This is a genomic window from Nocardia flavorosea NBRC 108225 (assembly GCF_001613385.1).
GTDB lineage: Bacteria > Actinomycetota > Actinomycetes > Mycobacteriales > Mycobacteriaceae > Nocardia > Nocardia flavorosea.
The window spans coordinates 572,825-630,495 of sequence record NZ_BDCG01000002.1; the positions used below are offsets into that span (position 1 = coordinate 572,825).

47 protein-coding genes (1 of these 47 cut by a window edge) are annotated in these 57,671 nt (G+C 68.1%); 26 read left to right on the plus strand and 21 right to left on the minus strand.

Annotation, left to right across the window (positions count from 1 at the left end; genetic code table 11):
* Positions 1-25, minus strand: partial view of a histidine phosphatase family protein gene (locus tag NFL01S_RS02820; RefSeq protein WP_062971050.1) — the start only. 677 nt of this gene lie to the left of the window's left edge; 25 of the gene's 702 nt are visible here — the first part of the coding sequence; it begins with the start codon at positions 23-25; its stop codon lies beyond the left edge, outside the window.
* A 76-nt stretch (positions 26-101) separates the two neighbouring features.
* On the minus strand, positions 102-1,043 hold the full coding sequence (locus NFL01S_RS02825) for an undecaprenyl-diphosphate phosphatase (RefSeq protein WP_245670502.1): 942 nt from the start codon (positions 1,041-1,043) through the stop codon (positions 102-104).
* 447 nt (positions 1,044-1,490) lie between these two features.
* Here NFL01S_RS02825 and NFL01S_RS02830 point away from each other — a divergent pair, with 447 nt between their 5' ends.
* The 4 genes from NFL01S_RS02830 (at position 1,491) to NFL01S_RS02845 (ending at position 6,013) form a co-directional block, all read left to right on the plus strand.
* On the plus strand, positions 1,491-2,465 hold the full coding sequence (locus NFL01S_RS02830) for an aldo/keto reductase (protein ID WP_062971052.1): 975 nt from the start codon (positions 1,491-1,493) through the stop codon (positions 2,463-2,465).
* Positions 2,466-2,515: 50 nt separating this feature from the next.
* A complete protein-coding gene (locus tag NFL01S_RS02835; protein ID WP_084492341.1) occupies positions 2,516-3,628 on the plus strand; it encodes a heme/hemin ABC transporter substrate-binding protein in 1,113 nt (370 codons plus the stop codon).
* 196 nt (positions 3,629-3,824) lie between these two features.
* The gene (locus tag NFL01S_RS02840) at positions 3,825-4,916 is read left to right on the plus strand and encodes a FecCD family ABC transporter permease (RefSeq protein WP_084492342.1); all 1,092 of its coding nucleotides are present in this window, start codon (positions 3,825-3,827) and stop codon (positions 4,914-4,916) included.
* A 122-nt stretch (positions 4,917-5,038) separates the two neighbouring features.
* Complete coding sequence (locus NFL01S_RS02845; protein WP_084492343.1) at positions 5,039-6,013, plus strand: heme ABC transporter ATP-binding protein; 975 nt, start codon at positions 5,039-5,041, stop codon at positions 6,011-6,013.
* 190 nt (positions 6,014-6,203) lie between these two features.
* On the opposite strand, the gene NFL01S_RS02850 is transcribed toward NFL01S_RS02845, so the two are convergent.
* From NFL01S_RS02850 to NFL01S_RS02860, 3 genes are read right to left on the minus strand one after another with little or no spacing between them, the layout of a single operon-like run.
* A complete protein-coding gene (locus NFL01S_RS02850; protein ID WP_084492344.1) occupies positions 6,204-8,450 on the minus strand; it encodes an MMPL family transporter in 2,247 nt (748 codons plus the stop codon).
* Between the two features lie 16 nt (positions 8,451-8,466).
* Positions 8,467-9,021 carry a WKL family lipoprotein gene (locus tag NFL01S_RS02855; RefSeq protein ID WP_062971382.1) on the minus strand — a complete coding sequence of 185 codons (555 nt, stop codon included), beginning with the start codon at positions 9,019-9,021 and terminating at the stop codon, positions 8,467-8,469.
* A 19-nt stretch (positions 9,022-9,040) separates the two neighbouring features.
* Positions 9,041-9,388: a hypothetical protein gene (locus NFL01S_RS02860; RefSeq protein ID WP_062971058.1), complete on the minus strand. Its 348-nt coding sequence runs from the start codon at positions 9,386-9,388 to the stop codon at positions 9,041-9,043.
* 193 nt (positions 9,389-9,581) lie between these two features.
* On the opposite strand from NFL01S_RS02860, the gene NFL01S_RS02865 reads away from it, so the two are divergent.
* From NFL01S_RS02865 to NFL01S_RS02875, 3 genes are read left to right on the plus strand one after another with little or no spacing between them, the layout of a single operon-like run.
* Positions 9,582-10,574, plus strand: a complete 993-nt coding sequence (locus NFL01S_RS02865) for an NHL repeat-containing protein (protein ID WP_062971059.1) — start codon at positions 9,582-9,584, stop codon at positions 10,572-10,574.
* A complete protein-coding gene (locus NFL01S_RS02870) occupies positions 10,574-10,840 on the plus strand; it encodes a DUF5703 family protein (protein ID WP_033246167.1) in 267 nt (88 codons plus the stop codon). The genes NFL01S_RS02865 and NFL01S_RS02870 overlap by 1 nt, the downstream gene beginning before the upstream one ends.
* A 5-nt stretch (positions 10,841-10,845) precedes the next feature.
* A complete protein-coding gene (locus NFL01S_RS02875) occupies positions 10,846-11,922 on the plus strand; it encodes a quinone-dependent dihydroorotate dehydrogenase (protein ID WP_062971384.1) in 1,077 nt (358 codons plus the stop codon).
* A gap of 9 nt (positions 11,923-11,931) precedes the next feature.
* Here the strand turns inward: NFL01S_RS02875 and NFL01S_RS34100 are convergent, their stop codons facing one another.
* Positions 11,932-12,312, minus strand: coding sequence for a hypothetical protein (locus tag NFL01S_RS34100; protein ID WP_174555628.1), 381 nt, complete (start codon positions 12,310-12,312; stop codon positions 11,932-11,934).
* 372 nt (positions 12,313-12,684) lie between these two features.
* Between NFL01S_RS34100 and NFL01S_RS02885 the strand changes: the two genes are divergently transcribed.
* From NFL01S_RS02885 to NFL01S_RS02895, 3 genes are all read left to right on the plus strand, one after another.
* Positions 12,685-14,196 carry a carbohydrate kinase family protein gene (locus NFL01S_RS02885; protein ID WP_062971063.1) on the plus strand — a complete coding sequence of 504 codons (1,512 nt, stop codon included), beginning with the start codon at positions 12,685-12,687 and terminating at the stop codon, positions 14,194-14,196.
* Positions 14,197-14,397: 201 nt separating this feature from the next.
* Positions 14,398-15,075 (plus strand): GTP cyclohydrolase II, encoded by a 678-nt coding sequence (locus NFL01S_RS02890; protein ID WP_062971065.1) that lies wholly within the window; start codon positions 14,398-14,400, stop codon positions 15,073-15,075.
* Between the two features lie 142 nt (positions 15,076-15,217).
* Positions 15,218-17,047, plus strand: a complete 1,830-nt coding sequence (locus NFL01S_RS02895) for an AMP-dependent synthetase/ligase (protein ID WP_062971067.1) — start codon at positions 15,218-15,220, stop codon at positions 17,045-17,047.
* 64 nt (positions 17,048-17,111) lie between these two features.
* Here NFL01S_RS02895 and NFL01S_RS02900 read toward each other — a convergent pair whose 3' ends face one another.
* From NFL01S_RS02900 to NFL01S_RS02910, 3 genes are all read right to left on the minus strand, one after another.
* A complete protein-coding gene (locus NFL01S_RS02900; protein ID WP_062971069.1) occupies positions 17,112-17,639 on the minus strand; it encodes a YbhB/YbcL family Raf kinase inhibitor-like protein in 528 nt (175 codons plus the stop codon).
* 21 nt (positions 17,640-17,660) lie between these two features.
* Positions 17,661-19,019, minus strand: a complete 1,359-nt coding sequence (locus NFL01S_RS02905; protein ID WP_084492345.1) for a M20/M25/M40 family metallo-hydrolase — start codon at positions 19,017-19,019, stop codon at positions 17,661-17,663.
* Positions 19,020-19,320: 301 nt separating this feature from the next.
* A complete protein-coding gene (locus tag NFL01S_RS02910; RefSeq protein ID WP_062971388.1) occupies positions 19,321-20,214 on the minus strand; it encodes a Sco1979 family transcriptional regulator in 894 nt (297 codons plus the stop codon).
* A gap of 692 nt (positions 20,215-20,906) precedes the next feature.
* Between NFL01S_RS02910 and NFL01S_RS02915 the strand changes: the two genes are divergently transcribed.
* The 3 genes from NFL01S_RS02915 to NFL01S_RS02925 all read left to right on the plus strand — a co-directional run bounded on the left by NFL01S_RS02915 (position 20,907) and on the right by NFL01S_RS02925 (position 23,401).
* Positions 20,907-21,362, plus strand: a complete 456-nt coding sequence (locus tag NFL01S_RS02915) for a hypothetical protein (RefSeq protein WP_051157555.1) — start codon at positions 20,907-20,909, stop codon at positions 21,360-21,362.
* Between the two features lie 49 nt (positions 21,363-21,411).
* Positions 21,412-22,314: an SAM-dependent methyltransferase gene (locus NFL01S_RS02920; RefSeq protein ID WP_245670483.1), complete on the plus strand. Its 903-nt coding sequence runs from the start codon at positions 21,412-21,414 to the stop codon at positions 22,312-22,314.
* Positions 22,315-22,558: 244 nt separating this feature from the next.
* On the plus strand, positions 22,559-23,401 hold the full coding sequence (locus NFL01S_RS02925) for an SAM-dependent methyltransferase (protein WP_062971073.1): 843 nt from the start codon (positions 22,559-22,561) through the stop codon (positions 23,399-23,401).
* Positions 23,402-23,642: 241 nt separating this feature from the next.
* On the opposite strand, the gene NFL01S_RS02935 is transcribed toward NFL01S_RS02925, so the two are convergent.
* Positions 23,643-23,969 (minus strand): histone-like nucleoid-structuring protein Lsr2, encoded by a 327-nt coding sequence (locus NFL01S_RS02935; protein ID WP_033246173.1) that lies wholly within the window; start codon positions 23,967-23,969, stop codon positions 23,643-23,645.
* Positions 23,970-24,176: 207 nt separating this feature from the next.
* On the opposite strand from NFL01S_RS02935, the gene NFL01S_RS02940 reads away from it, so the two are divergent.
* The 3 genes from NFL01S_RS02940 to NFL01S_RS02950 all read left to right on the plus strand — a co-directional run bounded on the left by NFL01S_RS02940 (position 24,177) and on the right by NFL01S_RS02950 (position 27,314).
* Complete coding sequence (locus tag NFL01S_RS02940) at positions 24,177-25,106, plus strand: alpha/beta fold hydrolase (RefSeq protein ID WP_062971077.1); 930 nt, start codon at positions 24,177-24,179, stop codon at positions 25,104-25,106.
* Between the two features lie 154 nt (positions 25,107-25,260).
* Positions 25,261-25,743 (plus strand): MarR family winged helix-turn-helix transcriptional regulator, encoded by a 483-nt coding sequence (locus NFL01S_RS02945; RefSeq protein ID WP_062971079.1) that lies wholly within the window; start codon positions 25,261-25,263, stop codon positions 25,741-25,743.
* Positions 25,740-27,314 carry a DHA2 family efflux MFS transporter permease subunit gene (locus NFL01S_RS02950; RefSeq protein WP_062971081.1) on the plus strand — a complete coding sequence of 525 codons (1,575 nt, stop codon included), beginning with the start codon at positions 25,740-25,742 and terminating at the stop codon, positions 27,312-27,314. Before NFL01S_RS02945 ends, NFL01S_RS02950 begins: the two co-directional genes overlap by 4 nt.
* A gap of 43 nt (positions 27,315-27,357) precedes the next feature.
* Here NFL01S_RS02950 and NFL01S_RS02955 read toward each other — a convergent pair whose 3' ends face one another.
* The gene (locus NFL01S_RS02955) at positions 27,358-28,563 is read right to left on the minus strand and encodes an alpha/beta hydrolase (protein WP_062971082.1); all 1,206 of its coding nucleotides are present in this window, start codon (positions 28,561-28,563) and stop codon (positions 27,358-27,360) included.
* Positions 28,564-28,715: 152 nt separating this feature from the next.
* On the opposite strand from NFL01S_RS02955, the gene NFL01S_RS02960 reads away from it, so the two are divergent.
* The 3 genes from NFL01S_RS02960 (at position 28,716) to NFL01S_RS02970 (ending at position 30,625) form a co-directional block, all read left to right on the plus strand.
* On the plus strand, positions 28,716-28,931 hold the full coding sequence (locus NFL01S_RS02960; RefSeq protein ID WP_062971084.1) for a hypothetical protein: 216 nt from the start codon (positions 28,716-28,718) through the stop codon (positions 28,929-28,931).
* 64 nt (positions 28,932-28,995) lie between these two features.
* Positions 28,996-30,000, plus strand: a complete 1,005-nt coding sequence (locus NFL01S_RS02965; protein WP_157116180.1) for a hypothetical protein — start codon at positions 28,996-28,998, stop codon at positions 29,998-30,000.
* 247 nt (positions 30,001-30,247) lie between these two features.
* Positions 30,248-30,625 carry a hypothetical protein gene (locus NFL01S_RS02970; protein ID WP_157116183.1) on the plus strand — a complete coding sequence of 126 codons (378 nt, stop codon included), beginning with the start codon at positions 30,248-30,250 and terminating at the stop codon, positions 30,623-30,625.
* A 36-nt stretch (positions 30,626-30,661) separates the two neighbouring features.
* On the opposite strand, the gene NFL01S_RS02975 is transcribed toward NFL01S_RS02970, so the two are convergent.
* Positions 30,662-31,162 carry an SRPBCC family protein gene (locus NFL01S_RS02975; protein WP_062971390.1) on the minus strand — a complete coding sequence of 167 codons (501 nt, stop codon included), beginning with the start codon at positions 31,160-31,162 and terminating at the stop codon, positions 30,662-30,664.
* Between the two features lie 273 nt (positions 31,163-31,435).
* Here NFL01S_RS02975 and NFL01S_RS02980 point away from each other — a divergent pair, with 273 nt between their 5' ends.
* The 4 genes from NFL01S_RS02980 to NFL01S_RS02995 all read left to right on the plus strand — a co-directional run bounded on the left by NFL01S_RS02980 (position 31,436) and on the right by NFL01S_RS02995 (position 42,630).
* On the plus strand, positions 31,436-32,479 hold the full coding sequence (locus tag NFL01S_RS02980; RefSeq protein ID WP_245670484.1) for an alpha/beta hydrolase: 1,044 nt from the start codon (positions 31,436-31,438) through the stop codon (positions 32,477-32,479).
* A gap of 239 nt (positions 32,480-32,718) precedes the next feature.
* Complete coding sequence (locus NFL01S_RS02985; RefSeq protein ID WP_084492347.1) at positions 32,719-39,783, plus strand: type I polyketide synthase; 7,065 nt, start codon at positions 32,719-32,721, stop codon at positions 39,781-39,783.
* Complete coding sequence (locus NFL01S_RS02990) at positions 39,780-41,225, plus strand: MFS transporter (protein ID WP_062971090.1); 1,446 nt, start codon at positions 39,780-39,782, stop codon at positions 41,223-41,225. The genes NFL01S_RS02985 and NFL01S_RS02990 overlap by 4 nt, the downstream gene beginning before the upstream one ends.
* 10 nt (positions 41,226-41,235) lie before the next feature.
* Positions 41,236-42,630, plus strand: a complete 1,395-nt coding sequence (locus NFL01S_RS02995) for a condensation domain-containing protein (protein WP_062971093.1) — start codon at positions 41,236-41,238, stop codon at positions 42,628-42,630.
* Between the two features lie 8 nt (positions 42,631-42,638).
* On the opposite strand, the gene NFL01S_RS03000 is transcribed toward NFL01S_RS02995, so the two are convergent.
* From NFL01S_RS03000 to NFL01S_RS03010, 3 genes are all read right to left on the minus strand, one after another.
* Positions 42,639-45,134, minus strand: a complete 2,496-nt coding sequence (locus NFL01S_RS03000) for an ABC transporter permease (protein WP_062971095.1) — start codon at positions 45,132-45,134, stop codon at positions 42,639-42,641.
* Positions 45,135-45,330: 196 nt separating this feature from the next.
* The gene (locus NFL01S_RS03005) at positions 45,331-45,558 is read right to left on the minus strand and encodes a hypothetical protein (RefSeq protein ID WP_062971097.1); all 228 of its coding nucleotides are present in this window, start codon (positions 45,556-45,558) and stop codon (positions 45,331-45,333) included.
* A 90-nt stretch (positions 45,559-45,648) separates the two neighbouring features.
* Positions 45,649-46,590 carry an alpha/beta hydrolase gene (locus tag NFL01S_RS03010; RefSeq protein ID WP_062971394.1) on the minus strand — a complete coding sequence of 314 codons (942 nt, stop codon included), beginning with the start codon at positions 46,588-46,590 and terminating at the stop codon, positions 45,649-45,651.
* Between the two features lie 315 nt (positions 46,591-46,905).
* On the opposite strand from NFL01S_RS03010, the gene gnd reads away from it, so the two are divergent.
* Positions 46,906-48,351, plus strand: coding sequence for an NADP-dependent phosphogluconate dehydrogenase (gnd, locus tag NFL01S_RS03015; protein WP_062971099.1), 1,446 nt, complete (start codon positions 46,906-46,908; stop codon positions 48,349-48,351).
* Positions 48,352-48,431: 80 nt separating this feature from the next.
* Positions 48,432-50,177 (plus strand): N-acyl-D-amino-acid deacylase family protein, encoded by a 1,746-nt coding sequence (locus tag NFL01S_RS03020; RefSeq protein ID WP_062971101.1) that lies wholly within the window; start codon positions 48,432-48,434, stop codon positions 50,175-50,177.
* A gap of 33 nt (positions 50,178-50,210) precedes the next feature.
* Here the strand turns inward: NFL01S_RS03020 and NFL01S_RS03025 are convergent, their stop codons facing one another.
* Positions 50,211-51,167 (minus strand): oxygenase MpaB family protein, encoded by a 957-nt coding sequence (locus NFL01S_RS03025; protein ID WP_062971103.1) that lies wholly within the window; start codon positions 51,165-51,167, stop codon positions 50,211-50,213.
* A 132-nt stretch (positions 51,168-51,299) separates the two neighbouring features.
* Between NFL01S_RS03025 and NFL01S_RS03030 the strand changes: the two genes are divergently transcribed.
* Positions 51,300-51,920: a TetR/AcrR family transcriptional regulator gene (locus tag NFL01S_RS03030; protein WP_062971105.1), complete on the plus strand. Its 621-nt coding sequence runs from the start codon at positions 51,300-51,302 to the stop codon at positions 51,918-51,920.
* 11 nt (positions 51,921-51,931) lie between these two features.
* Here NFL01S_RS03030 and NFL01S_RS03035 read toward each other — a convergent pair whose 3' ends face one another.
* The 5 genes from NFL01S_RS03035 to NFL01S_RS03055 form a co-directional block, all read right to left on the minus strand.
* Positions 51,932-54,139, minus strand: a complete 2,208-nt coding sequence (locus tag NFL01S_RS03035) for a molybdopterin-dependent oxidoreductase (RefSeq protein ID WP_062971107.1) — start codon at positions 54,137-54,139, stop codon at positions 51,932-51,934.
* 319 nt (positions 54,140-54,458) lie between these two features.
* A complete protein-coding gene (locus NFL01S_RS03040; protein WP_062971109.1) occupies positions 54,459-55,511 on the minus strand; it encodes a Gfo/Idh/MocA family oxidoreductase in 1,053 nt (350 codons plus the stop codon).
* 27 nt (positions 55,512-55,538) lie between these two features.
* Positions 55,539-55,952 carry a YjbQ family protein gene (locus NFL01S_RS03045; RefSeq protein ID WP_062971111.1) on the minus strand — a complete coding sequence of 138 codons (414 nt, stop codon included), beginning with the start codon at positions 55,950-55,952 and terminating at the stop codon, positions 55,539-55,541.
* A gap of 392 nt (positions 55,953-56,344) precedes the next feature.
* Positions 56,345-57,235 carry a Sir2 family NAD-dependent protein deacetylase gene (locus NFL01S_RS03050; RefSeq protein ID WP_062971114.1) on the minus strand — a complete coding sequence of 297 codons (891 nt, stop codon included), beginning with the start codon at positions 57,233-57,235 and terminating at the stop codon, positions 56,345-56,347.
* Between the two features lie 102 nt (positions 57,236-57,337).
* The gene (locus tag NFL01S_RS03055) at positions 57,338-57,568 is read right to left on the minus strand and encodes a hypothetical protein (protein ID WP_033246186.1); all 231 of its coding nucleotides are present in this window, start codon (positions 57,566-57,568) and stop codon (positions 57,338-57,340) included.
* Positions 57,569-57,671: the final 103 nt, after the last annotated feature.

Consider the following 57,671-nt stretch of genomic DNA (forward strand, 5'->3'; position numbering starts at 1 on the left):
CGTGTCGCAACAGGATCACCGTCATGTTGCCAGCCTAACGGCGGCCGCGGCGCGGCGATGCCCGATGAACCCGCCCCGCGCCATCTCCCGTCCCGGCTCGCTCACGTCGCCGACACGACACCGGCGGCGAGCAAACCGATGATCACGAAACCCAGCACGATCCGGTACCCGACGAACCAGTAGAACGAATGCCGCTCCACGAAGCGCAGCAGCCACGCGATCGAGGCGTACCCGACCATGAACGAAACCAGTGTGGCCACCAGCAGTTGCGGGCCGGAGGCGTTCAGCCCCTCACCGGCCGGCTCGAAAGCGTCCGGTAGACTGAACAGACCCGACGCGGTGACCGCGGGAATCGCCAGCAGGAACGAGAACCGCACCGCAGCCTCGCGTTTCAGACCGAGGAACAGGCCCGCGCTGGAGGTGGCGCCGGAACGCGAAACACCGGGAATCAACGCCAGGCACTGCGCCAAACCCATCACCACGCCGTCACGGGTGGTGAGCTGTTCCATCGGGCGCTCTTTGCGGCCGTAGTGCTCGGCCGCCGCGATCACCAGCGCGAAAACGATCAGCATGATCGCCACCAGCCACAGATTGCGTGCGCCCGTGCGGATCTGGTCCTTGAACAGGAAGCCGAGTACCCCGATCGGGATCGTGGCGATGATCACATACCAGCCCATGCGGTAGTCGAGTTCGCGCTGCGCCTCGGCCTCGGGGTCGTACCCCACGGGCCCGGAACCGGTGACGACCGGCAGCTTCGTGGTGACCTGTTCGGCGAGCGGCACTCGTTCCCGGGCGCTCAGTTTCTCGAACACGGTCGCGAACCACACCTTCACGATCCGCCAGATGTCCTTGGCGAAGAACAACAGCACCGCCGCTTCGGTACCGAGCTGGGTGACCGCGGTGAACGACGCGCCCGCGTCCTCACCGAAGAACACCGAGGACACGATCCGTAAGTGTCCCGACGACGAAACCGGCAGGAATTCCGTCAATCCCTGCACCACACCGAGTACCAACGCCTGCACCCAGGTCATCGACTCGCCGATCACACATCCTCCTGAACCACGCCGAAAACCCCGCTCTTCCTTCACTCGACGGCACCGCAGCCGCTGCACGATCCCCGGCGATCGACCGCAGCGACCCTACAGTGCCCTATCCCGGGCGCGCACGGCGACCGGGGCCCGGCGGTGTCGATTTCGCCGGCAGCGAAGTCGATATCGCCGGCGGCGGACACGCCGCGCCCACCGTTCGCCGCGGGCGGTCACCGCCCGGTCACGCTCTAGGCTGGGCGCCGTGAGGAAACGTCGAACCGTGCTGTGCCGTCTGCGCATGAGCGCCAGCCCTACTCGGTTACGCTCCGCTACCGCCTCCGGGCGCGACCCGCTCGTCCTGCGTCCTCCCGGCACGAGCGCGGGTCCTGCGTGGATACGCTCCGCCACCATCTCCCGGCCCCGCCCGATCGTGCCGGCTCCGCTGGGCCCGGGGCCCCGGTGATGGAACAGCGCACCGTCGGCCGCAGCGGGCTGCGGGTCTCCCGGATCGGGCTGGCCACCCATACCTGGGGCAGCCGCACCGATGCCGAGACCGCCGCCGCGCAATTGATCGCGTTCACCGAAGCGGGCGGCACCCTCGTCGACACCTCCCCCGCCTACGGCGGCGGCGCCGCACAGCGGATCCTTGCCGACCTCCTCGGCGACCTGGTGTCCCGCGACGACCTCGTCCTGTGCGCGGGCGCGGGTCAAGTGCCCTATCTACCGGCTGTCCCCGCCGGAAGCGAACCGCCGATGCCGGAGCAGGCGCGGATCACCGTCGACTGCTCACGCCGCACCCTGCTGCGCCAACTCGACCGCACCCTGCTCGAACTCGGTACCGATCACCTCGACCTGTGGCAGGTCACCGCCTGGGATCCCGCCACACCGCTCGACGAGATCGCCGACACCCTGCAGTACGCGGTCCGTTCCGGCCGCGTCCGCTACGCGGGGGTCCGCGGATTCACCGCATGGCAACTGGCGAGCTTGGCCGCCCGCACTCCCGTCACCGCCGTACAGACGCCGTATTCGCTGCTCACCCGCGGCGCCGAGGACGATACGGTACCGGCCGCCACCCACCACGGCGCGGGAATCGTCGCCACCGCGCCACTGGCCGCCGGAATACTCACCGGCAAATACCGCGACGGGGTACCCGCGGATTCCCGCGCCGCCGACGAAGCCACCGCCGCGGAGATCCGCGGCCGCCTCGACGACGATCGCGCCACCGCCGTGGTCGATGCCCTCGTCACCGCCGCCGACGGGCTGGCGACCTCACCGTTGGCGGTCGCGCTGGCCTGGGTGCGTGACCGGCCCGGAGTGGCGAGCATGTTCGTCGGCGCCCGCGATATGGGCCAGCTCACCGGAGTGCTGGCCGCCGAAACACTGGAACTGCCGCGCGCGATCGCCGCCGCCCTCGACGATGTGAGCTCCACCCCGTAGCCGGGGGCGGGGGCGATCACCACACCGCGGCACGGATTAGCCTTGCCTACATGAGCGAGTCGGGTCCGGAGGCGGCAGCGGAACGTAACCACGGAGGGACCGCGCTCGTGCGCACCAGACGCACCCCGGGCCCGGCGCGCACCCGCCCGCGAAGGGTGCGGGCGCTACTGACCGGCCTCGCCGCCGGACTGCTCGTGCTCACCGCCGCCTGCGGTGGCACCGAACCGGCCGCAACGACCGGACAGCAGGGACCGGCCACCGCGGTCCTGGACAACCTGGACCCGGTACCGCTCACCCCGCCCCCGGTTCCCGCGTTACCCGCGACCGTCCGGTCCTTCGACGGCGCCGAGGTCACGGTCACCGACGCGAGCCGGATCGTGGCCGCCGACCGGTACGGCACGCTCGCCCAGATCGTGTACGCACTCGGGCTCGGCGACAACCTGGTCGGCCGCAGCACTGCCGCCTCGTTCCCCGCGGTGGCGGATCTGCCGAACGTCACCGGCGGCAACGGCGCGTTGAATGTCGAGTCGATCCTCGCGCTGCGGCCCAGCGTCTTCCTCACCGATACCACCAGCGCTTCGTCCGCCGTACGCGAACAGCTGCGTGCGACCGGGGTCACCGTCGTCTACTTCGACCCCGAGCGCACCATGGAGGGGGTCGTCCCGCAGATCGAGGCCGTCGCCGGCGCCCTCGGTGTCCCCGAGCGCGGACAGCAGCTCGCGCAACGCACCCAGGACGAGATAGCCGCCGCATCGGCCGCGGTGCCCGCCCAGGACCCGCCGCTGCGGATCGCGTTCCTGTACCTGCGTTCCAGTGCCATCACGATGCTGGCCGGGCCCGGGTCCGGCGCGGACGCGCTCATCGCCGCGCTCGGTGCGCGCGACGCCGGAGTCGAATCCGGGGTGAGCGAACCGTTCACGGCGATCACCAGCGAGGCGATGATCGCCGCGGCGCCCGATGTACTGCTGGTCATGACCGACGGAATGCAATCGATCGGCGGGGTGGACGGTATCTCGCAGATACCCGGTATCGCGCAGACACCCGCGGGCCGCAACAAACGGATCGTCGATATGTCGGATTCGGTGCTGCTGTCCTTCGGTCCGAACACCGGTCGCGTCATCACCGCCCTGTCCGACGCCATCTATGGTCACCCCACCGCATGAGCGCAGCAGGTCCGCCCCCAGGGACGAAGCATTGCCACGCACAGTCCGTGGTCATCGATCGACGCGGCATAACGGTGCCGTGCCCGGAGCCGACGACGCGCGGTGACCGCGCAGAGCCCCCGGACCGGGCCGAGCACCGAAGCCCGTGCGAGGTGGCGCGGACCCGGCGCCGCGGTGTGCCGACGGGCGTACCGGCATGACCGTAGAGCTGGACAAACCGCGACAGTCCATCGCCCCGGACCTCGGTCACCATCACAGACGCCGGGCGGCGCTCGCGTTCACAGTCGCGCTTGTCGCGCTGATAGCACTGGCGGTCGTCTCCGCCGCCGTCGGGCAGGTTCCCACCGGCCCCGCCGAAGTGGCCGGCAGTATCGCCCACCGGATCGGGCTGGACTGGGGGCCGTTACCCGCCCATCCGGCCGGGGAGGTCACCCTGTGGGAGGTGCGGTTCCCGCGGGTGATGCTCGCAATCCTCGTCGGTGCCGCGCTCGCCACCGCCGGTGCGCTGCTCCAGGGCGTGTTCGCCAACCCGCTCGCCGAGCCCGGGGTGATCGGGGTGTCCTCCGGTGCCGCGGTCGGTGCCGGCGCGGTAATCGTGTTCGGGGGCGCGTTCGTCGCCGCCTGGTCGGTGGCCGCCGCGGCATTCGTCGCCGGACTGATCACCACCGTGCTGGTTTACCTACTGTCCCGGTCCGGCGGCCGCACCGAAGTGGTGACCCTGGTCCTCACCGGTGTCGCGATCAATGCCTTCGCCGGCGGGCTCATCGCCTTTCTGCTGTTCGTCGCCTCCCCCGCCGCCCGCGATCAGATCGTCTTCTGGCAGTTGGGCAGCCTCAACGGCGCCACCTGGGACGCGGTTGTGGTGGTCGCGGTACTCGCCGCGACCGGCGTCGCGGCGGCCGTCGTCGTGGCGCCGCGGCTGGACCTGCTGGCGCTCGGCGAATCCGCGGCCCGCCACCTCGGGGTGGATGTGGAGCGGCTGCGGCGCACCGTGATCGTGATCGTCGCCGTCCTCACCACCGCCGGGGTCGCGTTCACCGGCATCATCCTGTTCGTCGGACTGATCGTCCCGCATGTGGTGCGCATGATCGTCGGGCCGGGGCATCGCGCTTTGATCCCGGTCAGTGCCGTGACCGGCGCCGTCGTCCTGCTCACCGCCGATGTCGCCGCCCGTTCGCTGGTCGACAACGCCGACCTGCCGCTCGGCATGCTCACCTCGCTGATCGGCGGGCCGTTCTTCTTCTGGCTGCTGCGCCGCACCCGCGCGCGTTCGGGAGGGTGGGCATGACCGAGCCAGGGCCGGAAACGGCAGGGTCCCGCAACGGTGACGGGCGTTCATCCATCCCGCACGGACAGGGCACGGGGGACCCGGACACCGCAGCGCGCCATCACCACGGAGGACCCTCGTCCATGGCCTCTACGCACGGTACGAGCGCATCGGGCACGGAGCACACGGCACGGCATTCCCGGGCAGGGCTCCCTCATGTAGCCGGTGGGCTCGGCACGGCCGCGGGGCGGATCCCGCTGCGCCGCCGCGTCACCGGACTACTGCGGCGAGCGCACCGATTGCCCGCCCCCACCGACCCGGGCACCGTCACCCTGCATGCCCGCGGCGTCACCCTGGACCGGCACGGTGGCGGGGGCGGCACCCGCCGTGTCCTCGACAACGTCGACCTGGACGTCACCGCCGGCCAGGTTCTGGCGCTGGTCGGACCCAACGGTGCCGGTAAATCGACCCTGCTCGCCGTGCTGGCCGGAGAACTCGTCCCGGAGCAGGGCGAGGTCGAACTCGACGGCCGGCCGCTCGATCACTGGACTCCGATCGATATGGCCCGTCGCCGCGCCGTCCTCCCGCAATCCCACATCGTCGGGTTTCCGTTCACCGCGGCCGAGGTGATCGCGATGGGGCGCGCACCCTGGCAGCGCACTCCCCGAGCCGACCGGGACGATGCGGTGATCACCGGCGCCATGGCCGCGACCGACTGTGCGCATCTGGCGGGGCGGTCGTTTCCGAGCCTGTCCGGTGGTGAACGGGCCCGGGTCGCGTTGGCCCGGGTGCTGGCTCAGGACACCGCCACCCTGCTGCTCGACGAACCCACCGCGGCCCTCGATCTCGGCCATCAGGAGGCCGTGCTGACCCTGGCCGCCGACCGGGCCGCCGCCGGTGCCGCGGTGGTCGTGGTATTGCACGACCTGGCCTCTGCCGCCGCCTACGCCGACCGCGTCGCCGTCCTCGACAACGGACAGCTGGCCGCGACCGGTACACCGCGCGAGGTCCTCACCGGGGAATTGCTCAGCCGCGTCTACCGCTACCCGATCGAGGTCCTCGACCATCCGGATACCGGTGTGCAACTGGTGCTTCCGGCCCGGTCGGCGCGCACCTGACCCCTCGGCGCAGCGCCCACAGACGACCGACTGCGGAATACTGCCGATCTCCCCGGCCACACCCGACGGTGCGCCGGCGACAGCCGCACCGACCCGCATCCTCGGCCCGGCTCACACCATCTTCCGGTCACCGCTACCGGGCCGGTCCCGGCAATCTCTCGGCCCTGTCCGACCGGTGACGCCGGCCCGGCTACGTCTTCTCGGCCTGCGCCCCGGAGGCCGCCGTTTCCGGACCCACCACGACACCGGCCGCCGCGCCGGGGGATCTCGGTCGCCAGATCAACTTCAGTACCGCCGGAGTGAGCAGCATCCGGATCACCGTGGCGTCCAGGATGAGCGCCGCGATCATGCCGTAGGCGATGTATTTCATCATCACCAGTTCCGAGAAGCCGAACGCACCGGTCACCACGATCAGGATCGCGGCCGCCGAGGTGATCACACCGCCGGTGTGCGCGATCCCGTACCGGATCGACTCCGGCGGGTCGGCGCCGTTCGCCCGCGCCTCGGCGACCCGGGACAGCAGGAACACCTCGTAGTCGGTGGACAGCCCGAACACCACGGTCACGATCAGCACGAGTACCGCGAACATCAGCGGCCCGGGCGTGAAATCGAACAGTTCCGCGCCGTGGCCCTCCACGAAGATCCAGGTGAGGATGCCGAGCGTGGCGCCGAGACTCAGCGCCGACATCACGACCGCCTTCACCGCCAGGATCAGCGACCGGAACGCCGCGTACATCAACGCCACCGCAGCCGCCACCAGCAGTAGCGCCAGCAGTGGCAGACCCTCCAGCAATCCGTGGATACTGTCCCGCTCCAGCGCCGGCACCCCGGCCACCATCACCCGTACACCGTCCGGTTCCTCGATACCGCGCAGCACCGCGATCGCGGTATCGGCGGCCCGTTCGTCCACCAGTCCGGCTTCCAGCACATTGATCCCGTCCCGGGTGGGCGCCGCCGGTTCGAACGGGCCGGTCAGGCCGGGTGTCACATTCGCCTGCAAGCGGATATCGCTCAACTGCGCCGCATCCGCACCCGTCACCACCAGCCGCAGTGGTTCGGTGCGGAACCCGGGGAACAGCGCATCGAATCTCTCCTGCGCCACCCGCGCCGGATTGTCCTGTGCCAGATATTTCTCGCTCAACCCGCCGAACTCGATATGCCGGAACGGCACCATCAGCAGCAGCAGACCCAGCACCACCGGCACGATCACCGCCCACGGCCGCGCCATCGCGCGGACCGCCAGCCGCGAGAAGATGCCGCGATCGATCTCGGCCTCGGTACTTGCGCGGGCGAATCGGCGCCATTTCCACAGATCGATACGGTGGCCCACGATCGCCAGCATGGCCGGCAGCGCGGTCACCGACAGGACGGCCGCCAGGAGCACCGAACTGATTCCGCCGTAGGGTACCGATCGCAGCACGCCGTTCGGGTAGATGAACAGGGCGCCCAGGCTCACCGCGATTATCGCCGCCGAGAACATCACCGTGCGGCCGGCGGTCGCCACCGTCCGCGCTACGGCCTCCTCCACCCTGCGGTCTCTGTCCGGCGTGGACGAGGGCCCTCCGTGGTTACGCTTCGCTGCCGCCTCCGGGCCCGACTCACTCTCGCCGCCGGCGGCCAGTTCTTCCCGGAACCGGGTCACCGTGAACAGGCCGTAGTCGATCGCCAGCCCCAGGCTCACCAGGGTCACCACCGCGCCGGCGAATACGTTCACGTCGATATGCCCGGTGAGCAGCCGCATGATGCCCTGGGTGCCCAGGATCGTCATACCGCCGACGAATACCGGGAGCAGTGCCGCGACCACGCCGCCGAAGACGAAATACAGTAGCAGCGCCACCAGCGGAAGCGCGATCATCTCCGCGCGCCGGATATCGTCCTGCATGCCGGTGTTGATGCCCTCTACCACGGGTTGCAGCCCGGCCAGCTCCACGGTCGTCCCGGCCGGTCCTGCGCCGGGAGTGCCGGCTGCCAGGTCGCCGGCGATCGCCAGGTAGTTGTCGACGGTCGCCGACCCCTCCCCGTGCAGCCCGATGCTGGCGAACGCGTATGTCCGGGAGTCGTCGGCGAATTGTCCGGCCAGGGCGCTGTCCCAATAGCTGTCCATGCGCAGCACCCGGTCCGGATGGTCGCGCAGCAGACCCGCCAGCTGTCCGGTCACCGCCGCCCGCACCTGCGGATCGTCCACCGTCTTCCCCGGTGGCGCGGTGTAGAGGGCGATCACATCGCTGTCGGTATCGCGGCCGAAGGTGGCATCGGCCAATTTCGACGCCGCCACCGATTCGCTGGATTCGTCGAACCAGCCCTCCTGCGTGAGCCGATCCGCCAGATCCCGGCCGTAGAGCCCGGACAGCGCGACCACGAACAGCGAAATCACCAGCACCGCGATCCGGTGCCGGTACACGAAACGACCCCACCGTCCGTTCCCCGCCGTCAACATTTGCGCCGGCCCGCTACTAACCGCAGGCCGGCGTGCGGTAGTCCGCGGACCGCAGGATCCCGCACAGATCGGTGCGCGAAAGCTTCCACGCACCGTCGAGATAGATGAAATGCACCACCGTCGTGCGGACCGCCGTGCCCGAACCGTCCTTGTCCAGCCGCAATGTCGCCGTCACAGTGCCGTCGTGATTGTCGAACACCGGATCGGTGACGCCGTAGACGGCGCGCGGATTGTCCTGCAACGCCTTGTACATATCCGGAATCGCGTCCCGGAACGCATCCCCGTCCTCGATCAGTTTCGTACGCTCGGTATCGGGCAGCGCCGGATCCAGCGCCCGTTTGATCTGGGTGTCCAGTTCCGCGGCGGTCGGCAGCGCACGCGATGCCAGCTCCTGCGAGGTCGCCGCCGCCGAGGACGATAACGCCGCCTTCGCCGAGGACCGGGCGGCCGCCACCGAATCCTCGTCGACACCGGTCCCGCACCCGGTGAGCAGCACCACCGCGGCCGCGGCCGCCACGGCGCCACTCGCACGCATCGCGCGCATCGGCCGGGAAACAGCTGTGTACCGCATCACGTCCTGCATACCACTCTCACTGCCTGCCTTCGATCACCGAGCCGATACGTGCCAGCAGGGCCCGTACCGTCGGAACATTACGGCCCCCCGGCGGCGAAGTCGCCCGCGGCAGCAGATCCCGCACCAACGCGACGACACTGCGCGCATCGTCGAGATCGATATCGGTCACCCGGGCTTCGGCCACGGCCACCACGTCCTCCGGCCCCGGCACGTCCGAATCCAGGTCCGGACGGTAGATCTCCACCTGCAGGGCCGCCCGGACCGTACGGAACGCGAACGTCCGCCCGTCCCCGGTACGGCCGAACCCGTGCGCGAACGGGCCCGTCGTCACTTCCTCGGCGGAAAACCCCGGCACCTCGTGCATCGTCGACTCCTGAACTCCGCACCGTCAGATCCGTACGGTAACCCGCCCCGCACGCGACCGGCCGCCGACACCCCACACCCCGCCGGTACAGGTGACCACCCGGTCGTGATCAGATAATCCCATGCAGTATCGGTCGTTTCCGGGCACAGCGAGACGAGCGCGACACCGGCGACCCCGCGGTACCGTCGTCGTCGTGCTGCTCGCCGCCGCCCTGCTGGCGGGTTGCTCCGGCGATCCCGATTCCGGTGCGGGCGATGCACCCACCCGGGAACCGGCGGCCCCGGCGGTATCGCCCCCCGTGGCTTCGGCCCCGGCCGGGGACGTGTACCCGGTCCCCGCTCCCCTCACCACCCTCACCACCGATCCCGGCAGCGGTTTCCTCGCCGGCCTCGATCCGGCGGGCACCGGTCTGGTGGTACTCGATCCCGGGACCACGCCGCCCACCGTCCATCAGGTACGTCTACCGACTCCGGCCCGCGATCTCACCGCCGGTACCCCGGGCGAATTCCTCGCCGCGGGCGATGGGGTGATCATGCGGGTCGACGCCGCCGGCCGCACGGTCACCGAGGTCGCGGTCGACGGCGATCTGCAGACTGCCCGCGCGCGCCCGGACGGCACCCTGATCGCCGGGACCGCCGACGGTCGCGTCCTCGTCCTGGACGGCACGGGCAAGGTCCGGCAGACCGTCACCGGGCTGGCCTCCACCGACCGGATCGCGCTCACCGGCGATACCCTCGCCGTCCTCGACCGTCGCCAGACACTGCTCACCGAGATCGAGCCCGGCTACGAGAACCTCGGGCTGGCACTACGCGCCGGAATCGGCGCCGCGAATGTGATCGAAGCCCCCGACAGCCGGGTCGTCGTCACCGACCCCGACAGTGGTCAGTTGCTGGTGTTCACCACCGAACCGCTCGTCCTCCGGCAGCGCTACCCGGTAGGATCGTCGCCTTACGCACTCGCCTACGACCGGGGTTCTGACACCGTATGGGTGACGTGCACGCAGAGCAACGAGATCGTCGGCTACGACCTGTCGACGGGAGCACCGCGGGAGGTGGACCGCTACCCCACCGTCCGGCAGCCGAACGCGGTAACCGTCGACGCCGATACCGGCGACCTCTACATCGGCTCGGCCACCGAACCGGGTCTGCAACGGATATCCGCGGACCAGCGCGAGAGAGGGCAGTGATGGCATCCACTCACCGTGGCGCGGCGACGCGGGCAAAACTCCCCACCGGATGGGAGACCACCGGCGACGACTACGAGTACATCCCCCTGCGGCTCCCCCCGGACGTCACCCGCGTGACCGCATCGATGCGGCTGGCCATCCAGGCCGAATTCGGCGGCTGGGAACTGTCCCGGGTCCGCGCCTACACCGACGGCAGCCGCCGCGTTCTGCTGCGCCGCCGCAAAACCGCGCTCACCAGCCCGGCGGGGCATACCACGGAGCTATGAACGTGCTGTACCGATTACTGCTCCGCCTGATGTTCCTGGTGCCGCCGGAACGGATCCACCGCCTCGTGTTCGGGGTGATCCGCGCGGCCACCGCATTTGCCCCCACCCGCGCCCTGTTGCACCGCCTTTTCGCCGTACCCGATCCCGTCCTGCATACCCGCGTGTTCGGGGTCGATTTCCCGGCGCCGCTCGGGCTGGCCGCCGGTTTCGACAAGGATGCCACCGGGGCGAACGCCTGGGGTGCGCTCGGTTTCGGATTCGCCGAGGTCGGCACCGTCACCGCCGCCGCCCAGCCGGGTAATCCGCAACCTCGATTGTTCCGGCTGCCCGCCGACCGCGCCCTGATCAACCGGATGGGGTTCAACAACCACGGGGCCGCCGCCGCGGCCGCCCGGTTACACGGCCGCGTGCCGTCGGTGCCGATCGGCGCCAATATCGGCAAGACCAAGGTCGTGGCCGCCGAGCACGCCGCCGGCGATTACGCCACCAGCGCACGCCTGCTCGGACCGCACGCCGATTTCGTGGTCGTCAATGTCAGTTCCCCGAACACTCCCGGTCTGCGAGACCTGCAGGCGGTCGAATCGCTGCGTCCCGTCCTGACCGCGGTGCTGGAGAGTGTGCGGGTGCCGGTGCTGGTGAAAATCGCGCCGGATCTGTCCGACGAGGATGTCGACGCGGTGGCCGATCTGGCCGTGGAGCTCGGCCTGGCCGGAATCGTTGCCACCAACACCACCATCGGGCGCGACGGCCTGCACAGCGATCCCGCCGCGGTCGAAGCCATCGGGGCCGGTGGGCTGTCCGGGCCGCCGGTGGCCGACCGCTCGCTGGAGGTGCTGCGACGGCTGTACACCCGCGTCGGCGGGCAGCTCGTGCTGATCTCGGTGGGCGGTATCGAAACTCCCGACCAGGCCTGGGAACGGATCCTGGCGGGCGCGTCACTGCTCCAGGGCTACACCGGGTTCATCTACGGCGGGCCGTTGTGGACGTGGCGGATACACCGCGGGATCGCCGAGCGGCTCCGCGCCGGCGGCTACAACAGCCTGGCCGACGCCGTGGGCGCCGGCCACACCGGCAACCGCTGAACGGGCGGGTCAGGCGGCCGAACCGCTACGGATTGCGCCGGGATCGTCGCGATATCCGGTGGGCACGGTTACCGGCTCGTCCTGCATGATCCGCGCCTCCGCCAGCCTGTCTTCGACACGGGTGGCGAGCAGGACCACGACCTGCTCGAACACGAGCCCGAGCAGCTCTGCCCGATGCCGGGCCCAGGCCAGCGCAGCGTCGTCGTAGACCAGCTCCGGGGCGGACAGGATTTCGTCCAGTTCCATTGCCGCGTAGGCCTGTTCGAACGACAGGGCCCGGCCGGGCAACCAGCTCAACAGCCACGACGATCCGTGGCGGGTCTGCACGCGCTCGGCGAACTCGAGGGAAATACCGCTGGTCATCAGCCAGTCGGTGATATGAATGCTCACAGCTGCCTCCTCAGGGGCTCGGCACCGATACCGGGCCGGAACCAGAGCCGGCGCGGCATCGCTGCCGTCGGATAAGGGCGGACCGCCGGGCGCGCTCAGCGCGCCGTCGCGGAGGATGCCTCCGGGTCCGTCCCGGCGCAGGCGACGGATCGACATGCTGCTGGATATCGGAATCCGCGGAACCGGGCTGTCGTCATTGTCATCACCAGGCCCTCCCGTACCTCTGATCGAGGGAAACGCTACTTCCAGTGTGTCATTTGACAGTTCCGCGGGTCAATGCATATGTCAAACGCCGTCCTGCACTATGGTTATTGCCATATGCGACCGGGTCGAAACCCCTCGGCGACGGCGAAAGACGAGAAAGGCCGCGGTATGTCCCCGACCGACGACACCGCAATCGTCGCGATCCGCAATATCCTGACCCGGCTCTGCAAACGCTCCGGACTGAGCCCCGACCGCCTGGCGACCACCGAAATCGATATCATTCCCCTGCTCGACCTCCCGGTCATCCGGCGATACGCCGCCACCCACGGCATCACCCGCACCGCCGCCGTGCTGCCGGTCATCCGCGAACACGCTCGCCGCCTCCCGCCGACTCACCGCGTCATCACCGACGCCGAACTGTCCCTCGGCCTGCTGCGGGAAACCGAGACCACCGGAGTCGACCCCGATGATCTCTACTCGCAGGACCTCGGTGACCGCCGCAAATACCTGTCCGCGCACTGGCGGCGGCTGCACGAGATCGCCGACGCCGAGGCGATTCCCCCCGCGCCCACCGTGCGCTCACTGCGCGCCACCCCTGAACGGCGTGCCTTCACCGCGCTCGCCGCGCTGCTGGTCACCGGGAACATCTACACCGACCCCCGATCCCCCCACAGCACCGGCCACGGAAACTCCGGCCGGATCGGCACGCTCACCATCGTCGGCGACGCCGTCATCGACCATATCTACCGGGTCGACGAAATCCCGGATGCGCGCGGATTCGCCCGCGGCCGTTTCAGCGACAACCCCGGTGGCAAAGGACTCGATCGTGCCGTTGCCGCCGCCCGTCTCGGTATCGACGTCCGGCTCATCAGCGCAGTCGGCGACGACGAGGCCGGACGCCGGATACTCGACTACCTCCGTTCCGAAAAGGTCGATACATCACTGGTCAGGGTCGTACCCGACGCCACCACCCCCCTCACCGCACTCATCGTCGGCAAAACGGGTATCGCGGGCACGATCTTCTGCGAGGACGATCGCATCCGGCTCACCACCGCCGAACTCAGCGGACCGGCAATCCAGGCCGCGCTCACCGAAACCGATGCCGTTCTGGTCACCCTCGAACCGCCGCTACCGGTGATCGAACGGGTCCTGGCGACGCTGCAGAACCTTCCGAAGCGGCCCACCCTGTTGCTCGCCGCGGCCCAGGCCGAAACCCCTCAGGTGCTGTACCGCTACCTGTCCACCGTCGACTACCTGATCGGGTCCACCCAGGAGCTCGACAGTATGGTTCCCGAGATACCCGCCCGGTCCGGGGCCCATATTGCTCGGCAGCTCCAGATGCTGGGCACCCGCGTCGTCTGCGTCGTCGAGGATTTCGGCTGCACCGTCCGCTCCGACCGGCTGGCCCTCGAAATCCCGCGGTTCCAGGCCGCGGCTCTCACCGATGTACCGGGTTCGCGGGGCGCCTTCTCCGCGGCGCTGGTGTATCGCTTGCTGTCCCGCCCGGCGGTAGCCGACGGCGAAGGCGGGCCGATCTGCCGGGTGGCCGACGAACAGGATTACACCTGGGCGACGGCCGCCATGGTGGCAACCCAGTCGTTCGCCGGTGACGTCCCCGGCGCCATGCCCACCGCCGACGAGGTGGACCGCATCATCCGGCTCACCGCCGAAAGGCACTGACCCGGTGCCCGGTCCGAGAGTTCCCGGACCTCACCGCCCCGCCGCGCGCGGAGTGCGCATACAGGTGCAGGCAGGCGTAAAGTCACCTACCGGCCCGCCATCGCACGGGAACGATGTCCCCGATCGGCGGGCCGAGCGCTGCGGTAGCCCGGACCCATCCATACTTTGCGGTACCGACAAATCACCGAAGGAGTATCGACCTTGACCGCAGCCGCGGAGCCTTCCGCTGTCGCCACGACCGAGCACCGGTTCACCCGCAACGGCCACGAATCCCCACTGCAGGTGTTACCCGTGGTCGACGGCGAACCGCAACTCGGCCACGTGCTGGTTTTCGGCCGGCCCGCCGACGGTTGCCTGGTGCGGATCCACTCCCGCTGCCTCTACGGTGAAGCGCTCGATTCCCAGGACTGTGATTGCGGACCGGAGCTCCGCAGATCCCTCGATCTCATCCAAGAAGCGGGGCACGGCGTATTGGTCTATCTGGAGCAGGAAGGGCGTGGCCTCGGGCTCATCGCGAAGGCTCAGGGCTACCGGGTGTCCGAACGCACCGGCGCGGACACCTTCGCCGCATACCGCAGCCTCGGTTTCCCCGAAGATGCCCGCGGCTATGCGCACGCCGCGGACAGCCTGGGCAGGCTCGGACTCGCCCGGGTCCGGCTGCTCACCAACAATCCCGAAAAGGTCGAGGCCGTTCGCGCAGCCGGTATCGACGTCACGATCGAACCGCTGTGCACACCACCACTCAGCGAACGAGCGGCTGCGTATCTGGAAGCGAAACGTCGTCGGCGCGGGCACTGGATTCCGGCGAGCGAACCTGCCTCGGCGCCGGCACCGGCCACGGACCGGCCGATAGGCGAGCAGATCACCGTCGTCGGCTGACCCAGACAGAACGCCCCCACCAGCGGCGTTCCCCGGCTACCATGGGTGATCCGCGTCACTCGCCGGTCGCTGGCCGCCCCTACGGCTCTCGGCGGTAACCACGGCGAGTGTTCCGGAACCCCAGCACCTCGGGAACGGACCCATGACCACAGATATCGCCTACACCCACCGCACCGGCGTCACTGCCCGCACAGTGCCCGCAGCTTTCCAGCAGACCCTCACTCTCCGCCCCGACGCGGTCGCCTTGCGCACCGTCGGCGGCACCCAGGAGATCACCTGGCGGGAGTACGGGCAACGCGTCCGCGTTCTCGCCGCGGGCCTGTCCGCCCTCGGCCTCACCCGCGGCGACACGGTGGGCATCATGCTCACCAACCGGCCGGAGTTCAACCTCCTCGACACCGCCGCCCTGCATGTGGGCGCCACCCCGTTCTCCGTCTACAACACCTGCTCGCCCGAGCAGATCGCGCATGTCTTCGGCAACGCCGGCAACAAGATAGTCGTCACCGAGCACCAGTTCCTCGGCACCATCCGGGACGCGGGCGTACCGATCGACCACCTCGTCGTCGTCGGCGGACCGGCCGAAGGTGCCATCACACTCGCCGACCTCGAGGCGAACCCCGATCCCGAGTTCGATTTCGACGCCGCCTGGCAGGCCGTGGAACCCGGTGATCTCGCCACCCTCATCTACACCTCCGGTACCACCGGGCCGTCCAAGGGCGTCGAACTCACCCACAGCAACGTGCTGGCCCAGATTCTCGCCCTCACCAGCGGCCCGCTCGACGTCGGTATCGAGGACCGCGCACTGTCCTATCTGCCCGCCGCCCACGTCGCGGACCGGATTTCCGGCCACGCAATCAACCTCGTCACCGGCATCCAGATCACCACCGTTCCCGACCCCCGGGAGATCGCTGCCGCCCTCCCCGATGCACAGCCGACCGTCTTCTTCGGTGTCCCCCGCGTCTGGCAGAAGATCAAGGGCGGTGTCGAAGCCAAATTGGCCGCCGAAACCGGAGCCAAGAAAGCCATTGCCGACTGGGCAGTCGCCACCGGTATCGCGGCCGCCAAGGCCGATCTGACCGGTACCGGTCGCGGACTGCTGCTGAATATCCAGCACCGCATCGCCGAGAAGCTGCTGCTGTCCAAAGTACGAGCGGCACTCGGCCTCGGGGAACTCCGTGTCGCTTCCTCGGGGGCCGCCCCGATCCCACCGGAAACCCTCGAATTCTTCCTCGGTCTCGGTTTCTGCGTCTCCGAGGTATGGGGGATGTCGGAAACCAGCGGCGTCGCCACCTACACCGAACTCGACAAACCCCGGCCGGGATCCGTCGGCCGCGCCGTCGACGGACTCGAACTACGGCTGGCCGACGACGGCGAAGTACTCGTCCGCGGCGCGATCATCACCCACGGTTACCGTGGCATGCCCGAGAAAACCGCCGAGGCGCTCGACGCCGAGGGCTGGTTGCACACCGGCGATGTCGGGACTCTCGATACCGACGGCTATCTGCGGATCATCGACCGCAAGAAAGAACTCATCATCAACGAAGGCGGTAAGAATATCGCCCCGAGCAATATCGAGAACGCCGTCAAGGCCGCCTCTTCGCTCGTCGGGCAGGCAGTGGCGCTCGGCGACGCCAAACCCTATATCACCGCGCTCATCGTGCTCGACCCCGATATGGCGGCCCTCCGCGCGAAGGAAATCGACGCCACCGACGCCGATATCGCCACCCTCGCCCGGCACCCCCGCATCGTCGACGACGTCCGCGCCGCGATCCAGGCCGGAAACGCGAAACTGTCCCGGGTCGAACAGATCAAACGGTTCACCATCGTCGATACCGTCTGGGAGCCCGGCGGCGACGAACTCACCCCGAAGATGTCGCTCAAACGGGCGCCGATCGCCGAGAAATACGCCGAGCAGATCACCGCGCTCTATGCCGAAAAGGCAGCCGGCACCGTGATCGACGTACGCGGCTGAACCGAACCGTACTCCGACAGCACTGTGGCCCCGGATTTCCCGGGGCCACAGTGTTGTTCGCGATTCACTTCTGTTCGTAGGTACCCACCAGTGTGGCCCGCGCCAGCGTATGCGAGAACAGGTTGAACCCGAGGAAGGCCGGGGTGGCTTCCGGTGGTACGCCCAGCGATTCGACATCCACCGCGTGCACCACGATGAAGTAGCGGTGCGGGCCGTGCCCGGCCGGCGGTGCCGCGCCGACGTATCCGGCGAAGCCGCCGTCGTTGCGCAGCATCACCGCGCCCGCGGGCAGTGTGCCGCCCTCACTACCGGCGCCGGACGGCAGTTCGGTGACCGATGCGGGGATGTCGGCCACGGCCCAATGCCAGAAACCGGAGGCGGTCGGCGCGTCCGGGTCGTACACCGTCACCGCGAAACTCTTCGTCTCCGCCGGGAATCCCGACCAGCCGAGCTGCGGGGACACATCCTTACCACCGGCCCCGAACACACCACTGACCTGGTCGTTGCCGAGCGGCGCGCCGTCGGGCACATCGGCGGAGGTCACGGTGAACGACGGCACCGAAGGCAGAGCGTCATAGGGGTTGTAGGTCATGGGAACCTCTCTCGAATCGGATCAGCTGTGCAACAGAAAGTGTTCCAGGACATCGGTGCCGAATTCGAGCGCATCGACCGGCACCCGTTCGTCGACGCCGTGGAACAGCGCCGCGAAATCCAGTTCCGGCGGCAACCGCAGCGGCGCGAACCCGAAGCACCGGATCCCCAGATCCGCGAACGCCTTCGCATCGGTACCGCCGGACAGCATGTACGGCACCGTACGCCCGTGCGGATCGTGCGCCAGGATCGCATCGTTCATCGCGTCCACGAGGTGGCCGTCGAAAGTTGTTTCATAGGAATCGAGTTCGGTGATCCATTCGCGTTCTACGTCCGGGCCGATCAACTCGTCCACTTCACGTTCGAACTCGGCCAGCCGGCCGGGCACCACGCGGCAGTCCACCACCGCCTCCGCGGTCTGCGGAATCACGTTCGCCTTGTACCCGGCATTCAACATGGTCGGGTTCGCCGTATCGCGCAGGGTGGCACCGATGATCCGGGAGATCGACCCCAGCTTCGCCAATGTCCCCTCGATATCCTTACTGCCCGGGTCGAATGCGAGCCCGGTCTCCTCCGATACCGCGGCGAGGAACTCGGCAACGGAATCGGACAGCACGAGCGGGAAGGTATGTGTCCCCAGCCGGGCCACCGCCGCCGCCAGAATGGTCACCGCATTCTCCTCGTGCAGGAACGACCCGTGCCCGGCCCGGGCCTTTGCCCGCAACCGCATCCAGCCCAGGCCCTTCTCCGCGGTCTCCACCAGATAGAGCCGCCGCTCACCGCCGTCGGGACGGGGCACGGTCAGCGAGAAACCGCCGACCTCCCCCACTGCCTCGGTGATCCCGGCGAAGAGCTCGGGCCGGTTCTGCACCAGCCACTGCGACCCCCATTTGCCGCCGTTCTCCTCGTCGGCCAGGAAAGCGAACACCAGGTCACGGGGCGGCACGGTGCCCTCGATCTTGAACTGGCGGGCCACCGCCAGCATCATCCCGACCATATCCTTCATATCGACGGCGCCGCGGCCCCAGACGTACCCGTCCTGTACCGCCCCGGAGAACGGGTGCACACTCCAATCGGCCGCCTCGGCCGGCACCACATCGAGATGCCCGTGCAGCAGCAACGCGCCACGGCTCGAATCGGCCCCCGGCAGCCGCGCGAAGACGTTACCCCGGCCCGGCAGGCCGGATTCCACGTACTCCGTGGTGTAACCGGCGTCTTCCAATTGCCGGGCGACCCACTCGGCACATTCGCGTTCCCCCTTGGTGGTCGCCGGGTCGCCGGTATTCGAGGTATCGAAACGGATCAGCGAGCTGACCAGATCCACCACCTCGGATACGGCACGGGATCGAGCGGAGCCAGAGTTATCACCTGTCGCGGCCACGCACCCTTCCTACCATCAAGCGCATCATTGCTTCTTTTCGGCGCTGTGTGGTGCGTTGCGCGTGGTGGCATCTCGGGGCGATAGAGTGTGGCGCGCATAGTCAGGTGCGCATATCTATGTAGCTCTTTGTTTTCCGATGCACCTACACCAAGCCGAGGAACTCGGTGGCGTTTCCCCCCTCCGCACGGGCCGCGTCGCTTCCGAGCACGCATTTCTATCGAACTCTCGGCCCGAATACCTTCGGAGCCTCCCTACCCGGTCGACTCCCCCGCCGATGCCGGCCGGCGAACGGGATGCTCGCCTACTTGTCGGGCAGTTCGCCGAGCACCCGGCGCAGATGGTCGCGGCTTTCCCCCGGCGTGGGCGCGATCACGCTGAGCTTGTTCATCACCGTCATGTACACCTCCACCTCGTGCTTCTTCTCGAGGTAGTGCGAGGTGGTGAGCTGCTCCATGTAGACCATATCCGGCAGCTCCGGCTCCGGGAAGCGCAGGATGCTGAACGAACCGCCCGCGGCGGGATGCCCTCCGACCTCGTAGGGCAGCACCTGGATCTTCACGTTCGGCCGGTCGGACACGGCGATCAGGTGTTCGATCTGGCCGCGCAGCACTGCGTAACCACCCACCGGGCGGCGCAGCGCGTTCTCGTCCACCACCGCCCACAATGTCGGGGCCGAGGCGCGGCTGAGGATCTCCTGGCGGCGCATCCGCACGCCCACCCGGCGTTCGGTGTCCTCCTCGTTGAACAGTTTGATCACCGAGCGCGCATAGGCTTCGGTCTGCAGCAGACCGGGGACGAACTGTGCCTCATAGGTGCGGATCGTTGTCGCAGCCTGTTCGAGGCCGATATAGGTTTCGAACCACGGCGGCAGCAGATCGTTGAACGGCTGCCACCAGCCCGGGTCGTTGGCCTTCTTCATCAACTCCAGATAGACCGAAAGCTTCTCCGGATCGTCGACACCGTAGAGCTTCAGCAGATCCAGCAGATCGCGTTCCCGGAACCTGGTGCGACCCAATTCGAGGCGGCTGATCTTGGCGTGCGAACCGCGGATATGCTCACCCGCGTCCTCGCGGCTGATACCGCACGCTTCGCGCAGCTGCCGCAGCCGGCTACCGAGCGATATACGCAATACGGTAGGCCCGCGATCGGCTTCCGCCTTATCCGGGAGATCGGAATCGTCCTGCTCGTTAGTCATGATCGCCTCTGGCCAGTTCGTGCTGTGCTGCATCGTACGGCGCCCGCCGCCGATGAACCGCACCGGTCGGCAGGCGATCCTACTCTCAAGTAGGCACTGAATATCGGTAACGCGCCTACACCGGGCGGACCTGGCATCCACTCGGCAACCCACTGTCGCGCCCCTCGGCTCGAATTCTACAGCGCCGCATATCCGTAGCTTCTCGCACGTTTGCGCGCGCTGTCGGCGTTGTTTGCGTAAACTCCCTCACGACACGACGATCCGGCCTCACAACGGCGCGGACCTGGGGAGATGACATCGATGAGGGCACCGGGAGCAGGTGCGGGTACCGCGGAAGCCGTCCCCAGCATACCGCTTGGCCGCCCGAATCGCGACAACCGACCGGCCGGTCCGGTCAGCTACCTCCTCGGCGAGCATACGGGAGGGAAACGCCGCAACCGCCGGGACGGCCACATCGGCCCGGCATTACCGTCGGCTTCCTCTCCGGCTACCCCCCGGACAACTCGACGGACACCCGTAACACCTTGGGCAGCAACCACTTTTCGTTGCGTCCCCGGCATGCCCCGGGCTGTTCTACCGCGAGCCGGGCCGCTAAGCTCGCGCGCAACCATCCGGGCCCGGATCCGCCGTGAACCCGCGGCATTTCGAGAACGAATCACCACCTGGTACACCGAGAACAACTGGAGGGTCGTATGTCCGACGAAGTCACCGCCATCGAGATCCGCAAGAAACTGACCGAGGTCCTCACTCATTCCAGTATCGATCTCGCGACCTCCAAAGACGGTGTCAACTGGGCCACCAGCGCGTTCTTCGCCAACCTCGACGAGGATCTGTTCCGCCTCACACTGATCCTCGAGAACCGCGGCCGCACGCTGGATCAGCTCAGGGCCAATCCCAATGTGGGGGTGAAGGTCGTGCCGGGCGGTATCGCCGATCCGTTCGCCCAGGGCCTCGGCACGGTGACCCTGCGCGACGACAGCGAACGCGACGAGACCTTCCAGGCGTTGCTGCGCAAGGAACCGCAGGTGGAACCGTTCTTCGCCGCTCCCGTCACCGCGGTCGTCATCGATATCGACTGGTGGCGGGTCACCCATCTGGGTGGCGGCTGGCTGCCGGGCAAGGTGCTCGAACGCGGCAACGGAGCCTGAGCGCACACCCGCTGCCGCACGGCCTTACCATCACGCTGTCGGATCGATAATGCAGAGAGAGGTTTTCATGGCCGAACCGGCTCCTCGGACGGGGGTTCGCGCACCGGTCGGGGTGGATACCACCCGGCCCAGCATCGCCCGCGTCTACGATTACAGCCTCGGCGGTAAGGACAACTACGACGTCGATCGTCTGGCCTTCGAGCAGATCCTGGAATACGCCCCGCGGCAGGGCGATGTCTCCCGGATGAACCGGCGCTGGCTGCACCGGGTCGTCAGGTACCTGGCCGGACCGGCCGGAATCGACCAGTTCCTCGATATCGGCGCCGGCCTGCCGACCGTGGGCAACACCCATCAGATCGCGCAGCAGGAGAATCCGGAAGCCAAGGTCGTCTACGTCGACAACGATCCGGTGTGCAACGCACACGGCCGGGTCCTGCTCGAGCAGAACGAGAACACCCATTTCGTCTCCGGCGACGTCCTCGAAAAGCGCACGCTACTGGAGAACAAGAACGTTCTGCAGTATCTGGATCCGGACCGGCCGATGGCGATCATCCTGTGCGGGCTGCTGCATCACCTCGACGACGAACTCGATCCGCCGGGAGTGATGCGCGAATACATCTCCCGGCTGCCGGCCGGATCGTATGTCGCGATCACCAACTTCTGGGATCCGGCCGACGAGGACCCTGAACTCCACGCACTCGCCAAACAACTCGAGCGGGCGTTCACCGAAATGGGTCTGGGCTCGGGGTGGTACCGCACCCGGGAACAGCAGCTCGAATACTTCGAGGGGCTGGAGCTCATCCCGCCCGGATTCACCGAGCTCGAGGACTGGTGGCCGTCGGGCCCGCCCACCCGGCAGCGACTGCCGGAGGAACGGGTCGTGATCGGCGGGGTCGGGTACAAACCGGACCCCGCCGCGACGCGGCTGCACAGTATCGACGGAGGCAGATAGCCGGGATCCGGGGGCGGCCGAGCACGGTGCGTCGCGGGTATCTCGAATCGAGTTACGCAACAGCGCTTTCCGCCCCATCCGGGCAAACGACACATACACAACACTCAGGCGCGCCGCGCTACAACGCGAAGTATGTTGCCGCGCACGGTGATCACGATATTGCTCAACTCCCGGCAACATTCTACGCTGAGTGATCCGACTCACACTTCGTTCGCTTGTCATTTTCGTGCAGAGAGAGGTCGATATGGCCGAGCCGGTCTCCCGGATCCGCCCCCGCGAACCCGTCGGGGTGGATACCACCCGCGCCAGTATCGCCCGTGTCTACGATTACAGCCTCGGCGGTAAGGACAACTACGACGTCGACCGGTCGGCCTACCAGCAGATCCTGGAGGTGGCGCCGCGCCAGGGCGATGTGTCCATCATGAATCGCCGCTGGCTGCATCGCGTGGTCCGGTATCTCGCCGGAACCTCGGGAATCGACCAGTTCCTCGACATCGGCGCCGGCCTGCCCACGGTCGCCAATACGCACGAGATCGCCCAGCAACTCATTCCCGAAGCTCAAGTGGTCTATGTGGACAACGATCCCGTGTGCAATGCGCACGGCCGGGTCCTGCTCGAACAGAACGAGAACACCCATTTCGTCTCCGCGGACCTCCTCGAGGAGGGCACGCTGCTGGCCGCATCCGATATCACCAAATACCTGGATATGGACCGGCCCCTCGGGCTCATCCTGTGCGGTTTGCTGCACCATATCGACGAGCAGTTCGATCCGGTGAGCATGATGCGCAAGTACGTCGAACTACTTCCCGCGGGTTCCTACCTCGCGATCAGTCACTTCTACGATCCCGGTCCACAGGATCCGGAACTGCACGCATTGGCCCGCGAGCTCGAACGGCGGTTCACCGAAAAGGGACTGGGCTCGGGGTGGTACCGCACCAGTGAGGAGATCCTGGAGTACTTCGGCGGTCTCGAACTCGTCGCACCGGGGCTCGTTCAGCTCGACGATTGGTGGCCCGCAGGTCCGCCGCTGCGTGAGCGGTTCCCGGAAGAGAAGGTCATGGTCGGCGGTATCGCCTACAAACCCTGAGACGCCGCCGCGCCGATCGTCGCGGCGGCCGTCTTCCTTCCCACGTCGCCGCGCGAGATTCCGTCAGCCGGCCCTACCTCGGCCGGGTCTGTGTTCCGTATTCCGATCGTTCGGGAAAGACTGTCCGCCTCGCGCACCCGGTCGATGCCGCTGGTGCCGGAAGACGAGACGAAGAGAGCCCGGCCGTACAACACGACCGGGATCGAAACGCCGTCCGCTCGGCCGTTCCCGGCCCCGCAGCTCAGCCGTTCAAGGCATGGAATGCGGCAAGCACGCCGGCCGGGATCCGGCCACGTGCCGATACCTCGTGACCGTTGCGCTGGGCCCATTCCCGGACCACCCTCGCCGAGGCCGACCGGCCCGGCCGTTCCCGTTTGGTCCGCCCGGCCCGTCCGGCCTTGCGGGCGAACGGGGTCCATTTTCCGAAGACTGCGCGCAATTCCCCCGCGTTGGCTTCGGTCAGGTCGATCTCGTACGTCACTCCCTCGAGTGCGAACACCACCGTTTCGGCTGCGGGTGATTCGCCGTCGAGGTCATCGATCAAGCTGATGACGACCTTGCGCGCCATGGGCCTACTCCTCCGATCCCCGAATACATTGCCACCTATGACATCAACAACCCCGCGGCCGCGCGAAATCCGGGCCTGCCCGCAACACCGGCACCGCCACCTCTCCCGGGGGATGTGAGCATACCGCCAAGGACGAATGCCCCGACGCCGGGGCGGAATACGAGCCGGCGGGCTACCGTGACGGGCAGACCAGAGAGGATCGGCCGGATGAACACACACCGCGGGGACGAACCCGAGACCCTGGAGTTCGGACTCCCCCACCTGGCGATGACCGCTCTCGCCTGGGGTGCGCCGGACGGGCGGCTCGCGCTGTGCCTGCACGGCTTCCCCGACAGTGCCTGGACCTGGCGCCACCTCGGCCCCGCGCTCGCCGACCGCGGCTTCCGCGTGATCGCACCTTTCACCCGGGGATACGCCCCGACAGCGGTCCCGGCCGACGGGGTCTACCATCTCGGCGCGCTCGCCTACGACGCACTCGCGATCCACCGCGCGTTCGGGGCTCCGGACGATGCCGTGCTGATAGGTCACGACTGGGGAGCGTTGACCGCCGGTACGATTGCCGCCGATCCCGATTGCCCGTTCCGGAAGGTGGTCTCGCTCGCCGTGCCGCCGGTGCCCGGTATGCGGCCTCGGCGGGCGGCATACCGGTCGGCCGGTGCGTATCTGCGCCAGCTGCGGTACAGCTGGTACATCCTGTTCAACCAGCTGCCCGGTATCGCCGAACGCGCACTCGACCGACTGGTCCCCCGGCTGTGGCAGGACTGGTCCCCGGGCTACCCCGCGGCGGACGATATCGCGCATGCGCTCGATGCCTTACCCGTGGGCGCTCACCGGACCGCGGCGCTGTCCTACTATCGGGCGTTCGCGCGGTTGACCGCGAAGGTTCCCGAGCCGTACGCCGGACCACACCGGTTCTGGGATCAGGCGCCTCGGGTGCCGATGCTGTATCTGCACGGTTCGGCGGATACGACGTTGCATCCGGCGTTCACGGCCGGTGTCGCCGATGTCCTGGCCCCGGCGGGCGGGGCCGTCGAGATGGTTGCGGGGGCGGGGCATTTCCTGCACCTGGAGCAGCCCGGGTCCATTGCCGGACTGATCGGCGATTTCCTCGCCGACGGCTCCGTGCCGCGGAGCTGATCACTTCCGGTGGTCGGCTTCCTCACCGGGGCCGTCCGGCCGGTACCTCCCGGGACGCACCGCCCGTCATGCGAACCGGGCCCGGCTATGTTTCCCATCACAGACGCAATAATCCCGCTTCCGCAACTATTACGGGCCCCCATATCATCGCGCGGTGGCAAGTGAGGCGGAAACAGGCACACTGATCGAGCACTTCGTGCTCGCGGTCTGCGATCCAGGACGGTGGGAGGGGGTGGACCGGCTCGCCGAGCTGGATCTGACCCTGGCCCAGGCGCGCGTACTTTTCAGCGTCGTCCGGCGCAGCGAGCCGCAACCGATCCACATCATCGCAGGCGAGCTCGGCCTGTCGATGACCGCGGCCGGCCGCAATGTCGACCGGCTGGTGCGCCTGGGTCTGCTCACCCGGGAGGAAAGCCCGACCGACCGGCGGGTGAAACTGGTCGGTCCCACCGAAGACGGGCGTCAGCTCGCCTGGGACCAGATCGCCGTCCACCGCGCGACGATCGACCGGGTGGTGGACGGACTGCCGGACCCACTGCGCGCCGACCTCTGCCGGGTCCTCACCGCTGTCCTCGAATCCGGGGCCATACACAACGTCGTGGCGTGCCCCCCAGCATCTTCAGGAGAGAATTCGTGAACGCAAGTCCAGCCCCCGCGCCCGCCGCGGGGGCCCCGGAGAAGATCGACGCATCGGTGCTGAAACTGGCCGGTGTCGTCGTTCTCGGGTCCATCATGGCCATTCTGGACATCACGGTGGTGAACGTCGCCATGCCGACGTTCCAGTCCGAATTCGGCGTCGCCAACTACTCGACGGTCGCGTGGACGGTCACGGCATACACCCTCGCACTGGCCACCGTGATCCCGCTGACCGGCTGGGCGGCCGACCGCTTCGGTACCAAACGGCTCTACATGATGGCGCTGCTGCTGTTCACCGCCGGATCGGTGCTGTGCGCGCTGTCCTGGAACATCGGCGCGCTCATCGGCTTCCGGGTGATCCAGGGCCTCGGCGGCGGCATGCTCATGCCGCTCGGCATGACCATCATGACCAAAGCCGCCGGCCCCGAGCGGATGGGCCGCTTGATGGCCATCCTCGGTGTGCCGATGCTGCTGGGGCCGATCCTCGGCCCGATCCTCGGAGGCTGGCTGATCGAGGACGCGTCCTGGCACTGGATCTTCCTGATCAATCTGCCGCTCGGGGCGATCGCCATCGTCTACGCCTGGTTCGCCCTGCCCAAGGACGAGGCTCAGCCCACCGAGAAGTTCGATTTCGTGGGCATGCTGATGCTGTCGCCGGGCCTGGCGCTGTTCCTGTACGGCATCTCCTCCATCCCGGAGGAAGGCACCGTCAACACACCGAAGGTGTGGGCGACCATGCTCGTCGGTGGGGCGCTCGTGGCCGCATTCATCGTCTACTCGTTCAAACCGAAGAATCCGCTGCTGGATCTGCGGCTGTTCCAGAACCGCGATCTGACGGTCGCCACGATCACCATGTTCCTGTTCTCGGCGTCCTTCTTCGGCGGACTGCTGCTGATCCCGACCTACTTCCAGCAGGTGCGCGGTGAGAGCGCCCTCATGGCGGGCCTGCTGGTGGCACCGCAGGGCCTCGGATCGCTGCTCACCATGCCGATCGCGGGCATGCTGGTGGACAAGGTGCCGGTGGGCCGGGTCGTCCCGGTCGGCCTGGCGATTCTCACCACGACCATGTTCGGCCTGACCCAGATCGGCTCCGACAGTTCCTACTTCTACGTCCTCAGCGTGCTGTTCGTCATGGGCCTCGGTATGGGTCTGACGATGATGCCGCTGATGACCGCCGCGCTGCGGACGCTGAAAGAGGCACAGGTGGCGCGCGGATCCACGCTGCTCAATATCGTCCAGCAGATCGCCAGCTCGGTGGGTGTCGCGGTGATCTCGGTGGTGCTTACCAACCGGATGCAGAGCTCGGAGGCCGTCTCGGCCGGTCAGGCGATGATGGAGGCGCAGAAGACCGGTGCACAGCCGGATCCTTCGGTGTTGCAGTACCTGGCGAGCCTCGGTGACAAGTTCGAGGCCGTCATGCTCGGCGAGATGGCGGATGCCTACGCGACCAGCTTCTGGGTCGCCTTCGTACTCTGCGTGGTGACCGTCATCTTCTCGCTGTTGCTGCCGCGTAAGGCGAGTTCGGTGCCGAAGACCGGCGAGAACGCTCCGGCACCGGTACTGATGCACTAGCCCCGCCGATACCCCGGTGCGCCGCCCGCCCGAACCAGCCGGTTCAGGCGGGCGGTGCCGTATTCCGGAACCATTCGAGGATCTGCGGGAGCGCTGCGCGGACGGTGCCACCGTGGTCGAGATCACCGAGTTCGATCAGCTCGGCATCGGCGCCGAGTTCGGATTTCATACAGCGCTGCGAATTCTCGAACGGCACACTGCGGTCGCCCGGGGCGGCGTACAACCGGACCGGAACGCCGGACCGCCAGTCGCAGACCGCATCGCTGTCGCTCATGGCACGAAGGGCGGCGCCGACGGGGTTCCGGGCCAGGGCCAGGAATTCCGGGGTGAGCAGCTCCTGCGGTGTCCGCGGGAGGCCCGCCCCGATCCTCAGCAGATCGTGGCGGCCGTCGAAGAGTTCCTCGACGCGCTGCGCGTACGGTTGCCGGAATGCTTCGCCGGGGTGGTCGTACAGGTGATAGATACGGTTCATCGCGGTGATCCAGTAGGCGAGGTAGACCACCGCCTGGCGCGGTTCCACCCGACCGTCCAAGGCCGCCGGCGCCTGAACCTCCTGGACGGCGTACGGCCCACTCACCGCGGCCGCCGCACGGAGACCGAAACCGTCCACCTCGCCTTCGCGCAGATCCCGGGCGAGGGCGAGTGCGGCCTGCCCGCCCTGGGAGAACCCGGTGACCAGGACCTCGGGGTGAACCTCGCGGCCCTGCCGGTCGAGCAGTTCGCGGGCCGCGAGCAGCAGGTCTGCGGACGCCGTTCCCTCCGACGGCGCGTGTGCGTAGGGATGCGGCCCTGGGCCGGTGCCCAGTCCGAGGTAGTCCGGGGCCACGGCGAGATAGCCGGCGGCGGCGAACAGGGTCGCCCGGGCGCGGTCGGTTTCTCCTTCCTCGGTCGGTGCCTCGTCCCGGCGCACGATCGTGCCGTGTGCGTAGGACACCACGCGCAGGCGCGGATTCTCGGTCTCGGGCACTACAACCAATCCGCTGGCGACGACAGGGGCGCCGTCGGCGGCGACGGTCCGGTATTCGACGCTGTACCGGCGGACACCGCCTGCCTGCGGCAGGGGGAATTTCCACTTGTCGAGATAGGCGCTGGTTTCCGGGCCGGCCATCGCGGGCATCGGGGTCACCGATACGAGCTCCCCGCGGTTCGCCGGAGCGGTGACCTGCCCATCGTCGGAAGAACCGCAGGCGGCGACCGGCACCGTGAGCACAGCGGCCAGCAGCGTCAGCAGTACCCGGCCTGCGTACACCGTTTTACCTCCCGGCGGGGTAGATCGACAGTGATGTGGACGCTACCGAAGGTATACGCGCCCCGGTGATCCGGTGCCGCGCGGCGACAATCGCCGGCCGGTGATCCGCCGAGTCGCGAAACGACTACCGAGCCCGGGGCGATGACATCTTCGTGGATGCAGAAGTCATACCGGCGACCGAGCGGCAGGAAATGGTGCGGTGCTTGCTGGCACTGTGTCATGTCGTCAACGAACTCGTCGATCTCGCCGAATCCGAACCGGCACTGCACGATCGCGCAGTACTGGTCCAATCCGTGTTACGCGATACGGTCGTAAACTTGGTGGCCAACGGTCGTGCGACCCCGATCGGAGGCTGCCTGACGACGTAAGCCGCCCCACCGACTACTGCGTCGTCCGAGTTCCCAGTGGTGAACGCAGAAATAGACTGGGGTGGTGACCAAACCGACCCCATGGGGCGCGAGCACTGGGCACGGGGACGAACCGGCCGGTGCGGTGCGCGCCGCGTCCACTGCGGCCCAAGGGAGCACGGCGGACGCACATCGCGCCGAGGCCCGGGCCCGACGCTGGGGCGAACGGCGAGCGGCCGCTTCTGTCGTACTGCGGGGTGCGCGTGATCGCGCCGGGGAGCTTCGCACAGCTCCGCGCCTCATCGGGAAATGGGGCTACATCTTCGCGGCCGGTGGCGCGATCATCACTTTCGTCCTGATGTTCCAGCACTGGATTATCGCGCAGGGGCCGGATGGGACCGCCGCGGCCACTCCGTTCGGCAAGATCGATTCGAGCACCCGTTACCTGTCGGTGTGGTCGTCCCAGGGGCCGCAGCCCACTGCCAACCTCACCGGCTGGTGGGCGTTGCTCGCCAGCACCGCAATCGCGGTGACTGTCGCCGCGGTGGCCGTATACATCGTCACCGATTCACCGAAGTTCGCGCGGATCGCCACCGGCGCGTCCGCAGTGTCGGCAGCGTTCGTGGTGATGTCTGTGCTGTATCTGGCGATCCGGCAGAAGAACCTGAAGGCCATGACGAACCGCCGCTGGGATCTCGGCGGCCAGGTCGGTTCCTGGATCAACTGGGCATTCAACGACGGCACCAAACCGGTGGCCGGCCTGAATCAGGTCGAATACGTGGCTTCGGGTACTTTCACCACCGCCGCCATCGTCGCGGTCGTCCTCGCCGTGAGTTCGGCGGTGGTCGCGATCGCCGCCCTGCCGCGCAGCACGTCGGGGTCGACCTGGATTCCCTTGCGGGTGAGCATAACCCGGGCCACGACGGCGAGGCGCACTACTGGGAGTCACATCTCCCCGCCCGACGCCGCCCCGGACTCCGCGGCAACTCCCCGGCCGGACCGGCCCGCAGGCGCAGACTCACCGACAGCTGCCGATACATCGGACAACAGCGGTCCACGCGAGTCCGGGACCGAGACCTCGAACCAGTAGGGCGCCCCGCCATCGGACAACGATCGGCCGCGCTCCAGCCTCCGAGCATCCAACGTTCTGCGCGGACCTGCGCAGAGCCTCCCGCTCACGGCGCGCCGGCGGCCGCTGTCGTACGCCGTGCTGCGCTCGGCCTGGCCGTGTAGTGTCGCGCGCGTGCCGGATCAGTTGCGGCACAGGCACGGTTCCGAAATACCTGTCAGCGGCCCTGTCGACTCGAGCGATCGCGAGGCATATGTTCCCGAATCAGATGTCCACCGACTACCCCGTCGCCCCCATCCCGGACGAGGCCTACGGCCGGGGCGCGCCGCTACCCGCTCCGCGCGGGCCCGATCTGGTGATCACCGCGCTGCTGTGGTTCCTGCTCGCCACGCTGGCCATCGTCTCGGTGGTCATCTCCCCGTGGTTCCTGCTGGCGATCGGCGTCTGCGAAGGGCGCGCCGGCTGCAGTACCGATCCGAGTACCGGAAACTGGATCATCGTGCTGGGCGGCTGCTTCGGCTTCCTGATCGGCGCCGCCACATCGGTGAACGCGGCACGCAGTGGGCGTGCGCTGTATCCGGGCGCGCTGATCGGGGTCGTACTGGTGCTGGCCGCCTGGCTTGCGGGCTCCCTGCTGATGGGCTGACCCGGGGCGGACCCGTGTAGTCCGCCCCGGGCGCACTCAGGGCTGCGCGGGGGCAAACCGGCGATCGGTGTAGCGACGCAGGTTGGCCAGGAACCGGCGGAACGCCATATTCATGAAAGGTGTCGCCGCGAACGCCGTGAAGCGGGCAGGGCCGGCCAGGCGCTGCGCGAGGGTCCAGGTGAGCCGGCAGCCCTCGGGTGTCGGCTCAATCCGGTAGTCCTCGGCGAAGGCCCCCAGGGCGGCGGTGGAGCAACTGTTGAACCGGAACGCCATCCGGGTGTTGGGTTCCCAGACCAGGAACTCCTCGTCACCGACGAGCCCGCCACGCATATCGACCACCCGGGTCGTTCCGACGCCACGGGGTTCCGGGCTGGTCCAGGTGACCTTGGTGATCACGCTCGCCCAGTGCGGCCAGGATTCGGCATCGGCCAGCACCTCGAACAGCTGCTCGGGAGTGATCGCCAGGTCCACGCTGTTACTGCACCGCACCGGCGCATTCTCGAGGAATTCGACCCCGACCCGTTCACACGGACGCATGGTGCTCATCGCCGGCCACCGCCGATCCTGTGCTCCGGTCCCCGATTCGCACGGATTTCCACGCGCCTTCCTCTCCTCGATCGGCACAGCCACGGAATACCGGCTGCGCACCGATGGTGACACCTGTCCAGTCGTATGTCCATAACTCCGGGGTCGTCCGCCGGTGTGGACGGCTTGGGACCGGTGGCAGGAAAATCCGCCACGTGCTGGCCCGCGTCACAGAGTTGGGCCGAACCCCGCCCGGCAGCCCACCGGACGCAATAACTTCCGGCGATGCGTCCTCCACGCCGCACGCGCCGGATCCTGCTCGTCCTCGTGGTCATGCTCGCTCTTGTGCCGGTCGCGGTCTCCCCCGGCTCGGCCGCGCCTCACCACCCGGCCGCGCCCACCATCCCCGGCCGGCCGGGGACGCCGGAACCCCGGATCACCGGTACCCGGCCACTCGGTGGGCGCGCGGTCGAACTGGCCGTGTACTCGGCCGCAATGGGCCGCGAGATCCCGGTACGAGTGTTACCGGCCGAAGACTCCACGGCCGCGGCGCCGGTGTTGTACCTGTTGAACGGGATCACCGGCGGCAGCGACGGGGGCAATTGGTTCGACCGCACCGATCTGGCCGAGTTCTTCGGCTCCGAACAGGTCACCGTCGTCAACCCGATCGGTGGTGCGGGTAGTTATTTCACCGACTGGCGTGGCGACGATCCCGTCCTGGGCCGCCAGCGCTGGTCCACTTTCCTCACCGCGGAACTACCGCCGTTGATCGACGCCGCCTACCGCGGCAGCGGCGCCAATGCACTCGCCGGGGTCTCGATGGCTGCGGCGTCGGTGTTTCAGCTCGCCCTCGCCGCTCCCGGCCGGTACCGCGCGCTCGGCTCCTACAGCGGCTGTGTCCGGACCAGTGATCCACAGGGTCGCGCGGTGGTCGAGGTGGTGGTGCGCAGCAATGGGGGGAATCCACTCAATATGTGGGGTCCGCCGCAAGACCCTGCGTGGTCGGACAACGATCCGTTCCTGCACGCCGGGAAGTTACGCGGACTCGCCCTGTATGTCTCCGCCGGAACCGGCACGCCCGGCGCTCTCGACACCCTGGAAGGCCCGGGTATTCGGCGTAACCCGGGCAAACTGCTCGACCAGCTGCTGATCGGCGGCGCCCTGGAGACCGTCGCGGCGCAATGCACGGCCCGGCTCGGTGAACGCCTGCACGAGCTGGGCATCCCGGCGACGGTGGCGCTCCGACCCGACGGTACGCATTCCTGGGGATACTGGCAGCGGGAACTGCATGATTCGTGGCCGCTGTTCGCGGCGGCGCTGCGGAGGTGAACACAGGCATGCTGGGCTACTTCACAATTCGGCCGGTGACCACTTGTGTCGTGACGGAAGGTTGTCCGGAAGCAGTTCCAGACACTCGAACGGCATCGGTAGCGTCGGCCTCAATGCCGTAGCGGCACCGGATTTTTTGCGAACCTTTGGCATTTCTGCCGGACTTTCATCGCAACTGATGTTTCCGGCGGCGTCGGCGGCGAATACCGCAGCTCACCCGGATCCGGGAGGACACGTAGATGTCGGACATTGCCATAGTCGGAATCGGCTGCCGATTCGGAGGGGGAATCGACTCTCCGGAATCGTTCTGGGATTTCGTGGCCGGCAAACGCGATGCCGTCGTCGAGATCCCCGCCGACCGCTGGGATTACCGGCGCTACTACGACCCGGAAAAACGCACACCGGGCCGCAGCTACACCAAACGGGGCGCGTTCCTCACCACCGACCCCTGGGAATTCGATCCCGATTTCTTCGGGATCTCCCCGCGCGAGGCCACCGGCCTCGACCCGCAGCAGCGTCTCCTGCTCGAGGTCACCTGGGAGGCACTCGACGATGCCGGGGTCGCCGGGAAGGCCGGCGGGGAATCGGTGGGGGTCTATATCGGCGGATTCGTGGTCGACCAGTCCGTGGTCGGTGTGGTGGGGCCGGCGCTGGCGCATGTGGATATGCACACTGCGGCCTCGGCGTCCTACACCATGCTGTCGAATCGGATCGCCTATGCCCTAGACCTTGTCGGGCCCGCACTCACCATCGATACGGCCTGTTCTTCCTCGCTGGTGGCGTTCCACCTGGCGTGTCAGGCGCTGGAGAACGGCGACTGCACGATGGCCCTGGCGGGCGGTGTGAATGTCATGCTGCAGCCGGAAACCTTCGTCATGATGTGCAAGGGCGGCTTCCTGGCCGCCGACGGCCGCTGCAAATCCTTCGATGCGTCCGGGGACGGCTACGGCCGCGGCGAGGGCGGTGGCATCGTCGTTCTCAAGAAACTCGATGAGGCAGTGCGCGACGGCGACCGGGTCTATGCGGTGGTCAAGGCCACCGGATCCAACCAGGACGGGCGCACCGCGGCCATTACCGTGCCCAACGCCGATTCCCAGGAGGCGCTCGCCCGGGCGGTCTGCGCGCGGTCGGGGCTCACGCCCGAAGAGATCACGTATGTCGAGGCACACGGCACCGGCACACCGGTGGGCGACCCGATCGAACTGCGCGCTCTGGGCACGGTCTACGGCGCTGCCGGGAGCCGTCCGGAAACGCTCGGCGTGGGCTCGCTGAAGGCCACGCTCGGGCATACCGAGGCCGCCTCCGGGATCGCCAGTGTCATCAAATCGGCGCTGGCCCTGCATCACCGCACCATCCCGCCGCAGGGCTGGCTCGACGAACCCAACCCCGATATCCCGTTCGCCGATCTCAATCTGCATATCCAGCTCGAACCGCAGCCGCTGCCTGCGGACGCGGGCCCGATGACGATCGCGGTGAACGGTTTCGGCTACGGCGGCACCAACGCGCACACGATCCTGCAGGAGTTCCGGCCGCCCGCCGCTCCCCCGACGGACCGCGAACGCCACCATCTCGGCGTGCTGCCGCTGTCGGCGCGCAGCGCTCCCGCGGTTCGTGCCATGGCCGGCCGGTTCGCCGATCTCCTCGAGGCCGGCGCAGACCCCGATCACCTGGCCGAGGCCGCGTGGACCCGGCTGGCGCACCACCAGTTCCGCACCGGAGTACCGCTGCGGGAACGCGCGGAACTCACCGCGGAATTGCGGCAGTACGCGGGCGGCGAAGGGCGCGATGCGGTGCGCACCGTGTCCCAGCGCACCGACGAACCGGTATTCGTCTTCTCCGGGATGGGGCCGCAGTGGTGGGGTATGGCCCGCGACCTGCTCGCCGCCGACGGTGTTTTCGCCGCGACCGCACGTACCGTCGACACCGCGTTCACCGAAGTGGCCGGCTGGTCGATCCTCGAGGAACTGCTACGCCCCGAGGAGGAGTCCCGGGTCACCGCGACCGAGGTCGCGCAACCGGCGAACTTTCTGGTGCAAGTCGGATTGGTGGCCGAACTCGCGCAGTACGGCATCACTCCCGCGCGGATCGTGGGCCATAGCGTCGGCGAGGTATCGGCCGCATATGTGACCGGGATGCTCACCCTGCGCGAAGCCGTCACCGTCGCCTACCACCGGTCCCGGCTACAGGCCACCACCGCGGGGACGGGTGGCATGCTCGCCGTAGGCACCGGCGCGGAGAAGGTCCGCGAGTACATCGGCGACGCCGACTCGGTGGATATCGCGGCCGTCAACAGTCCCGGATCGCTCACCCTGGCCGGTGATGTCGACCGTCTCGACGAGATCGCCGAAAAGGTCACCGAGGACGGCGCCTTCGCCCGCGCGCTGCGGGTCGAGGTGCCTTACCACAGCAGGTTCATGGACCCGATTCTCGGCGAATTGCGTACCGTGCTGGCGGAACTTTCCCCGCAGGCGCCGCGGATTCCGCTGGTGTCCACAGTGACCGCGCAGGCGGTGGTGGAGGCCGAGGACGGTTTCGATGCCGAGTACTGGTGTGCGAATGTCCGGCAGCCGGTCCGTTTCGCCGACGCGATCGCCGGGCTGGTCTCCGCAGGGCATCGGGTGTTCGTCGAAGTCGGGCCGCATCCGGTGCTGTCCGGAAATATCCGGGAGGTGCTGCTCGCCGCCGGCGAGAACGGTGCGACGGTCGCCACCCTGAACCGGAAAGCCCACGACGCGGACAGTATCCGCCGCGCGATCGCCGGTGTGTACGCCGCCGGCGTCCTCGATATCGCGGCACTGTTTCCGCCGGACCGTCCCGCCACCGAACATCTCCCGCTCCCCCGGTATCCATGGCAGAACACCCGGCTGCACAATCCGCTGCCACTGTTCGAACAGCTGCGGCTCGGCAGTCCCGGCACCTACACGATGCTCGGCGACCCGGACATGGAAGGCCGGCCGGGCTGGATGCTGCAGGTCGGGACCGAACTGCTGCCGTGGTTGCCCGATCACGTCGTGGGCGGGATGCGGATCATGCCCGGCGCGGCCTATCTGGACGCGGCGTTGAGTGCGGCCGCCACCCGCTCCGGTGACAAACGGATCGCGCTCGAGGATGTGCGGTTCGTGGCGCCGATGGTCATGGCACAACCGGATGTGCCGTTCCTGGAACTGGGTGTCGAAGAAGGCGGCGGCCGTTTCCTGATCCGGTCGCGCAGCGCCACCGGATCGGTGTGGACGGTGCATTCCACGGGACGCATCCTCAACGGCAGCTACGAGACGATCGTGGATACCGTGCCGGAACCGGAGTCCGCGGTCGATTTCGAACCCGAACTGTTCTATGCGGCCCTGGCCTCGCGCGGACTGCAGTACGGTCCGGCTTTCCGGCGGGTCACGGCGGTGCGTGCCGGACGCGATGCGGTGGTTGCCACCGTCGACGCGACCATCGCCGCCGGCTCCGGACATCTCGCGCATCCCGCGGTGGTCGACGCTGCCATGCAGACCGTGGCACTGCTGTTCGCGCAGGACGGGCTCGGCGAGGGGGCGATGGTCCCGGTCGGGGTCGAGGCCGTGCGGATGTACCGGGAGCTGCCGGAGGAGGTGACCGTTGTCGCGCGGCGTGATCCGGAAACGGGGCGCCTCGCGGATGTGCGGTTGCTCGGCGCCGACGGCACGCTGTGCCTGCACCTGATCGGGGTACGCCTCGGCGCCCTCACTCCCGGCGGCAGCCCACTGCAGCGGATGGCCGACTTCTACTACTCCGACACCATGGAGCCAGCCGACCCCATCGATTCCGCGGCGCTCGGTGAGACCGGTACTCCGGCGACCGTCGTTCTCGCGCTGGGCGACAGCGACCGCGCCCGGGTACTGGCCGAAACCCTGCCCGGTGCCCGGTACCGGCTCACCACGGGCGACGACCCCGATCTCGAGACCGAGCTCATCGAGCTACTGCGCACGAGCACGGAAGATCCCGGGACCGACCGCGTCCACCTGGTGATCGTGGCCGGACGTATCGAGGACGATCTGGCCGATCTGTGGACCCTGAAACGACTCGCGGTCGCCGCCCACGAATTCGCCGCACCCGGTGAAGGCGATACCCCGATCGTCGGTATCGGCGATGGTGCCTGCCATGTCACGCTGGTCACCGAGCACGCCTTCGCCCTGCCGGATACCCCGGCGGTGCCGGATTCGCGCCAGGCGGCGCTCGCCGGCGCACGGCGGGTGCTGCTGAACGAACAGCCTGCGCTGCGCTGGCGGCTCATCGATACCGAACCCGGTACATCCATCGAGGACCTCGTCACCGAACTGGGCATTCCCGGCGCATTCCGGTACGACAACTCCGACGAGGTGCTGCTGCGCGCAGGCGCACGCTGGCTGCCGCGGATCACCACCCCGCTGCAGGAACGTATCGACCTTCTGGAAACCGCCGAACCGCTCACCGATCCCGAGGCCGATTTCGAGCTCGAGATCCCGAAATCGAAACTGCTCTCCGCACTGGCCTGGCGGCGTACGACGCGGCGGAACCCCGGGCCCGGCGAGGTAGAGGTCGGGATGCGCATCATCGGTCTCAACTACAAGGACCCGCTCAAGGTCATGGGGATTCTCGGTGAACGCGAACTCGCCGACACCTTCTTCGGCACGAGCCCTGGAATGGAAGGTGTCGGTACCGTCACCCGGGTCGGCACAGAGGTCACCGATACCGCGGTCGGCGATCTGGTCGCGCTGGCGGCGAAAGGCATGATGCGGCGCTACCACATCGTCGACCGTACCGCGGTTATTCCGCTGCCCGCCGGTACCGACCCTGCGGTGTGCACCAGCACCACCGCGTTCGGCACGGCCGAATACTCCCTGCTCGACCTCGCCCGTCTCGAACCCGGCGAAACCGTGCTCATCCACGGTGCCGCCGGCGGTGTGGGGTCCGCGGCGATCCAGGTGGCCAAGGCGCGCGGGGCACGGATCATCGGGACGGCGAGTACCGAAGAGCGGCGGGCACATATCCGCGAGCTCGGCGCCGATCACGCGTTGAATTCGCGGTCGCTCAACTTCGCCGACGACGTCCTGGCCCTCACCGACGGTGCCGGGGTGGACGTGATTCTCAGTTCGGCGCCGGGTGAGGCCCTGCGGCAGAACTTCAAGGCCATCCGGGAATTCGGGCGCATCGTCGAGGTCGGCAAGGCCGATATCTACACCGGTGGCCTGCTCGAACTCGCCGTATTCGACCAGAACCTGTCCTACTTCTCGATGGACCTCGACCGCATGTGCCGGTTCCGGCCCCTGCAGCTGGCGGACCTGCTGCGCCGGGTGGTGGAAAAGTTCCAGACCGGCGAATACCGGCCGCTCCCCTACGAGCTGTACGGAACACATGAGGTCGCCAAGGCATTCGACGACACCATCCGCTCGACCAAGATCGGCCGGATCGCGCTGTCGCTGTCCGACGAGGCCCCGCCGGTCCGGCCGATGCTGCCCGAACTGGCGATCGACCCGGCGGGAACCTATCTGATCACCGGCGGATTCGGTGGTTTCGGCATGGCCACCGGGACCTGGCTCGTCGCCAAGGGCGCGCGCCGGCTGGTGCTGGTGGGTCGCAGTGGTGCCGCCACACCCGCGGCCCGCCGGCAACTGGCCGCGTGGCGGGCCGCCGAGGTCACCGTGATCGAGGAACGGGCCGATATCGCCGACGCCGCCGCGGTCACCGCGCTGGTGGCCCGGGCCCACGATCCGCGATATCCGCTGCGCGGTGTGTTCCACGCTGCCGGTGCGGTCGCGGACAACCGGGTCGAACATATGGACGCCGAGCAGCTGGCACGGGTCTACCGGTCGAAAGTACACGGCGCGCGGATACTGCACGACGCGGTCACCGGGGCCGGAGCACGACCGGATATGTTCGTGCTGTACTCCTCCGGCGGGTCGATGTTCGGGATCTTCGGTCAGTACAACTACACCGCTGCCAACCTCGCCGTGGAAGCCCTTGCCGAGGAATGGTCGCGGGCCGGGGAACGCGTACTGTGCGTGGGCTGGGGTCATATGTCCGGCGCCGCCGGCGGTATGGCCGCCGACGAGAAGGTCGCGAAATATCTGGAACTGGCAGGTTTCGGGCCGATCGATATGGCCGACGGCACCCTCTACCTGGAACAGACCCTACGACTGGGTGTCACCCGGGCCGCCGTCATCCCCACCGACTGGTCGAAGCTCACCGCGGCGTTCCCGCAGATGAGCCGTACCGGACGGCTCGCCGCGCTCGTCGCTGCCGCGGTCCAGGACAACTCGATGCTGGCGAAACTGAAAGCCGACCTGTCCGCGCTCGAAGAGGGGAAACGCGGGCAGGCCATGGCCCGGATGCTCGCCGACCAACTGGCCGTCGTCATGGGGGTACAACCCGACACCATCGACCTGACCGTCCCGGTCACCGAACTGGGCCTGGATTCGCTGATGGCCGTCGAATTCGGTTCCCGGGTCAGCAAACAGCTCGGCATCGAGCTCATGTCGCTGCAGATGGGGCGTTCGTTCACCCTCGAGCAGGCGGGGCCCAAAGTGGCCGAGCTGATTCTGGCCACCGATCCGGCGGCCGGGTTTGCGGCGTCTCTGCCGGGTGCCGCGCCCGGGCCGGGCGGGGCTCCTGATGCCGCGCCCCTCACTTCCGCGAAGGCGGCCACCGTCCGGAATCCGGAGGCCGCCGCCGGCCTCGGCAACGGGTCAGGGGACGTGAACGCAGCGGGCGGTGGCCGGGCGGACGGCGCGCCCGACGGCAACCGGAAGGCCGACAGCAGCGGCCCGGTACACGGCGACGGCGTGGCTCGCACGCCGAACAGCACTGCACCGCAGGCGTACACAGCGGCGGCGAGCACCAGTGGTCTTCCACCGGCGCCGGGCAGTGGAGGCGCGCAGCCGGGCAACAGCAGTGCGGCGATCACCAGCCGCGACGATACGCCGGCGGCGGAACACCACGTCGAATCGACAGCAGCCCACGGTGGGGAAAGGCCGGTAAACGATCACGCCGGGCCGGCACCACACGCCGGCGGCGGGGCGCTAACCGACAACAACGGCCGGTCGGCGTCAGGTAACGGCGGCGGACCGGCAGCCGGTCACGACGGCGCCCCCGTGGCAGCCAGCAGCGCCGAGTCTGCAACGGGTAACGGTGGCGCGCCGGCAGCAGGCAACAGCAGCGGGTCGACAGCAGGCAACGGCGGTGATCCGGCAGCAGGCAACGACGCCGAGCCCGTAACAGCCGAGAGCCGTGAAGCCGTAGCGACCGACGGCACCGAGCCCATGGCGAGCAACGGCGTGTTGTTCGGCAGGGAGGCTCCTCGATGATCAACGGCGCTACGGCCGACGCCCGCACCGGCACCGGGGCGGGCGCGTGGGCGGCCTTCGCCGGCTGTCTGCTCTCGGTGTTCATGCAGATGATCGACGTGACGATCGTCAACACCGCGCTACCCGAAATCACCGCCGATCTGCACGCGAGTTCCGCGCAGCAATTGCTCATCGTGTCCGGGTACTCGCTGGCCTTCGCGTGCACACTCCTTGCCGCTGCGCGGCTGGGCGCCCGGATCGGTCGGCGGCGGATGTTCCTGTTCGCGGTGGTCGCGTTCACCGCGGCGTCGGTGTGGTGCGGTACGGCCGGCAGTGCCGGTGAGCTCGTTCTGGCGCGGATCGTCCAGGGGGTGGCCGGTGGCGGGATGGCGGCGCAGACCATCGCGATCCTCACGGCCCTGTTTCCGCGCCGGATGCATACTCAGGTGTTCGCTCTGTACGGCGCCACCTCGGGTTTCGCGGGCCTGCTCGGGCCGATACTGGGCGGCACCCTGGTCACCGCCGATATCGGCGGGCTCGGTTGGCACAGTATTTTCCTGATGAATCTGCCGCTCGGGGTCGTGACCTTCGTCCTCGCCTGGCGTTTCCTGCGCGTGGAGACGCCGCCGCGGCGGGTCCCGATGGATTTCCCCGGCGTGGTGCTGTGCGCGGTCACACTGTTCGCGCTCCTGTACGCGCTCTCGGAGATCCACCTGCACGGCTGGCGCCCGATTCCGTGCCTGATCGTCGTGGTAGCGCTCGGGCTGGGCGCGCTCACCCTGCTCCACGAACGCGCCGCAACCCGGCGCGATACCGGGCCGCTGGTACGGCTGGACCTGTTCGCCGACCGTGGTTTCGCGGTCGGCTCGATCGTGATCACCGGTTTCTTCGGGCTGTTCACCGCCTTCGTCTTCGCCATCTCCATCACTCTGCAGAATGTGCTGGAGTTCTCGGCACTGCGCACCGGGATCGCGATGACCCCGTTTGCGCTCGGCGCCGGCGCCGGAGCCCTGCTGTCGCCGATTCTGGTGAGACGGTGGGGGGTACGGGTGCTCGCCGGCGGTCTCGTGTTGTATGCGGCGTGTGTGCTCGTGGGGGTCGTGTATGTGAACATCACCGGCGGGCAGGTGAATATGCTGCTGTGCGCCGCACCGGTGTTCCTGTGCGGTTTCGGCGCCGGGGTTTTCGCGGTACCCCTGCAACCCCTCATGCTGTCCGGTCTCGACGACGCGCAGATGGCCGAGGCCTCCGGGCTGGTGCCCACCATCGAGCAGATCGGCAACGGCGTCGGTCTCGCCCTGCTGGCGACGGCGTTCTTCCGCGCCCATACGCTCGGCGGCAGCACCGTGATGCTGTCGGCGATCGCAGTACTGGCGCTGGTGCTGGCCGCCGTCACCCTGGCCCTTCCCGAACCGGCCACGCCGGACAATTCCGCTACGGCACGCGCGCCGGCGATGAACTGAGGAATACGAGATGGTCGATTTCGGACTCATCGACGAATGGAATCCCGCGCCCGGACGAGTGGTGAGCTGGGAGGCGACCTCCGCCGCGCGGGCCGCGGCCGCCGCCGCACCGATACACAGCGCGCCGCCGTCGCATCAGCAGGAGCATTATCTGAGACAGGCGCATCGTACTACCGGTACCGGCTACCGGGGTTCCGGGTTGTGCCTGGTCACCGCGGAGGTCCCCGCCGTGCTCGACCGCGCGGCGATGACCCTGGCAGTCAACGAATTCCTCACCCGGCACGATACTTTCCACAGCTGGTTCGCCCTCGAACCCGACGGCGCACTGCGGCGGCATCTGATGGCACCCGGCGAGATCGAATTCGCGCCCGTCGATCACGGGCCGATCGACGACGCCGCGGCGATCCGGGAGCTCGCCCAGACACGCACTCCCGGCCCCACCCGGTGGGACTGTTTCACTTTCTGGGCCGTCGAACACGACGAATCCACCACCGTGTTCATGGCGATCGATCATCTGCACACCGACGGTGTGGGCCAGCACATCTCGTCGTTCGAATTGGCCTGCCTGTATGCCAAGCACGCTTGGGACCAGGCGCCACCCATCCTCCAGCCCGCCGGCTACACCGAGTACTGCGCCCGCGAACGCGCCGCCTCGGCCCGGCTGTCGCTCGGCTCCCCCGAGGTCGCGACCTGGTTGCGGCTGCTGCGCGGCAACGACGGCGAACTGCCGTCGTTCCCGTTGGATCTCGGACTCCGCGACGGCGGTACACACCACAGTGCCCATCGCACGGTCACATTGTTCGACGAGGACGCGGCGGCTCGTTTCGAGAAGGTCTGCCGGGACAACGGCGGCGAGTTCGCCGGTGGGGTGTTCGCCGCGGCGGCGCTGGCCGAACGCGAACTCGCCGACAGCGACTACTATTTCGGCATCACACCGCTCAACACCCGGGCCACGTTCGAGGAGATGGCCTCCATCGGCTGGTATGTGGCCCTGGTTCCGGTCGCGTTCCCGATCGGGACACGTGCCACGTTCGAACGGACGGTGGCGCGGGCCCAGCGGGCCTACGAGAACGGTATGCGGCTGAAGACCACGACTATCCACCGGGTGCTCGAGCTGGCGCCGGCCGATAGCGGTATCGCGGTCGGGCCGAACTGGTCCAACCCGATGATCTCCTATGTCGATGCCCGCGATTTCGCCGGTAGCGAGTTCTTCGATATCGCCCGCAGCGGTCTGTACGGTAATCGCGCGCCCAGCGAGGAAGCCCTCATCTGGGTCAACCGGCTGCCGGCCGAAACCACGATCAGCGTGATATACCCGGACAATCCCGTCGCGCACGAGTCGGTGCGGCGTTATCTGGACACACTGGGCCGGATCATCCGGGCAGCCGCGACCGAACGCGGGTAGGCCGGATCTCAATCCACCGCGAGGGCTTCGACGATCGGCATCCGCGCCGCCCGCAGGGCAGGCGGTATGGAACCGAGCAGTGCCAGCAGCAGGGCGACCACCCCGTAGACCACCAGCAGCGGACTCGGTTCGTAGACGACGTCGATGGTCATCGCATGGCCGATGGCGATCGCGGACAGATACTGCACGGCGGCGCCGACGAGCAGGCCGAGGACCGCACCGATCACCCCGATCCCGGCGGCCTCGGCCAGTACCGACCGCAGCAGGAAACGACGGCTGGTACCCATCGCCCGCAGCACCCCGATCTCGCGGCGGCGGTCCAGTACCGACAGCATCAGGGTGTTCAGTAGCGCGATGGTCGCCACCAGCACGACGATCCAGAGAATATTCGTCGCCAGCGCGGTTCCTTGGCGCAGGCTCGCCGAGGTGGCCGCGACGGCTTCCCGGCCGGAATCGATATAGAGCTCCGGCGGCACCACCCGCCGGAGTTCGGCACGGACGGTTTCGGGGTCGGCTCCGGGGGCCAGGTCCACGGCCAGGGTGGTCTCCCCCGGCCGTTGATACCAGCCGCGCATCCGGTCGAGATCCATCATGATCACGCCGGCGATGGCGGAGAAGTACGGGATCACCTGCAATACCCGGACCTCGTGGCGGCCCGACGGCGTCGGCAGGGTCAGGGCGTCGCCCGCAGCGACATTCAATGACCGGGCGACATCCCGGGAGATCACCACGCCTTGACCGGTGACGAGCAGGCGGGCGGTTTCCGGGCTGATCTCCGAACTCAGCCTCGTATTGTCGGAGGCTGCCGGGAACCCCTGCAGCAGAACCCGGCCGGCCCCGACACTGGCGAACGCCAGCTGCGCCGGATTCACCGCCGCCACACCGGGTACCGCTTCGAGTTGTTCTTCGAGGCCGTCGGGGAGCAGCGGACCGGTCGGGAACTGCGCCATGGATCCCGGGGTGACCCAGAAGTCGGTCGCGGCCAGGTTTTCGAAACTTGCCCCGGCCGAATCGACCACGTTGCGGGTCGCGCTGCCGGTGGACACGACGGCCGCCACCCCGATCAGCACCGTCATCGCGGTGGCCCAGACCCGCCGCGGTGCGCGTTCGAGGGTGGTGGCGCCCAAAGCGCCGGGACCACCGAACATTCGGGCGATCGCTCCGGCCGTGCGCACGATCGGGCCGGTGGCCGCGAAACACAGGGCGATAGCGGCACCGAAGGACAGTGAGATCGAGGCCAGCGACCATATCCCGAAATCGGTTTCGGCAAGGTAGATCGCGGCGCCTACCATGAACAGGCCGAGGATCACCGCTACCCAGCGCAGCGCCGGGCGCACGGTATCGGAAGCCGCGGCCCCCACCGGCACCAGCGCCTCGATCGGCTGTACCCGGTACACCGCACGGGCCGCGAACGCCGACGCCGCCACACTGGCCAGCACACACAACGCGATGGCGACAGGGACCGCATAGCCGGGCAGCTGATACTCGGTACGGGCCTCCACCGATTGCAGGATGGCGGCGGGCAGCTGGTCGATGGCGATCCGCCCCATGAGGATTCCCGCACCCGCGCCGAGGATGCCTCCGAGTATTCCGACCAGTACGGCCTCGGCCAGCAGGTCACGCACCATCGGTGCGCGGCGGCCGCCGAGCGCCCGCAGCAGCGACAGGGTGGGACGCCGCTGGGCGATCGCCATCGCCATCGCGTTGTAGATCAGGAAGGCCGAGACCACCAGCGCTGCCGCGGCGGCCATCAGGGTGGAGTAGCGGATGATCATCACCGCACCACCCGCCTGGGCGGCGCGCAGCCCCGGATCGGCGACCACCGCCCGGCCGGCGACGGTATCGGTCAGGGCGGTACGCAGCCGTTCGATATCGGTACCGGGTTCGGCGATGACCTGGATGGAATCGAGCTGCCCGGTCCGGCCGGTGAGTTTCTGCGCGGTCGCCAAGGTGGTGGCGATCAGGTATCCGCCGTTGAGTTGTCCGGCACCGTCGGTATCGAGTATCCCCGCCACGGTCGCGGTGCCGGAGCCGAGCGGAAACGTTTCGCCCTCCCGGTATCCCATGGCGGCACCGGTCAGCACGCCGTTGGGAACGGTCAGCAGTTTCGCGGCATCCGAGCCCAGCGATCCGGTGAGCGAACTGCCCAGTTCGGCGATCCGGGCATCCGCCCCGACCAGCAGCGCCCGGTCCGCGTCGGCACCGGTCTGCGCACGCAGCATCGGTACCGCCGTCCGCACTCCCGGGGTCGCCGATACCGCGCCCAGCAGTTCCTGGCCGAACCCGGCATCGGTGATACCGCTGATCTCGAGCTGGGCCTCACCACCGAGACCGGCGACGAGTTTGTCCACCGAACCGGTGACCGAGCCGGAGATACTGAACACCGCGACCAGCAACGCCGCCGATACGGCCATGACGGTCAGCGACATGAGGGAACGGCCGCGATGGATCAGCAGGTCACCGATATTGAACAGCCGGAACCGGTCCCGGCCCGCGGCGATCATCGCACTCCCCGGTAGCCGTACCCGTCGCCGCGGCGCACAGCCCTGTTTCGCCTGACGTCCACTCTCACAACCCCGGTCCTGTCCCCGCCCATACGTCCCCGATGCCGTCCATCCTGGTGCATCCGGGCTCCATACGCCATACCTCGCACCGGTTCGGCAGTTCCTCCGATGCCGTGTCCCGGTAATCGGCCGAGCGCTACTCGCGCTCGGCGCGGGCGAACATCTCGAGGTGGCCGCAGCGCACGCACCGATACGTGTCGACCGCACGCCGCGGACGGCCGAAGCGTTTCGCACCGCCGAAGATCCCGCGTTCCAGTGCGCCTTCGATCCAGCGCACATGCCCGCCGGATCCTTCCCCGCGATCCTCCAGGAACCCCGGTTCCAGTTCCGTTCCGGCGCAGTAGGTGCACCGCAATTCCTTCATACGATCATGATCGCCGATCGGTGCGGGTGCGGCCCGGTGTCGTTGCGGCGCCGGGCTCCGGCTGTTCGGCCGATTCCGCCATACCGGCGCTCACGCTCCGAGGGCGCGCGCGAGATGGGGCCAGGAATCGTGCAGATCGTATTCGAACTGTCCCCAGGTGTGTGCGCCGACCGGGCGGTCGATGTGCACGGCACCCACCCCGAGCCGGCCCAGCCGGCCGGCGAAGGCCGAGGTGCAAGCACTGGCGACGGCTTCGACGGGCGGGAAACCCCAGCCGCGGTCGATGGCACCCGGGATGCCCGAGGCGGCGGACAGGTACACGGTTTTACCTGCGAGTCGCGCAGCGTGCCGGAAGGCGTCGTGCGCTTGCCACCCGGGACCGCCGGGCGGACCCCACATATTGCCGGGGTTACCGCCGCCGCGGAGCACCTGCGCGGCGACCATCGCGACCCCGGCCGCGTCCGCCGACCAGGGGCAGCCGCTGTAGGAGGCGACCGCCTGGTAGCGACCGGGTGCCTGGATCGCCAGGTCCACTGCAGAGCCGCCGCTCATGGACACACCGGCGATGGCATTGCGGCCGGTGGTGGCGAACCGGGCGTCCACCACCGTGGGCAGTTCCGCGGTGAGGTATGTCTGCCAGCGGGCGCGGCCGAGCGCCGGATCGTCGGTATGCCAATCGGTGTACATGGTGTATGCGCCGCCGATCGGCATCACCACGTTCACGTTCTTGTCGGCGAAGAACTGACGGACATCGGTATCGTCCCACCAGGAGATGCCGTCGGTCCCGCCACCGATACCGGTGAGCAGGTAGATCGTGGGAGCGGGCCCGCCGCCGGCCGCCGGGATGACCCGGTTGGTGATCACCGTGTTCATCGCCGGAGAGAACACTTCCAGCTGGACGGCCCGCCCGCCGAGGGGCCGCTCCGCATCCACCCGTGGGTTCGGTGTGGCCGCCGCCGGGGGCGGGACGAACAGTGATACGGCGGCGACGAGCGCCGCACTCGATACCGCGAACAAATATTTCCACCGCACCTTTCCCTTGTACCCGTTCTCGCGGCGTAACAACGTCTCGGACAGTTTCCAGTTCCCCTGCGCGGGAATCGACTCCGTTACGGATGGCTGTTGTCGAGCCGCCCGCCGGCCCCCGGCACCGCCGGGCCGCCGTGGTCCGGCCAGCCCAGGTGTGCGGGCACCGGGGCGGCATCGGCGGGTCCGTGCGCGCGGGCCGGGTGCCACCCGGTAGAAAAGAACGGAGGCAGTCAGCCGTGCTCGCGAGCGAACCGCACCTGTTCGCGGACGCGGTGCGACCGGCCGGAAAACACAACTGTCGAGCGAAAGAGCAGGTTCATGGCGTCCTCCACAGCGCGTGCCCAGATCGGGGTCACCGGCCTGGCGGTGATGGGCAGCAATATCGCCCGTAACTTCGCCAAGCACGGCTACACCGTGGCCCTGCACAATCGCAGCGTCGCCAAAACCGATGCCCTGCTGGCCGCGCACAGCGGCGACGGTGAGTTCATCCGTACCGAAACCGTCACCGAGTTCGTCGCAGCGCTGGAGAAACCGCGCCGCGTGCTCATCATGGTGAAGGCCGGGGATGCCACCGATGCGGTGATCGAAGAGCTCGCCGCGGCCATGGAGCCCGGCGATATCATCATCGACGGCGGCAACGCCCTCTACACCGATACCATCCGCCGGGAAGCGGCGCTGCGCGAGCGCGGCCTGAACTTCGTCGGCGCCGGTATTTCCGGTGGTGAGGAAGGCGCCCTCAACGGGCCCTCCATCATGCCCGGCGGTCCGGTCGAATCCTATGAATCGCTGGGTCCGCTGCTGGAGTCGATCGCCGCGCAGGTCGACGGCACGCCGTGCTGCACCCATATCGGTCCCGACGGTTCCGGGCACTTCGTGAAGATGGTGCACAACGGTATCGAGTACGCGGATATGCAGCTGATCGGCGAGGCCTATCACCTGTTCCGCGCCGCCTTGGACCTGGATCCGAAGCAGATCGCCGATATCTTCACCCAGTGGAACTCCGGCGATCTGGAGAGCTACCTGGTGGAGATCACCGCCGAGGTCCTCGGGCGGGTGGATGCGAAAACAGGTAAACCCCTGGTCGATGTGATCGTCGATGCCGCGGAGCAGAAGGGGACCGGACGCTGGACAGTGAAATCGGCGCTCGATCTCGGTATCCCGGTGACCGGTATCGCCGAGGCGGTGTTCGCCCGGGCACTGTCGGGGTCGCGGGCCCAGCGCGCCGCCGCCAAAGATCTGGCCGCGGGCGAACTCGCCGCCAAACCGGCCGATATCGCACAGTTCACCGAGGATATCCGGCAGGCCCTGTACGCCTCCAAGGTCGTCGCCTACGCCCAGGGCTTCGATCAGATCGCCGCGGGGAGCGCCGAGTACGGCTGGGATCTGAAGCCCGGCGATATGGCCACCATCTGGCGTGGCGGCTGCATCATCCGCGCCCGCTTCCTGAACCGCATCAAGGAGGCCTACGAAACCGATCCGGCGCTGCCGAGCCTGATCCTGGCCCCCTATTTCCGCAGCGCGATCGAAACCGCGATCGACAGCTGGCGCCGCGTGGTCGCCACCGCGACCCTGCTGGGTATCCCGGTACCGGCGTTCGCGTCCTCGCTGTCGTACTACGACGCCCTGCGCGCGCAGCGGCTGCCGGCCGCGCTCACCCAGGCGCAGCGTGATTTCTTCGGCGCGCACACCTATGAGCGGGTTGACGCCGAAGGTAAGTACCACACGCTGTGGAGTGAAGACCGGTCCGAAGTCCGGACCGGCTGAGTACCAGGTGCCGGGCGGATCGGTCCGCCCGGCACCACCCCACCCTTGACTCCGGTCATATGACCAGTTGCAATGGGCGTGTGAGCTACGACACGATCATCCACGGTGGCCGCTGGTTCGACGGCACCGGAGCGCCCTCGGCGATCCGGCATCTGGGTTTACGCGGCGACCGGGTCGTGGCCGTATCCGAGACCCCGCTCGACGACACCGGATGCCCGGAGGTGGTGGACGCCCGCGGAAAATGGGTGCTGCCCGGGATGATCGATATTCATACCCATTACGACATCGAAGTGCTGAAGACGCCGGCACTGTCGGAATCGGTGCGGCACGGCATCACCACGGTGCTGCTCGGTTCGTGTTCACTGTCGACCGTTCATATCGATCCCACCGGGGCCGGCGATATCTTCGGCCGGGTAGAGGCCATCCCCCGCCACCACGTGATCGACACCCTCGACGACACCAAGACCTGGAATTCGGCAGGCGAATACATCACCGCACTCGAACGGCTGCCGTTGGGCCCGAATATCGCCGCGATGCTGGGCCATTCCGATATCCGCGCTGCCCGGATGGGCCTGGACCGGGCCACTCGTAAAGAGGTGCGGCCCACCCGTGCGGAGCTCGCGGATATGGAAGCCGCACTGAGTGCGGCGCTCGACGCCGGGTTCGTCGGGATGTCGGCGCAGCAACTGCTGTTCGACAAGGTCGACGGCGAGACCTGTCGCTCCCGTACCCTGCCGTCGACCTACGCCAAGGCCCGGGAACGCCGGCGGCTCAACGCGATCCTGCGCCGGCGCGGGCGCGTCCTGCAGGGTGGTCCGGATATCACCTCGCCGCGCAGTCTGGGGGCGATGATCTTCAGCAGTCTGGGGATCGGCCGCAAACGCTTGAAGACCACGCTGCTGTCGGCCGCCGATATCAAGGCCAACCCGTTCGCGGTCGTGCTGATCGGGACACTGGCTCGCCTGGTCAACGGGCTCGGCGCGAATTTCCGCTGGCAGCATCTGCCGGTGCCGTTCGAGGTGTACGCCGACGGAATAGACCTGGTGATCTTCGAGGAGTTCGGTTCCGGTGCTGCGGCGCTGCATCTGGCGGACCGGGTCGAGCGTGACGCGCTGCTGGCCGACGAGAGTTACCGTCGCAGATTCCGCAAGGACTACGACGCGAAGTTCGGATTGCGAGTGTGGCATCGCGATTTCTTCGACGCCGAGATCGTCGGCTGTCCCGATGAAACCGTTATCGGGAAGACATTCGGTCAGGTGGGTGCCGACCGGGGTGGTGTGCATCCGGTGGATGCCTTCCTCGACCTCGTACTCGAGCACGGGACGACACTGCGCTGGCGCACCACCATTTCCAATCACCGCCCGGAGATCCTGGACCGTTTCGCCGCCCACCCCGGAATCCAGCTGGGTTTCTCCGATGCCGGTGCGCATCTGCGGAATATGGCCTTCTACAACTTCGGGTTGCGGTTCCTGCGCCGGATGTACCAGGCCGAGCAAGCCGGCCGGGCGGTGATCCCGCTGGAGCGCGCGGTGCACCGCCTCACCGGTGAACTCGCCGACTGGTACGACATCGACGCCGGACATCTGCGGGTGGGTGATCGCGCCGATCTGGCGATCGTGGATCCGGCCCGGCTCGACGATTCGCTCGACGGCTACGCCGAGAGCCCGGTCGCCCAGTACGGCGATCTGTCCCGGATGGTCAACCGCAACGATGCCGCAGTGACGGCGGTGTACATCGGCGGCCGTTTCGTATTCGGCAGCGGATCCGCCGATCCGGTGCTGGGCACCGAGCGCACGGGGCGGTTCCTGCGGGCCGGGCGGCACTGACCCCGGGGCCGCTGTCGCGGCGCCCCGCCCGGTTCAACGCCGGTTCTCGGGGACGGCGAAGGATTCCAGCCCGAAACTGCGGAGGGTCCGGATCAGCTTCTCGTATCGGAACCGGTTGTAGGCCAGTGGCTGGAGCAGCAGGCGGTCGGGCAGGTTCCGCCAGGCCCATTGCAGCAGCCGGGCGTAGAGCGCGAATTCCTGGTCGTGGCGCGGTTTCAGTTCGAACCCGGTCAGCTCCTGCACCCGCGGATGCATCACTTTGGACGAGCACACCTGGATCACATGGCCCGCGACCGGTCGCACCACCAGCCACATCGGGGTGAGTGCCCGCCGGGCAGGCGACGGAAGCCCCAGGGTGGGCAGCGGAAGGTGGGTGAGGCCGGCGAATTTCTCCACCAGGAACGGGTTGGCGCGGAGTTCCTCGGCCGCCATCGTGTCGTAGTATTCGCGGGCCTCCGCCAGGTCTGCCGGCAATTTGCCTGCGGCGCTGGGAAGTTCGAGATCGGCAAACGCCTCACGCAGCAGCTGGTAGGCCGCTTCCTCCTCCTCCGGCCGCAGTTCGGTACCGGTGCAGGGGGTGAAGGTGTTCAGTACGACGAAGATGCCACTCACCGCGATCCATTTCCACGTGAACGGGCTCAGTGCACTGTATTTCACCTCGCCGAAATCCTGGGTTCCGGTGCCACGGACATCGCGGTGCCGCAATTTGAGCCAGTCGGCCTCGGCGCGGCGGTCGTCGGAATCGCCCCACAATGCGATCATCGCCGAGGCTCCGCTGCGGACGCCGCGGTCGGCGAAATTGGCAGCGAACCGGCCGGTGCGGTCCACCGAGGCAGCCACCGGCACCAAGGCGACCTGGTCGAAGGCCGCTCCGGCGAAAACACCGGTCAGGACGCTCCCGGAATGCTTACGGAATTCCCGGAGGACCTCGGGCCGAATCCGCGGGTCGGTGGATTTTTCGGCGGTGCGCACCGTTGCGTTGTTCGCCATTTCGTCACCTCGGACAGAGTGGAGAATGATAGTTAAACTACGTTCAGACTATCACCGAGGGCGTGCGCGGGCCACTAAACCGAGCCCCCGGGCGATCATCGCGCCACGTCGCGGGCCGGTAGGCTGACGCAAATGGAGACCGCTGCGCCGTGGACCGAACTGCAGCAGTTGGATACCAGATCACGCGGTATCGTCGACGCGGCCCGGGACTGTTTCGCCGCCGAAGGATTCGACGACACGACCATGGTCCGGATCGCCGAAACCGCCGGTGTCGGCGTCGCCACCGTATACCGGCGGTTCGGCACCAAATCGGCCATCCTGCGCTACGCGCTGATGGCCGAATCGCAACGAGTCTCGACGATCGTGGCGGACGCGATGCACCGGTCATCCGGCCCGGTGGGTGCGCTGGCGGATATGTTTGCCGCGTTCGTCAGCGAGGCCACCGCACCGCTGCTGCTCACCCGCCGTCTGCGGTCCTCGGGCGGCGCGGGGCAGCTCACCGATTTCCTGACCGGCGACGATGCGGTCCTCCAGGGCCGTGACCTGGTGGCGCGTTTCCTGACCTATTGGCAGCAGCGTGGGGAGCTCGGCGATTTCGATCCGGAGGTGGTGGCCGAGTTGTTCGTCCGGCTCACCATTTCGTTCATCGCGAACCCGCGCGGGGTGCTCCCGCTCGGCGATACCGAGGCCGCGCGGGAATTCGCTCGCCGCTACCTCGCGCCGCTGATGTACCCGCGCTCCGGCCACGACTGAGCCGGTATCGGTCAGGCCGGCACCAGGGTGACGGGTACACCGTTGAACACCGCATTGCCGGACGGTATGTCGAGTACCGAATCATCGGTCAGCGTATTGGCGTTCACTCCGGGGTTCCCGGCCGCCACTTGTTGCGCGCTACCGGCATGCCCCCAGCCGTGCGGCAGGCTCACCACCCCGGGCATGATCGTCTCGGTCGGTTCCAACGGGACAGTCAGCGAGCCGGTGGCCGATTTCACGATCGCGTGATCACCGAGACCGAGACGGGCGATATCGTCGGGATGGATCTGCAGCGTACAGCGATTGGTGCCGCCGACAAGCCGGTCCACATTGTGCATCCAGCTGTTGTTCGAGCGCAGGTGACGCCGGCCGATGAGCACCAGCTCGGCCGGCGCCACCGCCGAACCGGCATGCAGCCGCTCGATATCGGCCAGCAGCAACTCGGGTGCGAGTTCGACCTTTCCGGAGGCGGTCCGCAGCACCTCGGGAAGGCGGGGCCGCAGCGGGCCGAGGTCGATGCCGTGCGGATTGTCCAGCAGAGTTTGCAGACTCAGCTCGCCGCCGTTCCAGGCACCATAAGGACCCAGGCGCAGCATCAGATCCAAGCGCTGTTCGGTGGTGGTGGCGCCGAGCAGATCCGGACGGCGCTGGGCGAGACCGGCACGCTGCAGCGTATCGGCGATCACGAATTCGTCGAAGGCGGCGAGCGGATCGAAATCCGCGGTGGGATTGTGCGGCTGCCCGCTCACCGCCGCGCCCAGCCGCACATACACCGCCGCCTCGGAAGGCTGGTCACCGAGCGGTACCAGCGGCGGCGAGTACCGGGCGTAATTGCGGACCGCGAACTGCAGCAGCGCAAAATCGTAGTGCGGCGACTGGACCGGGCGGGGCGGGGGCAGGATCACATCGGCGTGCCGGGTGGTCTCGTTAAGGTAGCGGTCGACGCTCACCATGAATTCCAGCCCGGCAAACGCCCCGTCCATCCGGGAGCCGCTCGGCGCGGACAGTACCGGATTACCCGCGATAGTGATCAGGGCACGGACCTGCCCCTCACCGGGTGTGATGATCTCGTCGACGAGGGTCGCGATCGGCAGTTCGCCCATGGCCTCCGGCAGCTGCCGGACCCGGCTGCGCCACCGGCCCGGACGGAAGGGTTTGGTCCGGACGATGCCGCGCGCGGCGGCGGTCGCGAACATGACCCCGCCGGGCCGGTCGAGATTACCGGTCAACGCGTTCAGTACATCGACCAGCCATTGCGTGAGAGTGCCGAATTCGGCTGTGCACGTCCCGATCCGGGCATACACCGCGGCGGTGGGCGCGGCGGCCAGTTCACGTGCCAGGCGGCGCACGATATCGGCAGGGACACCGGTCCGCTGGGCCACCAGTTCCGGCGGGAAATCCGCCGCCGCGGCCCGCACCTCGTCCAGACCGTTCGCCTCGACGGCGATATCGGTGAGGTTCTCGGCGAACAGGGTGTGCACGATTCCGAAGAGGAGGTAGGCGTCGGCGCCGGGGCGGATGAACAGATGCTCGTCGGCGACGGCCGCGGTCCGGGTGCGCCGGGGATCCACCACGACCAGCCTGCCCCCGCGTTCCCGCAAGGCGCGTAAACGACCCGGGAAATCCGGGGCGGTACATACCGAACCGTTGGATTCGAGCGGGTTGGCGCCCAGCATCAGCAGATAGCCGGTGCGGTCGAGATCGGGCACCGGTACGGCCAGCGGGTCACCGAACAGCAGACCGCAGGCCAGCTGTTTGGGCATCTGGTCGGCGGTACTGGCGGAGAACAGGTTCTTCGTACCGAGCGCGCGAATCACCGCCGGGGCGTACAGAGTGCCGGCAACGGTGTGGGCGTTGGGATTGCCCAGGTACAGCGCGACCGCCTGGTTGCCGTGCGCGGATTTGATCGCGGGTATACGTTCGGCGATGAGATCGAAGGCCTCGTTCCAGCTCGCGGTGCGCCAGGCGCCGGTTGCCCGGTCCCGGATCAGCGGCTCGGTGAGGCGATCGGGGTCGCTGTCGAGGCGGCCGAAGCTCGCGCCTTTCGGGCAGAGGAAACCGGCGCTGAACGGGTCCTGTTTATCGCCGCGGACCGTGGTCACCCGATCGTCGGCGTCCAGGGTGAGTTCGAGACCGCATACCGCCTCGCACAGCGGGCAGGTGCGCAGGAGGTTCCGCGAACCGGTCGCGGAACCAATAGGAGACGTAGGTCGGGCCATGACTCCATCATGGCCCCACGGCACCGTCCTCGAGGAGTATTCCGCCGTTTCCGCGGATATAACTGCCGTACCCTGCCCTCAGTCAGTTCTGTCCTGATCATCCCGGGCGACGACTCGGCCGACGCCCGCATGGCAGAGGTACCGGCAACTCCCCGCCCGGGCATCGATCCTTGCGCTTGCACGTCCGGAGCGGGTCCTGGGACTCATCGCGACGAAACCGGCGGGCTGCTCGGGACGGCCGAGCGGTGGCATCGGCCCGTTCCGGGTGCCTGTCAGCGCGTTCCCGCCGACAGGGTCCGGCACGCTGCATCACACACTGTCAGAGGTGCACCACACTGTTCGCCCCGGCCGATTCCCGGGCGGCCTCGAGGATTTGCAGACCGGTCAACGCATCGCGCGGGTCGACCGGGATCGGTGCGCCGTCGAGTACCGCATCGGCCAGTGCGCGGTAGAAGGCGAGATAGTCGCCGGGCAGGGTCGGAAAGGCCGCTCCTTCCGGTTCCGCGCCGAGGATTCCGTACTGTTCGGGTTCCACGGTCCCCCAGGGTTTTCCGTCGCCGGGGCGGCGGCCGCTGCGTAGCGCGGCCTCCTGCGGATCCATCCCGTACACCTCGTAACCGGCCTCCTCCCCGAGTACCCGGAAACGCGGACCGAGCCGCGGCGCGACCGCGCTGGCCCATAGATGCGAGCGGACTCCGCCGGTATGGGACAGCGCCAGGAAGATATCGTCGTCGGTGCTCACCCCCGGGCGCCGGGAGTCGAGTTCGCAGTAGACGGCGCCGACCGGGCCGAACAGTGTCAGTGCCTGATCGACGAGATGACTACCCAGGTCGTAGAGGATCCCGGCGGCGTCGGCAGCGGTACCCGTCTCGCGCCAGCCGCTCTTGGGCACCGGCCGCCAGCGTTCGAACCGGGATTCGAAACGGCGCACCTGTCCCAGCCTGCCCGACCCCACCAGTTCGCCGACCGTCCGGAAATCGCCGTCCCACCGGCGGTTCTGGAACACCGTCAACACGCCGGCGGATTCCTCGGCGTACCGGATCACCTCGGCGGCTTCGGCAGCGGATACCGCGAACGGCTTGTCCACCACCACGGAGACGCCCGCGGCGAGCGCCCGCAATGCCAGATCGGCGTGGGTGCGGTTGGGCGCGGCGACGACCACCACATCGATCCCGGACAGATCCGCGAACAACGCATCGGCGTCCGGCAGAACCCGGACACCCGGATGCTCGCGCCGGGCCTGCTCGCCCCGTTCCTGCGAGCCCGTCACCACCGCGGCGACCCGCAGCCGCGGTTCGGCAGCGATCAGCGGTGCGTGGAATACCGCACCGGCCAGGCCGTACCCGATGATCGCGACGCCGAGACTGCTCATACCCGCGACGTTACCCGGCGCCGGCGCTCACCCCGCGGAGGCCAGGAAAGACAGTCGCACCTGCCGATCGGGGTTGTCGACATTCACATCGACGAGGGCGATGAACTGCCAGGTCCCCAGGGCGAGCTCCCCGTCGAGCACCGGAACGGTCGCGTACGGCGCAATGAGCGCCGGCAGGACATGGGAACGGCCGTGCCCGCGTGATCCGTGCGCATGCCGCCAGCGATCGTCGGCGGGCAACAGATCCCGCAGGGCGGCCAGCAGGTCGTCGTCGCTGTGGGCACCCAGTTCCATGATGGCGACACCGGCGGTCGCATGTGGGACGAAGACGTGCAGCAGTCCGTCGCCACCCGCCCGCCGCACGAATTCCGAGCATTCACCGGTGATATCCCGGACCGTCTCGGTGTTCCCGGTGCGTACCGCGATCAGTGTGCTCCGCATATCCGCAGCGTACGCGGCGACAGTTCCCCTCGACCAGCGTGCAGGCAGTGTGCCGCAGCGCGCTGAGCAGGTGCCTTCCGAGCGCCGCGACGGTCGGGGCGCCGACCGTTCACCGCCCCCTCGAGCGCTGGTCATCGCAGGTCCGGGCGAGCGCTGCTGCGTCGAACGGCCGATGGGCCGACCCCAGGGATTCGGGTCTACGCCGTCAGATCGCTGTTGCCGACCGCGACCGCGCGCAGCCCTTCGTCCGAGGTCTCCTCGATCGCGTTCCACGGGTATCCGGCCGAACTCCACCGGCAGCTCCCGCGCGACGATACCCGGTTTCCTATGGCGGACCGGGTTGGTGCCGCCACCGAAGGACGCCGGACACGCCCGCCTACGTACCGGGGCGATCACACGGTGCGCTGCGGTACCGCGGTCCGGCGATCCGCGTAGCGGTCGGCAATCCGGGCCAGAATCGGCGAACAGCCGGCGTCCACTGTGCGCATGGCCAGGTCGTCGCTGCGGGTGGGGCCACGGTTGACGATCAATACCGTGCCGCCGCGGCGGGCGACGCGGTGGACGAAGCGGCGGCCGGACCACACGGTCAAACTGGACCCCGCGACAAGAACCACCTCGGCCGCGTCCACCAGTGCATAGGCCGCGGCCACACGGTCCGGCGGCACATTCTCGCCGAAGTAGACGATATCCGGCTTCCACAGTCCGCCGCAGTATTCGCAATCCACCATGCGGAAACCGGCGATATCCTCCACCACCGCGTCCGCGTCCGGGGCGACCTCGAGGCCGGTCACCGAGGAGACGGCGAAACCGGGATTGACGCGTTCCAGCCGTTCCGCGAGCGCCATCCGGGAGATCCGGGCATTGCAGGAAAGGCACCGGACCTGTGCGTAGCTGCCGTGGAGGTCGATCACCCGCCGGCTGCCCGCTTTGGTGTGGAGGAGGTCGACATTCTGGGTGATCACACCGGCCACCACGTTGTGACGCTCGAGTGCGGCCAGCGCGCGATGCCCGTCGTTCGGCCGGGCAGCGTCCATATACCGCCAGCCCACGTGATTACGGGCCCAGTACCGCCGGCGGAATTCCGGATCACCCACGAACTGCTGGTAGGTCATCGGATTACGCGGCGGCGAATCGGGGCCCCGGTAATCGGGAATACCGCTGTCGGTCGAGATTCCGGCGCCGGTGAGTACGACCACTCGCCGGTTCCCGATCAGGGCGACCAGTTCATCGGCTGCGTCCTCGCCTACCGGGCGACCATCACTGAGCACCGCCGTATCGGACATGCTCCCGAGGGTACGGGTCTCCCGGCGCGGTCATATCGTCCGCCGTCGACAGGGTGCTGCGCCGCAGCGGCGCGGCCGCGATGTGCGCGAGCCGACCGGGAATCAGGTCTGGAGACCGGCGAGTTTCCCCGCTTCCGCGTCGAGTCCGAGCATCGCGAGGAGGTTCCGGCAGTCGGCGGCATCGGTCGAGTGTCCGGCGACGATCCGCGCGGCGACGGCGCTGCGACGGGCGACCTCCGCCCGCTCGGCGCTGCGGATCTCGGCGAATTCGGCCAGTTCGGCCTCGGGTAGCTCGTGATCGACAGGGGTGGGGCGGCTGGATGTGCCAGGCATGGGTCTCCTTCGAGGTTGCTCGAAGCCTACGCTGCCCGCGGGTGCGGCACAGCCCAACCGGGAAACATCCGGCGCCGCCCCGTGCGTGGTAAACGACGGGCCG

Coding starts and splice junctions, on each gene's coding strand:
- NFL01S_RS02900 (WP_062971069.1), bottom strand. CDS start 17,639: ATGACCTACAACCCCTATGACGCTCTGCCTTCGGTGCCGTCGTTCACC.
- NFL01S_RS02910 (WP_062971388.1), bottom strand. CDS start 20,214: ATGACTAACGAGCAGGACGATTCCGATCTCCCGGATAAGGCGGAAGCC.
- NFL01S_RS02915 (WP_051157555.1), top strand. CDS start 20,907: ATGTCCGACGAAGTCACCGCCATCGAGATCCGCAAGAAACTGACCGAG.
- NFL01S_RS02925 (WP_062971073.1), top strand. CDS start 22,559: ATGGCCGAGCCGGTCTCCCGGATCCGCCCCCGCGAACCCGTCGGGGTG.
- NFL01S_RS02840 (WP_084492342.1), top strand. CDS start 3,825: ATGACCGTAGAGCTGGACAAACCGCGACAGTCCATCGCCCCGGACCTC.
- NFL01S_RS03050 (WP_062971114.1), bottom strand. CDS start 57,235: ATGTCCGATACGGCGGTGCTCAGTGATGGTCGCCCGGTAGGCGAGGAC.
- NFL01S_RS03040 (WP_062971109.1), bottom strand. CDS start 55,511: ATGAGCAGTCTCGGCGTCGCGATCATCGGGTACGGCCTGGCCGGTGCG.
- NFL01S_RS02870 (WP_033246167.1), top strand. CDS start 10,574: ATGGCATCCACTCACCGTGGCGCGGCGACGCGGGCAAAACTCCCCACC.
- NFL01S_RS02845 (WP_084492343.1), top strand. CDS start 5,039: ATGGCCTCTACGCACGGTACGAGCGCATCGGGCACGGAGCACACGGCA.
- NFL01S_RS02995 (WP_062971093.1), top strand. CDS start 41,236: ATGGTCGATTTCGGACTCATCGACGAATGGAATCCCGCGCCCGGACGA.
- NFL01S_RS02835 (WP_084492341.1), top strand. CDS start 2,516: ATGAGCGAGTCGGGTCCGGAGGCGGCAGCGGAACGTAACCACGGAGGG.
- NFL01S_RS03045 (WP_062971111.1), bottom strand. CDS start 55,952: ATGCGGAGCACACTGATCGCGGTACGCACCGGGAACACCGAGACGGTC.
- NFL01S_RS02935 (WP_033246173.1), bottom strand. CDS start 23,969: ATGGCGCGCAAGGTCGTCATCAGCTTGATCGATGACCTCGACGGCGAA.
- NFL01S_RS02975 (WP_062971390.1), bottom strand. CDS start 31,162: ATGCGTCCGTGTGAACGGGTCGGGGTCGAATTCCTCGAGAATGCGCCG.
- NFL01S_RS02985 (WP_084492347.1), top strand. CDS start 32,719: ATGTCGGACATTGCCATAGTCGGAATCGGCTGCCGATTCGGAGGGGGA.
- NFL01S_RS02970 (WP_157116183.1), top strand. CDS start 30,248: ATGTCCACCGACTACCCCGTCGCCCCCATCCCGGACGAGGCCTACGGC.
- NFL01S_RS02830 (WP_062971052.1), top strand. CDS start 1,491: ATGGAACAGCGCACCGTCGGCCGCAGCGGGCTGCGGGTCTCCCGGATC.
- NFL01S_RS02980 (WP_245670484.1), top strand. CDS start 31,436: ATGCGTCCTCCACGCCGCACGCGCCGGATCCTGCTCGTCCTCGTGGTC.
- NFL01S_RS02855 (WP_062971382.1), bottom strand. CDS start 9,021: ATGCGGTACACAGCTGTTTCCCGGCCGATGCGCGCGATGCGTGCGAGT.
- NFL01S_RS03055 (WP_033246186.1), bottom strand. CDS start 57,568: ATGCCTGGCACATCCAGCCGCCCCACCCCTGTCGATCACGAGCTACCC.
- NFL01S_RS03000 (WP_062971095.1), bottom strand. CDS start 45,134: ATGATCGCCGCGGGCCGGGACCGGTTCCGGCTGTTCAATATCGGTGAC.
- NFL01S_RS03030 (WP_062971105.1), top strand. CDS start 51,300: ATGGAGACCGCTGCGCCGTGGACCGAACTGCAGCAGTTGGATACCAGA.
- NFL01S_RS03035 (WP_062971107.1), bottom strand. CDS start 54,139: ATGGCCCGACCTACGTCTCCTATTGGTTCCGCGACCGGTTCGCGGAAC.
- NFL01S_RS02885 (WP_062971063.1), top strand. CDS start 12,685: ATGTCCCCGACCGACGACACCGCAATCGTCGCGATCCGCAATATCCTG.
- NFL01S_RS02860 (WP_062971058.1), bottom strand. CDS start 9,388: ATGCACGAGGTGCCGGGGTTTTCCGCCGAGGAAGTGACGACGGGCCCG.
- NFL01S_RS02990 (WP_062971090.1), top strand. CDS start 39,780: ATGATCAACGGCGCTACGGCCGACGCCCGCACCGGCACCGGGGCGGGC.
- NFL01S_RS02940 (WP_062971077.1), top strand. CDS start 24,177: ATGAACACACACCGCGGGGACGAACCCGAGACCCTGGAGTTCGGACTC.
- NFL01S_RS02920 (WP_245670483.1), top strand. CDS start 21,412: ATGCAGAGAGAGGTTTTCATGGCCGAACCGGCTCCTCGGACGGGGGTT.
- NFL01S_RS02895 (WP_062971067.1), top strand. CDS start 15,218: ATGACCACAGATATCGCCTACACCCACCGCACCGGCGTCACTGCCCGC.
- NFL01S_RS02850 (WP_084492344.1), bottom strand. CDS start 8,450: ATGTTGACGGCGGGGAACGGACGGTGGGGTCGTTTCGTGTACCGGCAC.
- NFL01S_RS03025 (WP_062971103.1), bottom strand. CDS start 51,167: ATGGCGAACAACGCAACGGTGCGCACCGCCGAAAAATCCACCGACCCG.
- NFL01S_RS03005 (WP_062971097.1), bottom strand. CDS start 45,558: ATGAAGGAATTGCGGTGCACCTACTGCGCCGGAACGGAACTGGAACCG.
- gnd (WP_062971099.1), top strand. CDS start 46,906: ATGGCGTCCTCCACAGCGCGTGCCCAGATCGGGGTCACCGGCCTGGCG.